This window comes from Candidatus Kuenenbacteria bacterium (assembly GCA_012797775.1).
Classification (GTDB): Bacteria; Patescibacteriota; Patescibacteriia; order UBA2196; family GWA2-42-15; genus JAAZMX01.
Map to the genome: position 1 here is coordinate 1 of JAAZOM010000005.1, position 41589 is coordinate 41589.

Below are 41589 nucleotides of genomic sequence, written 5' to 3' on the forward strand. Positions count from 1 at the left end.
GTCGCGGCATTAATGGTCGCGCCAGTATTCACGGTTAGGTTATCAATCTTTGAGGTGGTGGAATTCAACATGGCGATTCGGGCATCACCACTAAAGATATATGAGCCAGTGCCTGTGTCTCCGGTGTTGAGAAGATAATTGTCACTCACAGTTAAAGCGCCAGCTGAGATTGAGAGTCCCGTCCCGGTCAGATCAGTCAGGTAATCAGAACCAACACCGAGTGTCGTGGTATAGAGATTGGTGGAGGTCGCTTGGGTTACTACTAGGGTAGCCAGATCTAGTGTTGTGGTGGCATTGAGAGCGTCATTAAAATAATTATTGAAATTGGCTGTCGCTAGATAATTTGCTGGGGTAAATCCATTTAAAGTCGTTGTCGCATTATAATTCCTCTCCCAATTACTATCATAAGCTGTCCAGGTAGTTGTGTTATTCCAAAAATATTGTTCACTAGATGTTGCCCAGCCACTTGTTGATACTCCGGTCAATCTACTGCCATCACCATAAATATACCCGCCCACGGTCAGATCACCACCCACATATTGGGCTCCGGTCGTGGTGGCATTGCCATCCACTCGGAAATTCGCCGCAATCGTTGATGACCCCGTCACAAAAATCCCAGCCGTGCTGGAGGTTGGCGTGAGAGTATTGGTAAAAATATTTTCCCATGGTCCGCCACTGCCACTCGTCGGCCAAGCACTCTGGCAGTCGCCATTGATACAAATCTGGTTTGCCGCTAGGCTTCCAGTTGTTGTCGCATAGGCCACTGTCAGATAATCAACATTTGTCGTTGTCGCATTGATCGTGCTAAATGTTGCCGGACCAGAAAAAGATGACCCCCCGGCAAAGGTCACTCCCCCGCCAAAACTCGCCGCGCCAGTCGTCGTCAGCGTCCCGCCGATGGTTGTATTTCTACCCACGGTCAAGTCTTCGCCAATCGAGGCCATTTTAACGACCAAAGTCTCTCCGCTCAAATTCATCGCGGAAAGACTGGTAGCATTGTGTGGATCAATTGTCGGCTGAGCAATGATGTTTGGGTAGACATAGGTTGTCCCTCCTCCTGCTCCTGATCCATTACTTGTCCCCGGTGGACCTTCTTTGCCCGGTGGACCAGTTGGGCCGACCGGTCCCGTTGGCCCTATCGGACCTTGAGGCCCAGGCACCTGCCTGTAAACTATTTCTCTTTGGATTATTTGCGTCTTAGTCGGGGCCTTCGTTATTGTTCCCTTCCCCCCAATCACTAGAACTTCTTTTTGTCTCTCTATTCCTCCGAGCCGACATTGACCATTGTCATACACCACCAACTTTGTTTCTTCCTTCTTCGGGAAAATTATATTTCTTATTTCCCTACCAAATATTTCAACCCTATTTGTCGTCTTGTCCCACCAATTGGCTGCTATCTTTGTCCAGCTGACAGTCGCCTCGCCGGCCACCAATCCCTCTGTCGCAACTTTTTGCTCTTTTCTCTCTCCCTGCTTTGCATAAAAATCAGCCGCCAAAGCCAACACTCTGTCTGTACCAATACTTGCTTTGTTTATTGTTGACCCTGCCTTGCTTTCCACTGCTGCGGCCACAGTCATTACTTCTCTTCTAGCGCTATTATAACCACGTACAATCTGTCCGCTGTCTGCTAATCGAGCCAAATAACTATCCATCTCGTTGCTCGCTCTGACCAATATTCTGTCCTGCCAATTATTAAATTCTGTATTTACCCCTCTCCACCAAATCACCAGATTCTGCCCCTGATCTTTTGCCATGTTTTCTACTCCCTCATATTTGTTCGCCACGATCGGCCCGTTCACCTGACACAAACCAATAAAAGCCAAAAATATTATTGTCACTGTGCTAAAAGCAAACGCTCTAAATTTATAACCAAAACTCAATCCGCCCCAATGCTTTGCTGCCACCATTGGTGTTCTCGTGATACTCACTGCCTCTACCCTTGCCGCCCATATCAGTCCCTGAACTTTATCTTCAATAAATTCTTTCAGCCAGCTGATCACATCTACCCTTACCTCAATATCTTTTTGTACCAGTTCTTTTATATTCTCAAGCACCGCCCTATTTAGACCTGCTTGCATAGGACGACACTCCTCTGGTATTGACCCTTCCACCTCTTGGGTTTCTTTATCTCCCTGTTTAGAATATAAATTATTTTCTGTAACTTTTCGCTCCAGCTCACTTATGATGCTTTGTATGATCGCATGCCTATCAAAAATCTTGGCTGTTTTGGCTACTCTCAATCCACCAACAATTTTTGCCAAAAATTCAATTCCGACTTTTTTGATGCCGAGCAATTTTTCCATTATTCTTTTGTCGGCCGCTGGTCGTCTTATTAGTTTTGTCGCCACCTCTTCTTTTTGCGTGATTGCTTTTTTTATTTCCCTACTTGCTGTTGTTTTCTGTTCCGCCAAAATCACTACTGGAGTTTCTTTTTTTACCGGCTCGCTTGTTTTTTGTTTTGCCAAAAGTGAATGCTCGCTGATATATTCATCCAGCCATTCACTGGTGGTGTACCAGTTGCGTCCAAATTTCGTGGCTTTCAATTCTCCCTTTCTTGCTAGCAACGAGAGATACTCCTGCGAATACTCACAGCGCTTTTCCATTTCTGACAACAAAAAATAGCCACGGGGAATTTCCCGGCTATTTTTATAACCACCTTGGGTAGTAATAATATTATATTTATTATTATCCTTATAAGCCATTTGATTTTTGTTTTTGTTTTTGTGCCCTTGGGGCATCCGCCGCTCCCGGGAGACAAAACTCTCCTCTTAGAAAATCTGGCGGATCATCCTTGGGATATTGCGTCAACTGAAAAATTTTGTTCCACTTGACGGGTTTTTGTACTCTCGGCTTTTTGCCAAAAATACTTTTTATTCATGTCCGCTTTTTGCGAGCCTGAATATCTTTGTTTTTATTTTTGCTTGCCTCGTCGTAGCTCATTGAGCGAAGACGGATTTTTTCTCACGAACTACGGATTGATTTTTAGTTCATTTCGTGCTATACTTACTCTGTAGCTAATTTTCAGCTAATAAAAAACAACCCCAAAATTAAAGCGAGTTACTACTCGACTTTAAAAAAATATAAAATCCATAGCCTAATAGAATTTATATTTTAATAACCCTTCCCGGGGTTGTTTTTTTATTTTTTAAATGTTCGGTGAAACGAACTGTTGCTTTTCAGATCTGGGCCCTATAATGATTGCCTATAATCATTATAGGGCTTTTTGCCTTTTGCCCGGGGCCTATCTGGCCTTGTTGCCTTCCCTCCCAAAAATCCTCAACCCTCCTAGCCAGCCCCGATAAATAATTAAATTTTAATATCCTTTACCACTTACTGATGACTTTTTCGGTAAATCTCTCCTATCCGATATTCTTTTTCCCTTATTTTTGAGCAATCTATCTCCTTTTTTACTATCCGATACTATCATTATAGCGCATTTTTTGCCTTTTGTCAAAGTATCGGATAGCCATTTTTTGATATTTTTTCAATCACCCTTACCCGCTAGAAACATCTTGGGGCTGAAAATGAAACAATGCCCCTCCGGATAACCCTTAACAGCCATCCGACTAATCACTCTGCATCTATTACTACTAGGTTTTTCCACTGACCAATAATCCTTTGTTGATCACTCTTACTCTATACCCCAAGAACCTCTACCCATACTCCTATCCGATACTCTTTTGAGCTATAATTTGAGCTCAAACTTAATTATCTATAACACCCCCGCCTTTCACAAAAGCAGATTAAATCCAAGTGGGAAGAAGTACCAACTGTCTGTAACCGAGTCAGAATCTACCTGCCTCTCTGGGGCGAGCATTTGAATAAAAAAGTAAAAATCAAGTGGAGTGAGGTTAAGAAAATATATGGGAGCGGTCCCGCCCTTCGCGAAGAGCGGGATTCTTTGCTTACTTTCTTTCACGAAAGAAAGTAATACAGCCCATCAAACCAATAAACAGCCAGGTACATTCCAGAGACCAATACAATCGCAAACTAAAACCCTTATAGCGTCTGGCGAAACTTTGGTTCAATCTGCAAGATTGAACCAACCCCAAGTTTGACCTATCTATAAAGTCCAACCCACACTCTCTAAAACCAAAGAACAGGCCATTGGCCTGTTCCTACAAAAATTTATTTCTATTCCTACCTCCCTACCCACCTACTTCCCTACCCTTCTATTTCTTCCCAATCCTCTTCTCCAATTTACTAATCGCCATTGTTGTTTTTATCACGGTATCAGGATTTAGTGAAATTGAATCAATCCCCTCTCGCACCAAAAATTCTGCGAAGTCTGGAAAATCGCTTGGGCCCTGCCCACAGATTCCAATTTTTCTTTTGTTCTTTTTTGCTCCCCTGATCGCCATAACGATCAATCTCTTGACTGCCTCATTTTTTTCATTCCCAATAAACGAGAGTGTCCCCGCATCTCTATCCAACCCCAGGGTCAATTGAGTTAGATCATTTGAGCCAATCGAGAAGCCATCAAAATATTTTGAGAACTCATCTATCAAAATCACATTCGACGGGATCTCTGTCATCACATAAACTTGCAGTGGCCGCATCTTATTATTTTTTAATTTACCACCACCTTTATCATCTTTTGTTTTTATTATCTTCGCCTCTCCCCTCTTTAGTCCGTGCGCCACCATTACCCCCAACACCTGTTTTGCTTCTTCTACTGTCCGGCAAAACGGTACCATCACAATTACATTATCAAGACCCATCACTTCTCGCACCTTCTTTATTGCTTCGCACTCCAGACCAAACGCTTCTTTAAAGTCTGGAGAATAATATCTCGATGCGCCCCTCCAGCCAATCATCGGGTTTGACTCCACCGGCTCAAATTGTTTACCGCCGATGAGCTCAGCATATTCATTTGTTTTAAAATCGGACAAACGAATAATCACATCCTTTGGATAAAAAGCCGCCGCGATTTGCCCAATACCCTCGGCTAGCTTGTCTACAAAAAATTGTTTTCTGTCTTTATAATCAGCTGTCATCTTCAAAATCGCCTTCTTCGCCTTTTCATCTTTTAGCTTTCCAAATTGCAAAAGAGCATTGGGGTGAATTTTGATATAAGAATTAATAATAAACTCTTCTCTAGCCAAGCCCACCCCATCATTGGGAATAAGGCTCTGTGCAAAAGCATTTTCCGGTATGCCCACATTCATCATTATTTTTGTCCTAGGCCTTTTGATATTTTTTAAGTCAGTCTTTTTTATCTCAAATGGCAATATACCAGCATATACAAAGCCATCCTGACCTTCAGCGCAAGACACCGTCGCCTCCTGGCCTGTTTTTATTTTTCTGGTAGCCTCGCCCGTACCCACCACACATGGTATGCCAAGTTCCCTGGATACAATGGCCGCATGACAGGTCCTTCCGCCCTGATTGGTCACTATCGCCCCAGCTATTTTCATAATCGGTTCCCAATCAGGATCAGTCACATCGGTCACCAATATTTCACCTTGTTGAAAATCTTTCATATTTTTGGCATCCAATATCACCCTCGCCTTACCTGCACCGATCTTGTTCCCCACGCTTATACCTTTCGTTATTAGCTTCTTTTCGCTCTCTTTAACTTTTAAAATATATTCCTCTAGCATATTCTGCTTGGCCGAAAAATGCACTGTCTCAGGCCGAGCCTGCACAATAAACAATTCTCCAGTCAGCCCATCCTTGGCCCACTCTATGTCCATACTTTTTTTATAATGCTGCTCTATCATCACTCCCCATTTGGCCAACTGTATTATTTCCTTGTCAGACAGACACAGCCTGTTTCTGTCTTTCTCGGAAACCTTTTCCTGCTTGGTCGGCTGAATTTCTGAACCACTATAAACCAACTTTATTTCTTTGGTGCCCAACTTTTTAGAAACTATTGATTGGAAACCCTTATTCAAAGTTGTCTGAAAAACACGAAACTCATCCGGCGTCACAACGCCCTTTACTACATATTCTCCCAACCCATAACTACCATTTATCACCAACACCTCTCTAAATCCCGATTCAGTATCAGCTGTAAACATTACACCAGAGACCCCCTTGTCTGAACGCACCATCTTCTGCACCCCCACCGACAAAGCTATCTTGAAATGATCAAATTTTTTATCCACCCGATAAGATATCGCCCTATCTGTAAATAAGGAAGAAATGCATTTCTTTACTGCCAAAAGTACAGCTTTGTCACCCATTACATTCAAATAAGTCTCCTGCTGCCCAGCAAAAGAAGCATCTGGCAGGTCTTCGGCCGTCGCCGAGCTCCTGACTGCCACGCTAATATCTTTTTTACCAGATAATTTCTTATAAGCCACTACTATTTCTTTTTCTAGGTCTCCTGGCAAATTAGCAGACAATATCAACTCTCTCACCTTCTTCCCCCTTTCCTTTAAATTCATGACATCCTTGGTATCCAAATCGCTAAGTATTTCTTTTATGCGCTTCTTAATACCTGCTGCCTCCAAAAAATAACGGTAAGCGCTCGCCGTCACCGCAAAGCCATCTGGCACCCGAATACCTTTTTTTGTTAAATTAGAAAACATCTCACCAAGTGAGGCATTTTTACCTCCCACCAACGGTACGTCCTTTATGCTTGTCTCATTATAATGAAGCACAAACCTCTTGTTTCTTGCCTTAGCCATATTATAAATCTTCAATTATTAATTTTATATTAATTATTTATCTATTTAATAAAGCCACATTATAAAAATGTAGATTCAAATGAGCCGAAGCAAGGGAATACGAAAGGCAACTGTTTGACCCCGAACTTGTGTCGGGGGAGTTTTGCCTTTCGCCCGAGCGGAGGCGAAATTTGACTACATTTTTATTAAGTGGCGATTTTTGCGCCACTTTTTCTAAAAAAGTGGCAAATAGAAAGAAACCACCCACCAAAAAAATCTTTTTTATTATATAATTTATATTATCATAAAAACACGGTTTTTAAAACCGTGTTTTTGTAGATTGAAATCCTATAAATTTATCTTTCTTGCATAACCACCGGCAAAGGGCATTTCCCACTTATTGCCCTGCCAAGCATTGATAATACCGAGCAAAGACAAAACTACTATTATAAACCAACCAACCGGCAAAACTATAAACCAACCAATAATCGGCACCATCCCCAGAAACATCACTCCGAAAGAAGCAACAAATAGTACCACCCCCTGCTTGGCATGGAACTGGCAAAACTCACTATCCTTTTTGGCAAATAATACAAATAAACATAAAACCCAAAGATAAGATAAAGCCCCCATCATTCTCTCGTCTTGGCTCACCTCTTTTTTGTTTCCCGTAGGCATATATTTTTATTTAATAATAATGTATATATTACATTATAACATGTTTTAAAAAGGGCGGGTATCAACCCGCCCTTTTTCATTATTATTCCTTCCACCTTTGCCCTTTTGGTTTACATCATCCCCTCTCCCATGCCATGGCTGTGTATTGGCTCCTTCTTTTCTGGCAACTCTACCACTACCGCCTCGGTCGTCAAAAGTAAAGCCGCAATCGAAGCCGCATTCTGTAGGGCCGATCTTGTCACCTTGGTCGGGTCAATAATTCCTGCCTCCACCAAGTCCTCATATTTATTTGCTTTTGCATTATAACCAAAATTTCCTTCGTGTTTCTTTATCTCTTCAACTACTACTGCACCATCTTTACCGGCATTAAAGGCGATCTGTTTGGCTGGCTCCTCTAAGGCTCTTTTTAATATATTCAAACCAATCTGTTCCTCTCCTTCAAATTTTAAATCACCGATCTGTTGCAGTGCTCTGATCAAAGCCACACCACCGCCTACTACTACTCCCTCGTCAACTGCCGCTTTTGTCGCTGATAGAGCATCTTCTATTCTGTGTTTCTTTTCTTTCATTTCTGTTTCTGTAGCCGCCCCGACTTTCAAAACCGCTACTCCGCCAGACAACTTGGCCAGCCTCTCTTGCAATTTTTCTTTATCAAAAGAAGAATCCGCCAACTCCATCTCTTTTTTAATCTTGGCAATTCTTTCTTCAATCGCTTTTTTATCTCCTTTACCTTCCACTATAGTTGAATTTTCTTTGGTTGCTACTACTTTTCTAGCTTCTCCCAAATCAGACAAATCAGCATTATCCAATTTCAATCCTACCTCTTCAGAAATCACCCTTGCCCCTGTCAAAACAGCGATATCCTCGAGCGTTTCTTTCTTTCTATCACCATAGCCTGGCGCCTTTATACCGAGCACGTTCAAAATACCGCGCAACTTATTCACCACAAAAGTCGCCAAGGCCTCTCCCTCTATTTCATCAGCAACAATCACTAGATCTTTGCGTCCGCTCTGAGCCACTTTTTCCAAAACCGGCAATATATCATTAATCGCAGATATTTTTCTGTCTGTCACCAATATATATGGTTCCTGCCAAACTGCTTCCATCCTATTTGGGTCTGTCACCATATATGGAGATACATATCCCTTGTCAAATTGCATCCCCTCAACTATTTCTTTTTTTACTCCGAGTTCCTGTGATTCCTCTACTGTTATTACTCCATCCTTACCCACCTCTTTCATCACCTCGGCAATCATCTTCCCAATTTCCGAATCATTCGCAGAAATAGCCGCCACATGGGCGATATCTTCATTGGATTTTACTGGCTTAGAAACATTATCTTTTAATACCCGAACGATTTCCTCTACTCCTTTTTCAATGCCTCTTTTAATGTCTGGTGCGCTGCCCCCGGCCGCTACATTTTTGATACCCTCGCTGATTATGCTTTGTGCCAAAAGAGTTGCCGTAGTGGTACCATCACCCGCTACATCGTTTGTTTTGGTGGCCACCTCTTTCAAGAGTTCTGCCCCGATATTTTCAAATTTATCTTCCAACTCTATCTCCTTGGCTACTGTTACTCCGTCCTTTGTAATAGTTGGTGAACCGAAACTCTCGCCCAAAACAACGTTTCTCCCTTTTGGACCAAGTGTCACCTTTACTGCATTGGCCAATTTGTCTACGCCAGCCTTCAGGCCTTGTCTTGCTTTTTCGTCAAATAAAATTTGCTTCGCCATATTTTTAAAATAATTAATTTATAAAAATTATTTTTCTATTATCGCAATGATCTCCGACTCCGATAAAACCAAAAAATTTTCACCGTCAATTTTTATCTCATCCGGTGCATATTTCTTAAATAATATTTTTTCTCCTACTTTTACCGACATTGGCAATTTGTTACCATTATCGAGCACCCTACCCTCGCCTACGGCCACCACTTCTGCCTGTTCTGGCTTTTCTTTGGCTGTATCGGGCAAAACTATTCCCGACCTTGTTGTTTTGTCTTCCGCTATTGGCTTGGCAATCAGATGATCGCCCAGAGGTTTTAATTTCATAAATACTCCTTTTCTCCCTACCGGGTATTTGCCCCAGTATGGTTATTTAATTTATAATTTAGCACTCTAATTACTCAAGTGCTAATTTCTATCTTATATTATCTTAAAACAACAAAAAAAACCTGTCAAGGCCAACAGGCGTTCCTATCTTTTTATAACAAAAAATGGCTAAAATAAAACAACTATACTTCTCTTGCGAATAATCCCAACCCCAAAAATACGCCATATAAACCTGCTGGTAAGGTCCAAAAATAATGGTCCCACAAACCCAAAAATAAAAAACTCATAAAAAGCACCAGCAAAAAATACCTCTTTCTTTGATAAAGATAAAATAATAAATAAAAAAAGATTATCACCAAAATTAGAAAACCTACAATCCCCAATTCTACTATCACCAACAAATAAACATTGTGCACCGGCTGGACCTCCCAGATTTTATCTATTTTGTAATAATCTTTAATTTTAAAAGCATAGTTGCCTATTCCTACCCCCATAATATTCTTACTAAAGATTTCCACTGCCTGATGGTGGCCCAATACCCTTTCTGTGTTTGATTTTATTTCCAGCCGGCCTTCGCCCCCAATCCCCAACCTAGTAGCCACCAGGGGCCTATATATGATTAACATAATTATCATTATCATTGCCGTCCCGACCAAAAAATTTTTTGCCTTAATATTTGGCATTTTTCTATTTATATAAAACCAGCTCCATAAATACAATATTAGGAAAACCAACCATGCTCCCCTTGAAAAACTCAAAAAGATTCCTGAAATTATAAAAAAACCAGTAATCAAAATAAACCTTTTTTGATATTGATCCTTCACCTTACCGAGTAAATAAACCCAAAAAACAAAAGATACAACCAAAAAACCCCCTAAAATATTTGGATGCGGCCAGGATCCGTAAGCCCTGAGCCAACGTTCCTCCCCCACTCCCACCACAGACACGCCCAACTCGTTTACCCTTTGAGCCGCCATTCCCAGCCACTTTGAAGACCATACCGACTGATTTATAAACTGCCACCAAGATAAAAAACCCTGGACAAAGCCAGCACCAACAATAGTAATCGCCAGTCTTATCTTAGAAAAATTTATCCCTTGCATTAAATAAAACGCGCCCCAAGCCAAAAACATCCTTACCGCCCAATAAAATGCCACGAATTTTTCCGCTGCCCAACTTATCGTTACAAAACAATAAATAGCCAAAATTAAACTAACAACAATCGCCTTATTATTAAATTTATTCTCCGCTTTTTCTTTTTTAAAAATAAAATAACTCGACCATGAAACAATAAACAATATTATCAAAACAATATCAAAAGCATAAAGGCTAATTCTCCCATATTCAAAAGCCACCCCGCCAAAATTATGGTCTCTCGCTATCCATCTGACCTGCCAAGGCAAAACAAAAACCAAGATATAAAATAAATATTCTTTAATTTTTTCCAAAGATATTCTAGGCATTTATTTTATTATTAAAAACTTGATTCCTTATTTCCTCTCTCTTGTCGTTAAGGTGTAGTTTTAAAATTTTGTCACTGATTATTACTTTTTTGTCTTCCTTGTTGGCGGCGGCTATTAATCGCTTTGGCATTATTTTATACTGTATTTTCCTATACCAACTCTCTGGCAGAATAAAAAATATTCTTTCAAAAAACCTCTTTAAATACCCCCTGCCTTCTCCAATCATAAATTTTTCCGCCTCCTGTTGGTAGATAAAATTTGGCAAATAATATTTTATCCAATTATTTTCTCTGATAAATTTTTTCCACAATCCTCCCTCCGAATATATCAAGAGGTGTTGCGCCGTCAAATAAACCAAATGAATATCATCATCTCCTATTTTTGTTTTTTCAAAACCCAGGGAATCTTCATCGGCAAAATAACTCAAACAAACCTTATTTCTTGAACCATTTGGACTTGGCCTTTGGCGAAAAACTTTCATCAAAAACACTGACCAAAATCTGGCCGTCCAGATTCTCCCCCTCTTTGTCACTATAAAAAAATCTATATCAGACTCATTATCGGCGTTTAAATAACCCAAATTACTGCAAACTGCCACCATTAAAATACCCGGCAATAAACTAAAAACCCTGCTCACGACCCTGGCTTTTTTTATTTTATTGACGGCGAATTGTTCTCTCTCTCTTCTCTTTTTGAGCAGTTCTCTGCGCCCAAATAAAAAATAAAAATCTCCGCTTCTTTCTATCTTTGCGCGCTTCTCTAGCACTGACAGCCCTCCATTAATCTCTTGGTGACCGAAAGTATGAGTCGCAAACAAATACCTAAAAATTTCCTCTTCTTTTAGAGGATAATCAAATAAGTCAAAATAATGAAATGTTATTAAAAGACTCTTTTCAAGTTCTACTCCCATGTCTTAAGTTTAACCCAAAGCTTTGCAATTAACAACAAGGGCATTAAAAATAGAAAATCGGTTAGGGCGCCATAAACAAAAACGGGAAACCACTTCGGTTCCCTATTTTTGTCGTTATTTTTTACCTGCTTTCAAAATGTCCTTCAAATATTGGCCAGTATAACTCTTTTTAATATTAGCCACCTGCTCTGGCGTACCCGCCGCCACTATTTCGCCTCCTTTATCCCCGCCCTCTGGCCCCAAATCAATTATGTGATCTGCACATTTTATCATCTCCATATTGTGTTCCACCACCACTACCGTATTCCCCTTGTCCACCAATTTATTCAAAATATTTAACAATTTTCTGACATCCTCAAAGTGTAAACCAATTGTCGGCTCATCTAAAATATATAAAGTCCTACCAGTATCTCTCCTAGAAAGCTCTGTGGCCAATTTTATTCTTTGCGCTTCTCCACCAGACAGTGTTGGTGCTGATTGACCCAGATGCAAATAACCAAGGCCCACATCGTTCAAAACTTTTAATTTGTTTTTAACCAGCGATATATCATCAAAAAACCTCAAGGCTTCTTCTACTGTCATTTCTAATACATCAGCAATGTTTTTCCCACGCCAATAAATTTCCAAGGCCTCACTATTATATCTTCTGCCATGGCAATCCTCGCACTCTAAATATAAATCCGGCAAAAAATTCATCTCAACACTCATCGTGCCATCTCCCTGGCAAGCTTCGCATCTTCCACCTTTTACATTAAAAGAAAAATATCCCTGATCAAATCCTTTTATTCTTGCCTCCGGCACCCTCGCAAATAAATCACGAATATTTGTGAAGACACCGGTATATGTTGCCGCGTTCGACCTTGGTGTCCTGCCAATAGGCGACTGATCTATCGTCACCGCCTTATTTATATTTTCTAAACCGTCTATCCCCTTACATGCTCCCGGCTGATCTTTAGTATTATAAAAATAATTGGCCAGATATTTTGACAAAATATCCTCCACCAATGTCGACTTGCCTGAACCGGAAACACCAGTAATACAGACCATGGTTCCGAGCGGAATATCTATATCTATCTTCTTTAAATTAAATTCACTTGCTTCTTTTATTGTTATTTTTTTGCCGTTTCCCTTCCTCCTGATTTTTGGTATCTCAATATTTTTTCTTCCCGACAGATAATCACCAGTTAGAGATCCTTTGTTTTTTATGATCTCTTTTGGCCCACCCTCTGCTACCACCATCCCTCCGTGCCTGCCAGCGCCCGGGCCCATATCCACTACCCAATCAGCCTCCCTAATAATTGTCGCATCATGCTCTACTACCACCACGGTATTTTCCAGATCTCTTAATTCTTTTAAAATATAAATCAACTTTTGGTTATCCCTCTCGTGCAACCCTATAGATGGCTCATCAAGTACATACAAAATTCCAGACAAATCAGAAGTAATCTGGGTCGATAAACGTATCTTGGCTGCCTCTCCCCCAGACAAAGTAACCGCTGACCGGTCAAGCGTCAAATAATCCAAACCAATATTTATCAAAACACCTACTCTTTCTTTTATCTCTTTTACTAGTGGCTCAGCTATTTGTTTGGCTCTAGCTGCCAATTTTAAGTTAGCCAAAAATTCCAACATCTTTGGCAAATCCATCTGTGCCACATCGCTAATATTTTTTTCTCCTATTTTTATAGACAAAACCTCCTTTTTTAATCTTTTACCCTGGCAGTCACTGCATTCTTTTTTCCTCATATACTTCTCTATCTCCCCTCTAATATAATCAGATTCCGTCTCTTTATAACGCCTCAGGAGATTGTTTGCCACCCCCTCATATTCACCGCCCATTTCTCTATCCCCATAAAACAAAGCCCCCTGCTGTTTTTTATTTAAATCCTTTATTGGTGTGTCGACAGAAAAACCATATTTCTTACTTATTTCAACCAATTCCGGCATTTGGCTTTCTTGTATGTTGCCGCTCATTCTGCTCCATGGTCTTATTGCCCCCTCAGCCAAAGACAAGTTCTTATTCGGCACCACCAAATCAGGCTCTACTTCTAATTTCACCCCCAGGCCGCCACAGGCACGACAGGCACCAAGCGGAGAATTAAAAGAAAAAATATTATTTTCAATTGGCATTAACCCAATATTGCATCTGGGGCAAACTAAATTTTCAGAATAATTATAATCTCTCTGTTTTTCAATATCATACACCACCACCTCGCCATCACCGATTTCCAGTGCTTTGTCGAGCAATTTTAAAAATTCTTCTTTCTTTTTATCGTCGCTGTCTTTTTCTTTGTCTCCGACTATAACCTCTATTGAGTGCTTCCTATTTTTGTCCATATCCATTTCCAACGCCTCATCCAAAGAACAGAAATAGCCATCTGCTCTAACCTGACTATATTTTGCTTCCTTTACTCTCTCCAAAATATTTTTTTGAGCGCCCTTCTTGTTTCTTACCACCGGCGCCAACAAAAAAACAGATTCTGCTCTATGCTGACGCCAGATCTGTTCTTTGATTTGCTCTTTATTTTTCTTGGCAATAGTTTGGCCGCAGCTAGGACAGTGTGCCTCGCCGGTTTTGGCAAAAAGTATTCTTAAATAATCATAAACCTCCGTCATTGTCCCCACGGTTGATCTTGGATTATTGGTGGCTGGCCTTTGGTCAATGGCGATTGCCGGTGACAGCCCCTCTATTTTATCCACCTCTGGTTTGTCTTTCAATCCTAAAAATTGCCGAGCATAAGTTGATAAGCTTTCCACATAAAGTCTTTGTCCCTCGGCAAAAATAGTATCAAATGCCAGACTAGACTTGCCCGAACCAGAAAGCCCGGTTATTACTACCAACTTATTCTTTGGTAAATCAATATTTATATTTTTTAAATTATGAACACGTGCTCCCCTTATTTTGATCAACTTGCCCATAAATACTATAAATTAGCTTGGGAGCATTATACTACTTTTTACCAGCATAGTCAATCTGTAGCCGCCACCGGCCAAAAATACCGCCCCAAATTTTTATATTTTTGTGTTTTAATGATATATTTATCTTATGATTGCCGATATAATACCCTGTCAAAAAATGCCCCGTGCCCTGTCTCTACTCAGCTACCAAATTCCCCAAGAATATGAGGATGTTATTAAAATTGGACAAATTTGGGAAATTCCACTTAGACAATCTACTACCCGCGGCATAGTGGCTGATATCAAAAAAAATGCCCGCCATGGACTAAAATTAAAATGGCTCAAAAAAATAATAAACAAAAAAACCATATTTACAGAACAACAACTCAAATTATTTATTAACCTCGGCGATTATTACGGTGTTTCCGCCTCTCTTTTTATACACTGCAACCTCCCAAAAATTATAAAAAATGAGTGGGACCAATTTTTGGAACCACAAAAACCAATCGATCGGCCAGAACAAAAAAAAGAGAATATTGAATATTTTTGGTGGGGCGAACGAAAACAAAAACTTTCTCATTATCAAAAAAATATCCACCGCTATTCTAAACTTGGCCAAGTGCTCATAGTCGTCCCACAAATCTCTGATATTGAAAATATCGTCTCTACTCTAAAAATATATCCCGAGGATCTTTGTGTAATCAACAGCCAGATCTCTCGCTCGGCCCAAATTAAGGCATGGCAATCAGCCCTAAACGGCAATAAAAAAATATTTATTGGCACTCGCCTTTCTTGCTTTCTTCCTTTTACTAATCTTCAACTTATCATTGTTGATGATGAACATGCCCCTGACCACAAACAATACGATATGGCCCCTCGCTACGCTGTAAAAAAAGTTTGCCAGCTAATAAGCTCTGAACAAAAAACTAAAATTATATTTTTATCGCCCTCTCCTTCGATAGAAAACTACTACGAGTTCTCACCGCATTATCACTCAATAAAAAATACCGAGCCAGATATTATCAACCTAGAAAATGAGTTAAAAAACAAAAATTATACCTTCGTCTCCGACCGCCTAAAAAAAGAAATACAAACGACTATTGATAGTGGCAAAAAAACCTTTCTCTTTGTGAATAAAAAAGGTGAGTCCAACCACAATTATTGTACTGATTGTGGCCATACTTTTAATTGTCCTTCTTGCCTGTTATCACTTATTAAAACGAAAGAGTCTAAATTGGCCTGCTATTACTGCCACTACGAGGAAGATTTTCCTCCTTTCTGCCCAAAATGCCACGGGCCCAATTTCCGGTCTCTCGGCCTTGGCATAGAAAAAATAGCAAAAAATATAAAAAAAATTCTACCCGAAACAACAATCTCTTACCTCACCAAAGAAAGCCCAGACAAAACAATCAACAACGCTCAAATAATAGTTGGCACAAAATTCGCTACAAACAAAATAAATTGGCCTCAAATAGGATTGATTGGGGTCATAAATGCCGACCAACTCTGGCAACATTCGGAATTTATGGCCAAAGAAAGAGCTTATCAGACACTTATAAATATCTTGACCAGAGCCCCAAAAAATGCTAAAATAATAATCCAAACATTCAGCCCTGAGAATACTATTATAAGATCAATTCAAAAAAACAAACCGGCTATCTTTTATCAAGAAGAGCTGACTTATAGAAAAAAATTTTTTTACCCGCCCTTCTCACGCCTCATAAAAATCAGCACTCAAAATAAAAACGAAAAACCTGCCCTCGACCAAGCAAAAAAAATATATGAAAATCTCCAAAAAATAAAAGGGGCTGAAATAAGTACTCCGCTGTCTATCGGCCGCCACATCCTCCGTGGACGCTATAAATTCAATATTATTATCAAACTAAAAGATATTTCTATCTTGCCCACTATATTCAAAGTATTACCAAATGACTGCCTTATCGATGTGGACCCGCAAACATTATTAAATTAAATATGGCCAGACTAAAAATTTTTACTATTACTCAAAATGAAGATATCCTCCGCCAAGTCTCCAAAGAGCTTGACCCCTCTTTATTATTTCAAAAAGATTGGCAAGAATTTATTAATGATTTCAAAGAAACCATGTATGCCGCCGATGGCGTCGGTCTCGCCGCACCACAGGTGGGAAAAAATTTACGCCTTATCGCAATCGACATAGAAGGCGAGCCCTTAGTCATGGTCAACCCACAAATTACCAAAAAATCATGGCTCAGAGCAACCGCCGAAGAAGGATGCCTCTCCGTACCCAAAATCTATGGGCCAGTCAAGCGTCATAAAAAAATAACCGTCAAATTTATCGACGAAAAAGGCAAACAGCAAAAAAATATTTATCGCGACCTTGCTGCTCGAGTCATCCAGCATGAGGTTGACCACCTAGACGGTGTTTTGTTTATCGATAAAATTAGCAAATGAACATAACCAACAAACCCAAAATAATATTTTTTGGCACTTCTGAATTTGCTGCTACAATCCTAAAAAAACTGCACCAATCCAACATCTGTGATATACCCCTTGTTGTCACTCAACCCGATGAGCCAAAAGGCCGCCAGCAGCTGCTTGCCCCTCCCCCGATAAAAGAAGCTGCCAGAAATCTTGACCTCAGTTTTATTCAACCCAAAAAACTAGATCATGATTTTGAAAAAATAATAAAAACAGTCAACGCTGATGCTTTTATTGTCGTCGCTTATGGTAAAATAATACCAAAATCAATACTAGATTTGCCAACCCTTGGCTGTATAAATATTCATCCCTCTCTCCTACCTCTCTATCGTGGACCATCGCCCATCCAGACTTCCCTCCTCAATGGCGACAAAAAAACCGGTACAACCATCATGGTTTTGGACGAAAAAATGGACCATGGCCCAATCTTAAAACAAATAGACTACCCTATTTCCCCAAACGATACTTTTATTACTCTTTCGAAAAAGCTAGCAGAAGCCAGCGCTGAATTATTAATTGATATATTCCTAGATTTTTATAATAATAAAATAAAACCGCAACAACAAGATCATACTCGCGCTACTTATACCAAAATTATTGAGAGAAAAGATGGTCAAATAGACTGGTCAAATACCGCCCAAAAAATCTACGATCAATGGCGCGCTTTTATTCTTTGGCCCAATATCTTTTCACATATTAAAGTTAACAATAAAAATATCCTCATCAAATTCAATGAACTAAAAATCAGCGACAACAAACCAAATAGTGATTATCCCCCAGGGCAACTTTTTGTCTATAATGAAAAACTCCTTGCCGCTTGTGGCCAAAATACTTATTTAGAAATTGCACAACTTCAACCCGAGGGTAAAAAAATAATGTCAGCGCTAGAGTTCATCAATGGCCATCTGAAATAGAAAAACCAAATAAACACCGCCCCGATAAATATCGGGGCGGTGTTTATATATTTATATATTCGTAACTGATTAACATATTAGCAGATTACTTCCGCACCTTCTTTGTCACATCAAACCCCAAATATTTACCCAATGCCAACCTCGTCTGCGCCTCTATCGCCGGCAAAGAACCAAAAGCTATCATTGTCACCGGAACCAATATCCATTGTAATATTATAAAAATCCAACGCCAAGCACCCTTTTTTTGAATTGGTCGTTTTGGCATCATAATAGTCGCCAAAAAACCACCCACCAAAATACCCACCATAGAATAAGTCATTATCTGATCTAAAGCCAATGGCGCCTGCTGCACCAAAACCGCATCAATACCTTTCCAAGAAGCCACCTTGAGCGGCAACCAACCCATCACAGTAATAATTATAGGTGCCGTTGCCCAAGACAACTCACCCTCCACTAAAAGAAAAAGCATTCTCGCTTTTTTAAACCAACTAATCTTTTTATATTTAAACCAGCTGACCACCTCATACGGAAAATGTTCTACCGCTGAGGCCCACCGACGCATCTGTTTGTATTGATATTTTATTGTCTCCCAAATTGTCTCCCCCAAAACCGTATCCATATAAACTGGCACATATATTGGCACTGTTTTATAATCCCCTTCATAATGGTAAAAGCACTGCAAAAATATTCTTGAATCTTCTACTACTGACTTGGTATCCCAAAAATCCACAGCGTTGAGCGCTTCAAAACTCATGCTATGAGAAAAACAGGTGAGCAATCTTTCCGGCCTACCCATCTCTGCCATCAGCCAAAATGTCGTTGAGCTAGATACAACTCGACTAAAAGATGGGGCGTCCCAAATATTATTGAAATAAAAAGTTATTGGCTGGTAAGCAGTCTGAGCAGGCTTTTCCTGCTGCAAATAAGTATATGACAAACAAGCAAAATAATTGTCATGTGCTATAGTGTCGCTATCAAACAAAGATAAAATTATCTTATCAAAGGAAATATTCGCCGGCTTTATAATTTCTTCTCTGGCCTTTTTGGCCGCCCATTTAGCATTTGATCCCTTGCCCTTCAGCTCTGTCGGCGGCGGGATGGGATGCACATAAAATTCTAGGGCATAAAAAACACCCCTATATTTTTCCTTTAGCTCTTCTGCCCATTTTTTATATTCCTCAGTTTCCTCGCCCCGTTCTTCTCTTGTCCATACAACAATCATCTTTCTTTTATCATAATTAGCCCTAGCCAAAGACTCTATTGCTGAATAGATCACTTCCTTTGGCTCCTTGTAGGTTGGTAAAAGAATAAAATGATAAAGACTTTCATAGCCCTTCATCTCTTCTAATTTCTGATTCCAATTCATCTTTATGGCTCGCCTATAATGCATCCACGAATATGATAAATAAAAAACATAATAGATAATTCTAACCAACCACAAAAAATCAAAAATTATTATAATATAAATGGCGGTTATTGGATCAACAAAAGACAAAATTATCACCACAAAAAAAACCAGCCAAACCAAAGTGGCCGGTATTACCTCCAATATTCTATATTTAGTCCTATATTCCATCTTGTTTATGGCTTAATACCCACTATCTAACCATCTTTACCAAAATCTGTCTAGTTCTTTAAGCAAAAAAGATCAACAAAACAACCCCCAAAAATATCCTATAAATTACAAAAAAAATAAAATTAGCTCTTTCTGCCAACCACAACAAAAGCTTTAAACAAAAAACACCGGCCACAAAAGCACTAAAAAAACCGGCGAGCAGGGGCAACCACGAGCTTCCATTTATAAAGCCACCGCCAATAATGCCCTTCAACTCCCACAAACCAGCGCCAAATATTACCGGCAAACCGGCCAAAAAAGAAAAACTAACCGCTGTTTTTCTGTCTAAACCAGAAAACAAGCCCCCGGTTATAGCCGCTCCAGACCTAGAAAATCCCGGCACCAAAGATAACACTTGCCAAAAACCAACTATCAAAGACCTCCTCTCGCCAACCAACACGACCTCGTCTACCTTATTTTTTTTTCGCTCTACAATTTTCTCAGCCCAGAACAAAAACACTGCACCCATTATCAACGACCCAGCCACCACCTCTACATATCTTAAATTATCCTCTATCTCACTTTTAAAAAACAAACCCACGATTGCGGCTGGCAATGAGGCCAAAAGCGCCAACCATAGTATTCTAAAATTTATTTTTCTTTTTGTATCTCTACTGCCAATTACAAAAATTTCTTTACCGAAAAAAAACAATATTGCCAATCCTGTTGCCAAATGTAAAACTGCATCAAAAGCCAGCCCCGGATCTTGCCACTTAAAAATGTGGGGTATCAATATTAAATGCCCACTCGAAGAAATGGGCAAAAATTCTGTAACTCCCTGGACAATACCAAGGACTATTGCTTGCAGCATAATAATCTCTATTCTAGTGTTCCTTTTATTTCAATATTCGGCATATCTTGGCCAGCATCCAATCCAACCTGCCCGGCTTGATTCACGGATAAAATTGAAGGCTTAGCCACCTGCGGATAAATTATTTCTTCTTCTTTCTTGTCTTCAGCTTCAATATTTCTTTTTGGTATGACATTGGCATCTATTTCTCCGGCCTTAAATTTTTTCAGACAATCCTTACAAAACACATTACGTTTACTGTCTGGTTTAAATTTTATGCTCACCGCCTCACCGCAATTATCGCAAATAGCGTTATTTTTATCTTTCTTTTTTTCTTCTTTTTTTTCTAGCTCTATCTCAACTTTTTTACCAAAATCTTTAGACACATAATTAGCTTTGAATATTGCCTCATCACCATCCAATTTAGCTTCTTTGGCCGCTGAACCCATAGTTTCCTCGAGCCCAGACCAACGCATTATTTTTTCCTCCACCTCTGATTTACTGTTGGCATATCTTTCTCGGGAGACCGCTATAACCTTCTCCCTAGCCGTCTTTTCTTCTTCCTGAATAGGTGGAAGGGTCTTGGCAGAAAATGGTTTTGAAGCCACGCCGTCAATCATCAACTTGAGATATATATGATATTTAGTCAAATTGACCAGATCCTCCTCCACAAAATATGGTTCAAATTCTTTTATCAAGTCTTCCGCGTCAGGCGCTCCGATTCTAAACATAATAATCGTCCCTACATTACCAAACACTGCGTCCTTTACTTTTGTCACCCGTCCGCCGCCAGAGACGCTTGTCAGCTGTGCTATATACTGATGGGCCATTATTAAATTTAATCTATACTTCCTCGCTTCAGATAAAATATCGGCAAAAGACTCGGTAGCAAAATTTTGGAATTCATCAACATACAAATAAAAATCCTTTCTTTCCGGTTCTGGTATGTCCACCCGACTCATAGCCGCCAACTGGATCTTGGTAATCATCATCGCCCCGAGCAAGGCCGAGTTGTCCTCGCCAATCCTGCCCTTTGACAAATTTAAAATTAAAATTTTTCTATTATCCATTATTTCCCGCATATCAATCGTCGACTTTGATTGCCCAACAATATTTCTGATTACCGAGCTGGACAAAAATTGGCCAACCTTATTTTGAATAGGGGCTATCGCCTCTGTCCTGAATCTTTCATTATAATTAGCATATTCCTCCACCCAAAAGGCCTTTACTACTGGGTCTTTTATTTTACTCACAATCTTTTTGCGATATTCCTTGTCAACTAAAAGACGATTTATCCCAAGCAAAGTATTGCCCGGTGAATCCAATAAGGCCAATATACAATTATTTAAAATATATTCCATTCTGGCTGACCACATGTTAGCCCAAATCTTTGTAAAAACACCCATCAGCCCGGAACTCACCAAATGTTTATACTCGTCGTCAACATTCTCCAAAATATTAAAAGCAATCGGATATTCTAGATCAGATGGATTAAAATAAACAACATCATTTATCCTTTTGGGCGGAATAAACTCCAAAAGTTCCTCGACTAACTCACCGTGCGGGTCTACCACCGCCAGACCTTCACCCCGCTGAATGTCTTGAATGATCATGTTGGAAAGCATGACGGTCTTACCCATACCAGTTTTACCAACAACATAAAAATGACGGCGGCGATCATCGCGCTTTATGCCAAATTTACGCCTCTCATTACGAAAATTGGTTTCTGCAAAATAAGTTATATCATTAGAATTTGTATCCATAAACAAAATTAAACTGGCAAATTACTGGGCGGCTCTACCTTGGCACTACTTCCCCCGATAGCCACATAGTCTTCATCGTTTTTTATATTTTCATCTTCAAAAATAGTATCCGGCAAATCCACTGGCGGAGCTTCTTTCTTGGAGTCTACTCTTTTTATACCCTCGCGCAAAGCCTCTGGTACTGGGAAGTGAAAGATGGTCGCCAGCTCCTCTATGTTTAATATAAAGCCCGATCCCCAACCCCCAGTTTGGCTTCTATTTCTAAAATTTCTCAATATATTATTCTGCTTGTTTACTATTCTCCTTTTAACAAAAAAATAATTAGCCTTGGTCATTGTCTTCATGATCGGCGTAAAAGAATTTAGATCTATAGCCGAGAACTGCTGTAACATACCGATTGAAGCTCCGGCGCCCTTGGGTTTTACCAATTTACCCTTTTTGCCCAAATAAATAATCCTGAGCTTTGTTTGATAGGCGATCTTACTTATCTTCATCGTTATTCCATCAACTACATTTCTCTCCTCCGGAGTTAAATAAAGCATTTTGTTCGGTACCCCCGAATCCTTCTGAGCCGCTTTCCCTTCTTCGCCGGGTTCATAGCCCAATCCATAAATTATCATCTCCTGTATCAAAGTAAAAAAATAATAAAAAGGAGTAAGAATACCCTTGCCTTCTGCTTTCTCTTTCGCTCCTATCATTTTGTTTATTATCTTATAGCCAGCCTCTTTCCATTTATCTTTTATCGGGGTTATTACCAACTGAAACCACAACTCTTCATCCTTATTTATTTTATTAAAGACCTCCATCATAGACGCCATCGGGTCAGCGAACGTCTGAGTTAGACTATCTTCGAAGGATGGGTAAGTTTTGATCGGGTATGGTGATGGCTTTATTAGCGTGAACTCTGAACCCCACAAATCATATTCTTCCGACGGAAACCGCAAATCTTTATATCTCAAAGCATAGTCCTCTACCTCTGCGATCTCCGCTTTTGGATATTGAGCATAAATAGCGGCCTCCACAATATCCTTGTGGGTAACTGGCACCCTTATTAAAAACTGGGTATAACCACCTATGCTCACTATCTCCAAACTAAACGCTTGCTGAAACATGCCGTAAACATATTTTTCCACCAAATTCTTAGACTCATAAAAAGGCCACATTGCTGCGAATAGATGCTCAACCGCCTTTATCGCTTGCAAATTCTCTTTTGGTATATCAATCGCCAAAAGTGCCCACTTAATACTGGCTGCATACTTGTTCTGTATATTATCAACATATACCCACCACAAACCACGGATGATCACTATCACAAAAACAACCCAGCCACCCTTTAAAAACAAAATCACCATTATTTCTGCTGGATGATGTTGCCCCAATTCCAATATAAAATTTTCAACATTTTGAACAATAGAATTAAAACTAAAAGACATAATAATAAATAAAAAATACCACAATGGCCACAATCTCTGAAAAAATCATGGCAATTGTGGCATTTTAATTATACCACCTTAAGAAAGTTTTCTCAAAGTATATTTACCGTCTCTTGTCTTTTCATACAAATTCTTATCAGACAACGTCAAAGAGATGCTCCCCTCTTTCACCTTTCTACGTTTTAATACCTCTTCCACTATCTCCTGTTTGGCCATGGGGCTTCCATTCTCTGCCAAAACCTCGGTTATCACATCAGCAATCACCCCTGGCTTATATCCCCACTCTGCCAAAGCATAAATACCCCTACCAACCAACACACACCTCTTATCTAAAATCAATTCGTTGTGCACTGTCGCTGGGTGAGATATTTTTTTATCAAAAACTTCCTCATTTATCTTTTCCGCTATCTGTCTATAGTGCATCGGTTGACCATATTTCAAAAGTACAAGATATATTTTATCCCTCATTCTCTTGGGGTTAACCGAACGCCAATCACTCAGGCCCCACTTATCAAATAAATTTTTCTTAAAATGTTTGCTAACCTCAAGACACGAATGCACTGCCGCATCCCAGCTTTCCAGCTCAACCATCAAACTCTGCTGCTCTTGGGTTATTTCTCTCTCTAGTTCTCTTATAATGTCCACCAATCCCATTGGCTCGTTTTTATTCATCAACACATTCTTTATACTGTCGACCACTGGCTCATAGTGTTTTAAATCCTTACCCTTGACTTTCCAAGCTTTTTCCGTATGTACTATCTCCACCGGTTCCAGCTGTTCGTCAAAAAATCTCTCTAAAATAAAAAGCAAACAATTCTTTTCCTGTATACTGCCATCCTCCCCCAAAAATTCAGCCAAAAGTGAGTCCTCCAAACTTACATAACCCTTTTTATTTATATATTTCAAAATCAAAGAAGCCAAATCAGTCAACTTTTCCTTCCAGTCACCGGCTTGTTTTATTTTTAAAATAGAATTATTTTCTATTTGGCGCACTCTTTCTCTCGTGATATTTAACCTTTTGCCTATTTCCTCTAATGTTTGTCTCTCTTCCCCGGACAAACCGTATCTTGCGCTCAAAACGTCTTTTTCTCTTTGATTTAGGCCATTTAAAAGAAAATCAACCAACTCTATTGGATTTAGGTCAGCTTTCTTTTGCTCATCTTGAGACTTTATAATCTTCTCTAAAATATTGTCTTGTGCCTTGCTTTGCATAAAATAATTATTTGGCTAATATTGGTGTAATAAAAAACTTTATTAAAAAATAAAAAATACTTTTTTATGTACTTTTCTTAAGTATATCAAAATAGGCTATATTTGTCAAATCATGCTAACTCTAACCCAATTGTTTCTTGACCAAAAAAGCATTATTCTATATAATAACAACAAATTATGGGGATGTTCATAATCGACTAGAAAATCCCTTAATAATTGCTAATCAAGTTGTTAATCTTGTAAAAATTATCACACTCCAATAAGTGTCAAAAATATTACGGGCGCTGTGAGGGAAAAAGTCAGCAATTTTATTGCTTCCTTATCACCAAACTTCGCTCCTGCATTAGCTTAAATACTATTGCCATCCCCCTTGTAAACCTGTGCCAAGATCGGGATGTTATATATCCGGGTGTAGGTTCTCTTTGCCGCTTGAGCCAAGAAGCCGAATAAATTTCAAGCTATGGTTTAAAAATTTTTGCCTATTTCTATTTTTAAATCAAAACTTAAACAGGCTATATTAGTAGAAAATTATTAATGGCTTTCTAAAACGCGGGTGCAATACCCGCCATCTCCACCACTAAATTATTTTATGCAAAGACGCTATCGCAAACCAAAACCGCAGAAAGAAACCATCAAAGAAATGCGGGTCAATGAAAAAATAACCGCCCCGGAAGTGCGCCTCATTGATGAAACTGGCGACAATGTCGGCGTTGTTAGCTTAAACGAGGCCAAAAAACGCGCCATGGAAGCAGAGCTTGACTTAATAGAGGTTTTTCCTTTGGCCACTCCGCCAGTTGCTAAAATAATGGATTATGGTCAATACAAATACGAACTGGAAAAACAATCACGTAAAAATAAAGCCCATCAAAAAATTTCTGAGTTAAAATCAGTAAGACTAACCTTCAGAATTAAAGGTCAAGATCTGGAAACCAAAAAGAAACAAGCCATTTTCTTCCTTTCCGAGGGGCATAAAGTAAAAATTGAAACTATTCTTAAGGGTCGTGAAAAAGCCCACCGAGATATCGCCCTAGAAAACATCAAAAATTTTATAACTTCCCTCGGAGAAAATATAAAAACAATTCAACCGATCTCCCAACAGGGCGGTCAGATAACTACTACAATCTGCAAATAATTTTATTAATTATTATACAAATATGGCCAAACAAAAAACCATCAAATCTCTTTCCAAGCGCTTCAAGTTGACCAAGAATGGTAAAATTATAAAACCCAAAGATAGCCGCAATCATTTTAATGCCAAATCTTCCGGCCAGAAAAAAAGAAACCGCAAAGTTGATTTGACATTGGCGGAAACTGATGCTAAGGTTATCAGGAAAATTATCCAATATTAATAAACAATATGCCAAGAGTCAAAAGAGGTGTTATCCACAATAAAAAAAGAGCACGTATCCTAAAATTAACAAAGGGCTACCGCTGGGGCAGAAAAAGTCTCATAAAACAAGCTATCACAGCCAGCCACTTAGCTGGCGCCCACGCTTTTGTCGACCGGCGCAAGAAAAAAAGAGTCAACCGGGCTCTTTGGCAAACCAAGATAAACGCTGCTCTCAAAAAAGAAGGTCTTTCCTATTCTAAGTTTATCTACTCTCTAAAAGCAAAAAATATTGAGCTCGACCGCAAAGTTTTATCCGCGCTGGCTGAAAAAAATCCTGAAATATTCCAAAAAATTGTTACTTTTTGCAAATAGTTGTTGTTCACAAAAAACTGCCCCGGGGTTACCCCGGGGCAGTTTTAATTTCTTTATTATTTTAATCTACTCTCAATTATCCCTTGCAGCTCCTCTTCGCTCAAGGCATAATTGTATACGCCATTACCAATAATCAGATAGGGGGTTGCGTCTACTCCCACTTTCTGTCCGTCTTCCAATCCTCCCCCTATCAGGTGGGCTGTCTCCTTACCATCTAAACATTTATTAAAAACGGACAAATCCAAATTTAGTTCCAAGGCAATCTTATTGTAAATCTCCCTAGATAAATCAGCTTGAGTTTCGAATAAATAGTCATGATATTCCCAAAACTTACCCTGGTTCTGAGCACAACGAGCAGCCATCGCCGCCGTCTTAGCTTCTGTATGTATAGGATTGGGGAAATCCTTCCAAACAAAAGCAACCCTTTCCCTATAGTCTGGCAAAACGACCTCTAAAACTTTTTTCATAGCCAGACAATATTGGCACTGAAAGTCTCCAAATTCAATAATTTTTAACTCCGCCTCGCTCGGACCAATTGTGGGATCCGTTTCTCTAATCAAACTCTCGTAAAAATCTTCGCTTTTTGTTATTAGCGGGTCTGAAACTGATTTGTTTATTTGTGGCACTTGGCTGACAGGCGCCTCAACACTGCCCCCTTCGATACCAGCATCCTTTATCCTACCAGCTATAGACAATAAAACAAAAAAACCCACCAGGGCCAAAACTGAAAAAATAACAAATAGAAAAACTTTATTTTTACCCATATTTTATTTCAATTTCATATAATAAACCTTGCCAGTAAAGTTATCCCAAAAATACAATTTACTATTGTCGTCACTCACAAATAAACGCTGGGCCTGAAACTTTTCTAAATTCGCTGACAATGTTGGGTAAGCAATCATTTTACTTATCCCTGTTTCCAAATTTATTTGATAAAAAACGTCTTCACTTGTATTTAATAGTTCCGGATAAAGACCCGCCCCCTCTGGCAAATTAATTGGCACGGCACAATACACTATTTTATTATCATTACTAAAAGTGCACTTTTCCGACCAGGTCGTGATACCAAGATTAAAATTATTCTGCCCAGAGATATTGCTTCCTATATCCACCGTCCACAACATAGGATTATTATTGTTTTCCGAAGTTACTATATTATAAATTATCCTATCACCTTTGGGTGACCAAATACCACTAAAATTATGGCCGTCAACAACAAACGACTTAAAATTTTCTCCACTAAGACCTACTGGAAAAATTTCTTCCTTTTCCAATCCTATCGGTTTCCTATAGAGAGCTACCATTTGATTGTTGGGGGACCAGGCCACTTCAACCTTATCACCCTGATCGCCAATTGGCTCTATCGCTTCAGCCTTACTGTTTATTGTGTCAGACACAACCAACCAATTATCATCAGCATTGCCGCTAGTAAATTTATAAACAATATTGTTCGAACTTGGGTCAAAAGATGGGTCTTCCATCCCCCTCGGCAAAGTTGCCGTTTTGTTAGTAACAAAATCATAACTTATTGTTGCCCCATCAGGATATTGCAAAATCACCCTGTCGCCATCGGGCGACCAAATTACCTTATCGACAAAAGGAAATTCTTCTTGCGACAAAGGTAAAACTTCTCCATTGCTAGAAATAAAATAAAATTTATTATCCTTTGTACTCAAATAATTAAAGCCATTACTTATCTTTGCCAAACCCCTAACTTCACCATCGATAAACCCGCTTACTTTGGTTAATGACCCCCTAGCCACGTCATCAATCTCTATCTGCGCACCATCAGTATCTCCTTCACCTTGCCCCCCGGTAGTTATGCTCCCTGGTAATTTTCCCCCTAGTCCTTGAATGTTTATCCCCCCGCTTCCTCCTGCACCTGGTAAATTTCCCCCACCGACCGGCTGATTATCCCCAGGCGTCACTTCACCAGTAGACCTAATAAAGACAAGCCAAATAATGCCATAAATCATGGCCACACTTATGGCGAATAAAAATATTGCCAATAAAATCCTTTTATAGTCCAAAGTCGGTAACATAAAATTATTTCCAGTTTATACTGTCAACTTTCCATGAACCTGCATCTTTTATTAAATAAACTTCAACTTGCTGATTGTAATCTACCTCCTGTTCGTTTTCAACTTTTGTTCTCCTTGTTTGTGCGCTTATCTTTGCTTTATTTTCATCAAAATCAACCAGTTCTATCTGAGCGACTTTGGTGGTTATTTTCTCTCCCACGCTTTGTCCGCTGTTTCTTTTTATAAAATCATTAGACCAGTTTATCATCTTTTCTGTCATCATGGGTTGTAGGTCTATTATGTTCTGAAAATTTGCCTCCGGTGAATAAGAACCGATCATTTCTACAAAAAACCTAGCCAGATTCAAAGCGTCTACTTCACTCTGGCTAGCATTATTCCGGTTGGTCTCAATTTGCGGCTGGTTGTCCGCCCCACCACCATCAGCAATATCATCCCCTTCCGGCAACTGACCAGCATTATTAACGGCTGGCTGGTTTGTAATTAAATGTCCATTATTGTCCCCCGTCTTACTGAAAAACATAAAATAAAAAACTCCGCCCGCGCCCAGCACCACGACTAACAAAATTATTAATAAAATTTTTTTATTTAACATATTTTTTGTTTAAATTATAATCATCCACCGCTGCTACTTTGTTGTTCTTGATCAAACTCTTCTTTCGCCTCCTGAATCTCCAGTAACTGTCTCGGGTCAGTTGTGATGATCTGATCCTCGGCATAAGAAGCAACTATTTTTATAGCTACATGCTTTGAGCCGGCAAAAAATATTCCTTCACCTACACCCGACTCCAAGAGCAGATATCTTTCTCCCTGAGTCAACATAAAAGTCTCTGCTACTGAATCAATTGCCGCTGTTGATTGACGAAGTAAAAGCTGAAGAGCTGAATTTGTCACGATTGATTTGCCATATGGTGAACCCAAAAAATCGCTCACATCTTGAGTGATGGTGGTCAAGCCCAAATAATATTTCCGGCATCTCTTTGCCAAAGCATGAATAAATTTAGCGCTGTCCTCATACTGCAAAAGCCACCAAGCTTCATCAACCACCAATATCCTTTTTTTCATCTCGCTTCTTACTAAATTCCAAATATAATTAACAATTGTATAAATGGCTATTGGCCTGAGTTCATCCTCCAGGTCTCTGACTGAAAAGACCACCAATTGATTATTTACATCAATATTTGTTCTGGCGTCTATCAAGCCAGAAAATGTCCCCCTAGTATATTTCTCAAGCCTCTTAGCCATATCTGCCCCGCCCTCAAAACCCTCCAGTATCGCTTGCAAATCGGACATTACCGGTGGCGTTATTTGAGACAAATCTGATGAAGCTGTAATATCATTCTTGGCATAAGTTTCAATAATAGCCCTATCTAAAATCGAGTCTTCTTCGTGGCTCAATTCTCCAATCATCAACCGAACCAACCCCTTTAGGGTTATTACTGCTGAACGAATCAAGTCACTGGCCTTATTTTCTTCGTCAGCTCTCTTGGGAAGATCAAACGGATTTATCCGACTATCAGAATTTAAAGATATATTAATATAAACACCACCTACTGCCTCTGATAAATATTTATATTCTCTTTCCGGATCGATAATAATAACGTCAGTTCCCTGCATCAAAGAGCGCAACACTTCCAGTTTTATCGCATAACTTTTGCCGGCTCCCGAGGTGGCGAAAACCACAAAATTAGCATTCTGCATAGAAAAACGGTCAAACAATATCAAACTATTATTATGCCTGTTTATCCCATACAAAATCCCGTCATCACTTGTCAACTCTGATGAGGTAAAGGGAAAAGTCGAAGCAATGGGTGAAGTGTTTAGGTTGGCGTAAACCTGCACCCAATCTTTTGCTAAAGGTAGGGTAGTATTAAAGCCCTGTTCTGTCTGCCAAGACGCCCTCCTAGTGTAAACCATTTTTGAACCTATATTTATCTCCAATGTTTCCACCGCCTCTTCCAATTCTTTTAGGCTATCGGCATAAACGGTCACATAAAGCCCAAATTGAAAAAAATGCTCAATACCCTGAGTCAAATCATCTCTCAATTTTTCAATATCCTGGTAAGCTGTCTCCTGGAGCGGGTCACGCGCTGCTCCCTTTTCTTTATCTGCAATGAGTTGAGCTCCAATATTGCCAAGTTTCTTTTTTAGTTGTTTTAAGACAATTGCTGAAGAGATAGGAAAAAAATACATTGCTATATCCATGGCCATGCTGGCATTAATCACCGAATCAAACCAACCCACAGATATATATCTAGGATACGTAGTCACAAAAAGAGTCGTGGCAAATTTGCCATTTAACTCCAAATGTCTCGCATCTATCTTCATCGAAGACGGCGCTATGAGATCGCGTAGACCCACCACCCCCTGACGATAAACCCTCTCCGCTTCCAGAGCCTCTCTTTCTTGCCGCCCCTTCAACTCTTCCATCTCTTCCTGCTCCCTCAATGATGGCTGCTTCGCCTCATCTTCGACCGCTGTTTGTTTGATTTCTCCCGGATTAAACATAAATTAAATTACTATATAATTTTATATTCTTAATTCTTAATTCTTAATTCCTAAATCATAAATCTCTTCTCTACTCCACCTGCAATTTGCCGACCTCGGCCATTTTCTGCTGATCTGATATGTCTGGATTATAAGTATTATAAAAAAGCTCTATCAAACTTTGAGTGTCCAGCTGCTGGCTATTTATCATCATGCCCTGCAAACCACTCTGTACGGTTTCTACTCTTCTGTCGATCTCCTGCCTATACTTCAAAAATTTCTCTTTTCTCATATTAACGATCTGTACCGCTTGAAAAGAATTAAAAAATTTAGTCACCAAGCCCTGCTTTTTCATTCCCTCTTGGGGGTTATATGGCACCACTACATAAAATTTCTTTGACATTATATCACCAAGCTCAACCAACTGTTTTATATATTGTCCGTATTCTCTTATTTGTATCTTTAATAATTCATTGGTCTGTTCCTTCTCTTTAATTTTTAATTTAGCTAAATAACCCTCTATATTCAATTTACGCGACTGCACCACAATCTGTACCGGAAAACTCAAAGAATTTATAAAAGAAATATACCCCTGTATTATTGCGTTCTGCTCCTCACCAGATTTTAAATCAAAATTTACCGAAGCCACCAAAAGTATGGCTACCAGTGTATTGTCTTTCATTATCACCAAATCATCATGAACTTCCGCTATGTCTATATAATTCTGTGTTGGTGTTTTTGGTCTCGCATTTTTCATCATATTTTTACACCCATTTTATTATTTATTTTTAAATCATAAATCTTCTTTATCCTTTATACCTCCCGCCAGTGTCAACTATCAAGGCCAACTCTGACAAATGATTGAAAAGCATCGTTTTCCGGCTTGGCAGAAAATCAGTCTTCACCTCTTTTGTTGCCTCCCTTTTTCTTTGATTAATAATTTCTGCAATTGAAACTCTTTTATACCACACTCTGGCTCTCGGCCTCCTCATCGCCTCCACTACGCTCTTCATGAAATCATAAAAATTCCTACCTTGAATCTTTATAAAACCAAAAACTATTATAAAAATAATTACCAAAAAAGCAACCAAGGCCCACGAAGCATCGTCTAAAACTTTTCTGGCAACAAAAACGATTATCCCCCCTATCACCATCATAATAAACTGCCTGGTGGTAATCGGGCCGATAATCCTGTCCTCTACATCAATAAATTGTGGTGCGACAAACTGTTCCATATTTTTTATGTAATTTATTCCGAGCAAAGTCGGGGTACACCGTCTAAATCCGCACGGACCTTAATTCACGCTATCCGAATAATTTTTCGCCTATGCCTAATAAATCAACCTGCTATTCAAATCAGCGATGGCATTAAATTCCTCCGGCAACAAAAAACTCTGGCCACTCGCTTTCCTCTCATTTATCACCTGCTCAACCGGTTTCTTTTCCGCCATACTGATCGCCCCAATGGTCAAATAAAGCCGACAAATTTCCGACTGACGCCATGCCCTTATGCCCTCATCTTTTTTTATGAGCGATTCATCCTCAAGCAAATTTATTTTTTGCCATATCCGTCCGGCCGCCTCCATTGGATTTGCCCCCAATTTTCTAAAATCTTTCAGGGTCAAATTTTGTATTTCTTCTACCGGCCCAGTAATAATATGTCGGTAATACTGCTCTTCTCCTCCACCTTCTCCATATTTCACCCCAAAATCCCTAGGTGGCTCTTCTCTTTTAGGCTCTGGCCTGACCGGCTCTTCTTTTATTTTAGCTGGTTCTGGCTTGCTTTCCTCTTTTACCTCCGACAATGTCCCCGTTACTCCAGTCCGAATCACCTCTTCTACTTTTACTCTCTGTTTCTCTACCAAAGTCAATAAAATATCAATCTCTCTTTTTCCTAACGGCTTACTCCTCATAATCAAAGGACTCGCCAAGGCCTCTTTTGCCTCCGCCAGCGTCCTAATATCTTTCAGTCTGGAAAAAATTATTTTCCTCACCGGCTCGTCTTGACCAGCCACCGTTATTACCCCTGCGTCTATCGCTACTCGGATGATTCCCTCGACTGTTTTATCTATAAATTCTCTAATCCTCCTATTTTTCTCTTCTGATTCCCTACTTTTTAGGTCGCGTATTTCTTTCTCGTCATCGACCGCAAAATAAAAATTGGCTGTTGCCCGCCTTTCTGCCGGAGTGGTATTGGGCACGACCGGATCTTTTTTTACTAGCACTTCTTTTTTTTCTTTGGCGACTATATCGTCCGTTAAATCCTGCAATTGACCATTTTTGAGCAACTTAAAAACTCCATCTTTTGTTTTGACCACTATACCGTCTTGTAAACTACTATTGAGCATGAATATTACTTTAATCTCTTTTAAGTATAGCAAAAATAATCATTAACCACCAAAAAATATTAATAACTCTTTGAATATCAAAATTCTAATTTCCAATCAAGCCAAAAGTTAAAAAACTCCGTTGATTCAATCGCCCTTCGATTGAATCAGGGCTTTTTTGCCATTTGAATTTTGGATTTAATTTAACATTGGAAATTTAGATTTGGGAATTATTATATGTTCCACCGGAACTCTCCTGTCTCCATATCACCATAAGCCAAGGCCTTATACACCAATTCCCCGGCTTCTCTGGCCAAGTTGGCCGTCAAAATACCCAGCATCGCCGCCTCCTCTGGCTTCATTTTTAATCTGCCCTCTAAAATATATTTCAAAAATCTTGCCAAATCGCGACCATTGGCCGGATCTTTGTCAAACCCTGATTTATCCAAATTATTTTTCACCAAATAATCACTCCAAAATTTTACAAACCTTTCATCGCCGGCAAAAGCCTCTTTCAACTTTCCATTCTCTGCCAAAAGGAACAACGCCGCCACTGCCTCTTCTGCTTTCAAAGCATTCACTGCCTGATAAAAATAACTCCGGCTATTTTTTACCTCTTCCAACTTCTGTTCGTGCAACTTTTCTCTTATGGCCAAAGCTTTGACCATCAAACCGCTCTTGATAAAATTATCCACTTTTACTCTTAACTCCTGATTTTGACTTAACATTTTTTCAGCTGTTTTCTCCACTTCTTTTTTCTGCCCGCTGCCCTGTTCGCTCCCTCCGGCGACTCTAATTTTAGTCAGCTTACCCTCATTCGCAATATAGGTTTCTCCGTCTATCAAAACTATCTCCACCCCATCATCGCCACCAAATTCGCCGGAACGACGCTTCAGATATTCATAAAAATCGATCAATCTTTCCACTTTTTCTTTGTCTTCTTTGACCAGCCTGTTGATCAAATCATTCTGGAAAAAATATTGTGCCTTTAGCATCACCTGGTCCATGCCCTGATTATCGTTTTTGAATCTCAAATAATCCTTAACCCAATTGGCGACTGTCCCCATCTCTTTACCTAACCGCCCAACGGTTAAAAGCTCTTTATTGCTAGCAATGACGTTCAAAAGCCGGTCTTTGGTTGCCACTACTGCTTCATAAGGCCAATCCACGAAACGTTTTTTGAAAAAACCTTTCAAGCTCCCAGTCTCGGAGTTTATCTTTAAATAATCAACCAAGTGCTCCCGCGCGATACTCGCCAATTCCTCCTCCTTGAGATAAGGTATGGCCCAAAATCGCAACTCTTGTATCAATTGCAAATATCTCTGTCTTTGATCCACATCCCCCATCCCCAAGATATCTTGTCTGATTTTTATCATTGACAAATAAATATCATTGGCTGCCCGGTGGTCCGCCTCATCCTCTATTCTCCTCACTTCCTCGGACAGCTGTTGCCAGCCACCCTGACTCATAAAAAAATCTTTATTTATGTTTTTAAAATCAAATCCCATATTAAATATTTATTTATCTCTCGGCCACTGCCTATATTTTTGTGTTTTCTTCATCTTCCTCATCCTCCTCGTCATCATCGGGGTTCGCCGCATCAGAAGATCCACCACCCATTGGACTAGAGCCGAGCGGCCGCTTGCTCGCTTCCTTCATCCTTGAGGCCAATACTGATAAATTCGGACCAGTACCACTAGGGCCACTACCAGTTGGACCAGTACCTTGACCACCCCCACCTCTTCTGCCGCCATAACCACCAGCCGGGCCACCTGTCGGACCAGTACCACTAGGGCCACTACCAGTTGGACCAGTACCTTGACCACCCCCACCTTGGCCGCCGCGTTGTCTTTTGTAACCGGTTGAATTAAAATATTCCAAAGACTCCAAAGCACTAATAGCCAAATCATATTCTCTTGGCTCTATTTCTCCGTTTTGAAGCGCCGCCCTCAACCCATTTTCTAAAAATCCACGCCCAGCCGGCGAAACTGCCCACTCCCTTGTTTTTTTCTTCGAGGAGCCAGGGTTCGCTATATATTGAGCAGCATCAATAGTAAAACGCTTGGCTCCTCCCTCCTCAAATTCATTAGTCGGATTTCCATGTTCATCAACTTTTACATATCGATTCGGGTTGGCTACCCTTATACTGATGTTCCCCGTCCCTTCCTCCGCTATAGCAATCCCCTCACGTACCCTTTCGTCCCTATCGTCGACCAAAACTATTTGGGCTTTTCCATCCTTGAACTGTGCTCCATATCTTGTATATTGTATGCTACCATTTTCTTGAGATATTCTTTGAGCCCTTGAACCAATCTCGTCCGCGTACTTCTGATCGTGGGGTATAAGTCTTCTAAATAATTGTTCAAAATTCTCATTGTTCAAAGCTTCCCCAAAAATATCTGCGTGTGCTGTGGCCAACTCTCCTTGTTTTGCCAATTCCAAAAGAGATGCTGCTACCGCCGGCGCGTCGCTGTTGTCTTTCAACGTAAATTGACCATTTTTTTTAATTAACTTTGATTTTATCTGCGCAATCTGCATCTTTGGGTTATTGGCCCCGGGCATACTGCTCATTTCTTCTCTTTCTTTTCTCTCCTTCTCGGCTCGATAGCCCCTATAGGCCTTACCCGCATCTTCTTTTGCTGCCAATTTATCTGTCATGCCGGCAGTAACCGCCCCATAAAGGCGCTTTTCCTTACGTTCGCTTCTGTCTGCCCATGCTTTTTTCCAAATAGATGGCCTTAGAGATATTCTCTTATTTTCATCCCGACCTCCCTGCAATTTCAAAAAACCCCTGTCAGCCGCCCTACCCAAACCCAAGGCTGAACTCTTGAGCATCTTTTTACCGCCCTGTTGCAGTTTCCCTGCCATCTCTCCTGCAAATTTACCACCAGCCGCTCCCATTTGAGAGGCCATCATGAGAGACGTCACCAACAATCCTATCACCACTATAAAATTTAATATTCCATCAACCGTGCTTATACTTGAAGCAAAAGCCTGAAACTGTACTGGCGTTGTTTGATTACTAACTAAAATTGGCTCCGTCGAATTTTTCAAAACATTCATAATCAAAAACGACAACCACAAAAAGAAAGCTACCACCGGCCCACTAAACAACTGTTTTGTAACCATGTTCCAAATCTGGGATGAAAATTTGTCACCCGATGGGATCACCGGTAATACAAAAAGTAAGGGCGATACTATAATTGCCACCCATAATATTACGATACGACCCACAAAATAAACGACCAAAGCTACTATTATTGCCACGGTGACCACCAAAACCACAATACCGAGCAAAAGAGAAGACAAAACCGACAAAGCAGCATCATCCCCCCCTGCCCCCATAATAGACAAATCTCCCATCCTCAAAGATAACATCTTGTCAATTCCAATAGCGCTAACCAGATTTCCAGCCGCTATCTGCTCAAAACCATGAACAAAGGTTAAAGTAATAACTTGACTAATGTCTATCAAAAAGCCGATCAACATCTTTGAAAAGTTGACCGCCACGGCCGCCAATATCAATTTTGGTAAAAGCTTTTTGTAACTGTAAGTTTCTAAATTAAAAAGCGTACCCACTCCAATAGCCAAAATCCCCAAAACCACAAACATATTGGCTAGATCTCGGACAACCGTCCAGCCTATTGTCACCCCCTGTTGATCCAAAAAACTATTATATTTTGCCACCGTGACCAAAGCTATTATCAAAAGAGAGGTCAATTTGCCCAAAAAGTGTATTGGCCAGTATAAAACAGTACTAACGATAGTATAGATAGTTGATGTCCCAAAATCATATAGCCAGCCCAAAACTCCACTTGCCGCAAAAACACCCCTTGGCACCAAAAAAAACATCAAAGCCAAAGAAAAAACAAATAAACTTATATTTCTAATTTTTGATTTTTTAAACATCCTAAACATAATACTAATAACAATGGACTATATTATAACTGCCGACCACAGTATCTTCATCTTTTATGCTTATACTATTTCTTGTTTTTGTTATATTATAACCGCCAGCTGGATCTATAACACATATTTGGCTATCACCGCAATAGGTGCCCACATATAAAAAATCATCGACTACACCATTCCAAAAAAATATCCACCCACAAACAGCCTTACCGCCCAAGGCGCCCACCTTCCCCTCCCTAATCCTTATATCATTTTCATGAAGTAAATCTTTTGGACTATACCCATAAGTTTTTACGCCCTCCAAAAGAGCCAAGCTATAACTCTTGATACAAGTGTCTGTATTGCCACTAAAACACAACCCATCATCACAAACTGCTCCCTTACAAAAACTTGTTGATGACCCCTCTAAATTATATTTAACGCCGCACTTCGCAGTCTCGCCCAATATACCTCCAGCCAACTTAGTTGTCTTTGAACAATAGCTCTCCCCCCCAGGAGCATCTTGTCCTGTAATAGTGCCCCATTGATTTATGTCCAAACTAAACTTTGTCAAATCAGGATTGATCAAGTTTAATATCAAATATGATGACAACATTAGGGCCAGCCCAGCTAGAGCTGAGAGTATTGTCACCTTGGCTATTGAAATTTTGGAAGGATTACCGCCAGCTACCAACCACTGAAATCCCCCATACATCATCATAATAACCGCCAAAATCCCCACCACGGAAATAAAAAAATTATAAATCCGCTGGACATAATCCGGAAATCCACTAACGCAAAAATCATTTTGGCCACCAGGCACCGGTATCGGCACCTGCAAAGCAATATAACCACTTTGACATTCATAAGCCAAGGCTATTTTGGGCAAAACGAAAAACGCCAAAACCATCATTAAAACTATTATTGTTACCCTCTTCGACATTTTTGTTTTTATAAAAAATTTAATCATCAAAAATTATTTAATATTTACCCCGTCTACACTTTCTTCCCCCTCCTGCTCAATGGGAGAGCTTTGAAAGTCTTGGGGACTTTTAAGTGAGTAAGGATTATTCATTCTGCTGACTTTTGAACTTCAGATATGCCACCGTTATTGACCAGGTCGGCAAAAATCCCAAAATTGGTATTGCCTCCAAAACCGCCGGCCCGATACTCTTTAAAAACCTGGCAGGCTTTCGCACGCCCGTACCCAATAAAATGAAAAGAATGGCTCCGAAAATTAAATCTATAATCCAATCTGCTCCTGATAATGCCTCCACTGTGGCTATATCCAGCAAGTCTTTGGCAATCGCCACCACCAATGCTAGTGTCCAAGCTCCTTCACTGCGCTCGGTTGTTTTAAATTTTTTGTCATTCTTGCCCAAAACCCCTCTAAACTTATCACGTGTCTCTTTGTCCGCCAATTTTCCTGCTTCCCTGCCAATCGCTCCGGCATTGGCCCCCAAGTTACCCCTTACCATATTCTGTCTTGTTCGATCTTCCAAAAATTTCTTATCATATTCCTGTTTCCAATTTTGTTCTCTCTCTGCCGTTCTCTCTCCCCCAAAAGCAGACAACCTCCCACCCATACCCTGAACCGCCGTACGGTTGGACAAACTAGCCTTAGCCCTCTCGTCAAATTTTTCCTGTCTTGTTTTTTTTATTGCGCTTAAGTCCAACTTTCTCAGCTTCTTCTGTACTTCTCCAACCATATTTTTCTTGATTAATATTTTTCTTTTATCTTTTATTTGCACTTTACCTTGCTAATACTCCTCCCACTTTTGCCTTTTTACTTTTTAGCCAAAGGCGAACCCACTCCTGGCGAAAATTTTCCCTTATTAATTATTTCACTACCATGTTAACTTTGACCTCCTTTGTCTTTAATGTGCAAACGCCCGCTATCCCGCATTCACTGCTTTGAGTACAAACAAAGCCTATATTTGCTCCAGCTGTACATGTACCATTGGTCATGTCCTGGACTTCTATAATCACACTATAATTATTTGGTGGCATGGTAGATTTATTCAAAATTTCCAAATCTACTAATTTTGAATTACCGGCCGCAGTAGTCACTATCTCTCCCCTCTTTACACTCATTGTCGCCGCGTTTCTAGTAGAAGACATGAGCAGCGTCAAAAAATTTGGCACCGTCGATACCACTGATCTTATATCGCTTATCCTCCACATCAAATCTTTGTCACCTGAATTTTTTACTATAAATGTTTGTTTGCTCGGCAAACTGGCCGAATCATAATTCAATGTGTCCGGTGCCACTTCCATTATTGCCCCCGTCTCTACCACCTGCTCTTTCTCGTAGACCTTGATCGTCCCGGCATATTGCTTCCAAGCGCTAGCGCTACTACAATCTCCGTCATTGCACCTACCCCAATTATCTTCCACTTGCACCTCTGGCTTAAACTCACAATAGCCTTTACCGCTAGGATCACATTCTGGATCATATTTATAATAATGCACCAAAATATGAGGATTACTCACATCTCGGCCAGAAATACTCAACCCCGACTCGGTGGTTTGATTCCCGTCATCCCAATCTACTGTATAGCGGACCAATGGCTTCTGATTCTCATCTATCCACGAACCAAAATACAAAGTCACTGCGCCCGCCTTGGTCCGGAGAACCTCATCTTCGTTGCCCATGGCGCCCGCATACATAAAAGGCACCTTGGGATTTATTCCTACCCCGGTCGAATCCCAGCCACTAGAGACTTTTATATATTTCCACCTGCCAGAATCAGTATCATATTTCCAATCCCAAATACCATAAGACCTTACAAACAACTCTTTTATTTGTTTCTCTCCCTTGTTTTGTATCATCAAAGAATTTATCTCTTGCCAACTTTTTTTACCAGTATTATTAAAACCAACGCATTCACCATAAACAGAGCTCCCTTCTATCATACCACAGTCCTGCCTGCCATTTGGACAATTCGCACCCACCTTGCCAGAAACGCACACTGCTGGCCCAAAATTATTATTCCCAACCACAAATTGAGGACCGCTAGGGTCTATCCCCTTACTAGACAAAGTGCAGACACAACTTGGATTTCTCGCATCAGCTAAGCCCTCACCGCACAATTTACATGGTTCATAAGTATCTGGGAAAACCCCCTCAGACACCTCTTCTACGCAATAAAAATCACCCCCGGTACTTATCCTCATACAAAGCGCCCCTTTATACCCAGTCCCATCGGACCACATGCCATATTTTGTTTCACAATAATTATTTCTAGCCGAAAAAATTAACCCATTAAATTCTGTGCTGTCTGCGCACTTAAATCTCTCTGGATATCTTGGTGCACACTTGCCAGCCGCATCAACTCCGACATCCGCCGCTTTTAGACACTGACCGCTATCCCAATCAGTACCTGTCCCCGACGATGATTTGTTTAAAATACCATAAGGCGTCCCAGCTCTCACCTGATATGGAGCAATAAATCCACTACTAGCATCAGGCGGCTCTACCAAAAGCGGCCCCCCCAAAATATCGCCCCAAGCTGTCGGATCCCAGCTCGGCTCTGGCACCAAAGACGACCCATAAGGTGTATAATCCTGGCCTTTTGTGTACCCCGGCCAATATTCCGGTGCATTGGTAATTGTTTGACTATTTATCCTTTCTATCCTCGGCACCGCATTGCCATCATAATCCACCACCTGCGCTATTTTCATACACGGCTCCCGCAAATAATAATATATATGAAATCTCATATACTCTGTGTCTTCTCCAGAATCGTCCTTCCCATCAACATATAATTCTTCTAGCCCATTCATTTTATCAAAGACAAATTTTACAAAAATTTTATCTTCAGTCCAGCTCCCAACTGGTTGGAATGTCCACGTCACCTTACCAGTGGTCCCGCCCCCAATCTCCTCCCTCTTGTACTCATATGTTGCACCGTTATCAAGATCCAACTGTGTACCAAATTTAGACTGATCAATATAAACATCATTAATTGGGTTGTTATGAGCTGCTATTCTATGAAGTTGGATATAAGCAATCTCATATTCTTTTATCCCATATTCAGCATGAACGCCACTTTTTAATGATATCTTCCTGTCTGCGTCAGAACTCCAACTCTGTTTACAAAAATAAAAAGCATAATCATCGCCATAGGATGGGCCATCATCATCACAGTCCTGGCTCTCTCGCTTCTGGTATTTTGTACTAATTTTATATTTATCACTGGTTGAGAGTGAGCCAGTCCGACTATAGTTACCTGCTGCCTCCAGACAATAATACAATGGCTTCCTGCCCGTATATCCTATAGCAGTCGGGTCCTTGTAAAATATATTCGATTCTCCATTAATAATATCCACTGGCCACCAC

General features: G+C 40.0%; 31 protein-coding genes and 1 other RNA gene. 7 read left to right on the top strand and 25 right to left on the bottom strand.

Features of this window, described 5'->3' with window-relative positions; all coding sequences use genetic code 11:
• The 8 genes from GYA54_00475 to uvrA all read right to left on the bottom strand — a co-directional run.
• Positions 1-2702: hypothetical protein (locus GYA54_00475; protein NMC51190.1), on the bottom strand; the 2702-nt coding region annotated here is incomplete at its 3' end.
• Between the two features lie 1470 nt (positions 2703-4172).
• Positions 4173-6635: a phosphoenolpyruvate synthase gene (gene ppsA / locus GYA54_00480; protein ID NMC51191.1), complete on the bottom strand. Its 2463-nt coding sequence runs from the start codon at positions 6633-6635 to the stop codon at positions 4173-4175.
• A gap of 327 nt (positions 6636-6962) precedes the next feature.
• Positions 6963-7292 carry a DUF4870 domain-containing protein gene (locus GYA54_00485; GenBank protein NMC51192.1) on the bottom strand — a complete coding sequence of 110 codons (330 nt, stop codon included), beginning with the start codon at positions 7290-7292 and terminating at the stop codon, positions 6963-6965.
• Between the two features lie 110 nt (positions 7293-7402).
• Positions 7403-9025: a chaperonin GroEL gene (groL, locus tag GYA54_00490; protein ID NMC51193.1), complete on the bottom strand. Its 1623-nt coding sequence runs from the start codon at positions 9023-9025 to the stop codon at positions 7403-7405.
• A 27-nt stretch (positions 9026-9052) separates the two neighbouring features.
• Entirely contained in the window at positions 9053-9343 is a 291-nt protein-coding gene (locus GYA54_00495) for a co-chaperone GroES (protein NMC51194.1), read from the bottom strand.
• Between the two features lie 182 nt (positions 9344-9525).
• The gene (locus GYA54_00500) at positions 9526-10806 is read right to left on the bottom strand and encodes an O-antigen ligase family protein (GenBank protein ID NMC51195.1); all 1281 of its coding nucleotides are present in this window, start codon (positions 10804-10806) and stop codon (positions 9526-9528) included.
• Positions 10799-11716, bottom strand: coding sequence for a hypothetical protein (locus GYA54_00505; protein NMC51196.1), 918 nt, complete (start codon positions 11714-11716; stop codon positions 10799-10801). Before GYA54_00505 ends, GYA54_00500 begins: the two co-directional genes overlap by 8 nt.
• A gap of 114 nt (positions 11717-11830) precedes the next feature.
• Positions 11831-14635, bottom strand: coding sequence for an excinuclease ABC subunit UvrA (gene uvrA, locus GYA54_00510; protein NMC51197.1), 2805 nt, complete (start codon positions 14633-14635; stop codon positions 11831-11833).
• Between the two features lie 127 nt (positions 14636-14762).
• Between uvrA and priA the strand changes: the two genes are divergently transcribed.
• From priA to GYA54_00525, 3 genes are read left to right on the top strand one after another with little or no spacing between them, the layout of a single operon-like run.
• On the top strand, positions 14763-16586 hold the full coding sequence (gene priA, locus GYA54_00515; GenBank protein ID NMC51198.1) for a primosomal protein N': 1824 nt from the start codon (positions 14763-14765) through the stop codon (positions 16584-16586).
• Positions 16587-16588: 2 nt separating this feature from the next.
• On the top strand, positions 16589-17047 hold the full coding sequence (gene def / locus GYA54_00520) for a peptide deformylase (GenBank protein NMC51199.1): 459 nt from the start codon (positions 16589-16591) through the stop codon (positions 17045-17047).
• Positions 17044-17988 carry a methionyl-tRNA formyltransferase gene (locus GYA54_00525; GenBank protein NMC51200.1) on the top strand — a complete coding sequence of 315 codons (945 nt, stop codon included), beginning with the start codon at positions 17044-17046 and terminating at the stop codon, positions 17986-17988. Before def ends, GYA54_00525 begins: the two co-directional genes overlap by 4 nt.
• Positions 17989-18073: 85 nt before the next feature.
• On the opposite strand, the gene GYA54_00530 is transcribed toward GYA54_00525, so the two are convergent.
• The 5 genes from GYA54_00530 to GYA54_00550 form a co-directional block, all read right to left on the bottom strand.
• On the bottom strand, positions 18074-19564 hold the full coding sequence (locus GYA54_00530) for a glycosyltransferase family 2 protein (protein NMC51201.1): 1491 nt from the start codon (positions 19562-19564) through the stop codon (positions 18074-18076).
• A 58-nt stretch (positions 19565-19622) separates the two neighbouring features.
• Positions 19623-20414, bottom strand: a complete 792-nt coding sequence (locus GYA54_00535; protein NMC51202.1) for an undecaprenyl-diphosphate phosphatase — start codon at positions 20412-20414, stop codon at positions 19623-19625.
• Between the two features lie 8 nt (positions 20415-20422).
• Positions 20423-22156, bottom strand: a complete 1734-nt coding sequence (locus tag GYA54_00540; protein NMC51203.1) for a type IV secretion system DNA-binding domain-containing protein — start codon at positions 22154-22156, stop codon at positions 20423-20425.
• A gap of 8 nt (positions 22157-22164) precedes the next feature.
• A complete protein-coding gene (locus GYA54_00545; GenBank protein ID NMC51204.1) occupies positions 22165-23589 on the bottom strand; it encodes a hypothetical protein in 1425 nt (474 codons plus the stop codon).
• Positions 23590-23667: 78 nt separating this feature from the next.
• Positions 23668-24801, bottom strand: coding sequence for a hypothetical protein (locus GYA54_00550; GenBank protein ID NMC51205.1), 1134 nt, complete (start codon positions 24799-24801; stop codon positions 23668-23670).
• Positions 24802-24980: 179 nt separating this feature from the next.
• Between GYA54_00550 and ssrA the strand changes: the two genes are divergently transcribed.
• The 4 genes from ssrA (at position 24981) to rplT (ending at position 26503) form a co-directional block, all read left to right on the top strand.
• Positions 24981-25378, top strand: a transfer-messenger RNA (tmRNA) gene (gene ssrA, locus GYA54_00555).
• Between the two features lie 12 nt (positions 25379-25390).
• Positions 25391-25933 (top strand): translation initiation factor IF-3, encoded by a 543-nt coding sequence (gene infC / locus GYA54_00560; protein NMC51206.1) that lies wholly within the window; start codon positions 25391-25393, stop codon positions 25931-25933.
• Between the two features lie 22 nt (positions 25934-25955).
• Complete coding sequence (gene rpmI, locus GYA54_00565) at positions 25956-26150, top strand: 50S ribosomal protein L35 (GenBank protein NMC51207.1); 195 nt, start codon at positions 25956-25958, stop codon at positions 26148-26150.
• Positions 26151-26158: 8 nt separating this feature from the next.
• Entirely contained in the window at positions 26159-26503 is a 345-nt protein-coding gene (gene rplT, locus GYA54_00570) for a 50S ribosomal protein L20 (GenBank protein ID NMC51208.1), read from the top strand.
• Positions 26504-26559: 56 nt separating this feature from the next.
• Here rplT and GYA54_00575 read toward each other — a convergent pair whose 3' ends face one another.
• The 12 genes from GYA54_00575 to GYA54_00630 all read right to left on the bottom strand — a co-directional run.
• Complete coding sequence (locus GYA54_00575; GenBank protein NMC51209.1) at positions 26560-27267, bottom strand: thioredoxin domain-containing protein; 708 nt, start codon at positions 27265-27267, stop codon at positions 26560-26562.
• Positions 27268-27270: 3 nt separating this feature from the next.
• Positions 27271-28545 carry a hypothetical protein gene (locus GYA54_00580; GenBank protein NMC51210.1) on the bottom strand — a complete coding sequence of 425 codons (1275 nt, stop codon included), beginning with the start codon at positions 28543-28545 and terminating at the stop codon, positions 27271-27273.
• 4 nt (positions 28546-28549) lie between these two features.
• Positions 28550-29137 (bottom strand): hypothetical protein, encoded by a 588-nt coding sequence (locus tag GYA54_00585; GenBank protein NMC51211.1) that lies wholly within the window; start codon positions 29135-29137, stop codon positions 28550-28552.
• 20 nt (positions 29138-29157) lie between these two features.
• Positions 29158-30972: a DUF87 domain-containing protein gene (locus GYA54_00590; GenBank protein NMC51212.1), complete on the bottom strand. Its 1815-nt coding sequence runs from the start codon at positions 30970-30972 to the stop codon at positions 29158-29160.
• 148 nt (positions 30973-31120) lie between these two features.
• Positions 31121-31789, bottom strand: coding sequence for a hypothetical protein (locus GYA54_00595; GenBank protein NMC51213.1), 669 nt, complete (start codon positions 31787-31789; stop codon positions 31121-31123).
• Between the two features lie 46 nt (positions 31790-31835).
• The gene (locus GYA54_00600; protein ID NMC51214.1) at positions 31836-32264 is read right to left on the bottom strand and encodes a hypothetical protein; all 429 of its coding nucleotides are present in this window, start codon (positions 32262-32264) and stop codon (positions 31836-31838) included.
• Between the two features lie 96 nt (positions 32265-32360).
• Positions 32361-33377: a hypothetical protein gene (locus tag GYA54_00605; protein ID NMC51215.1), complete on the bottom strand. Its 1017-nt coding sequence runs from the start codon at positions 33375-33377 to the stop codon at positions 32361-32363.
• A 212-nt stretch (positions 33378-33589) separates the two neighbouring features.
• Positions 33590-34864 (bottom strand): hypothetical protein, encoded by a 1275-nt coding sequence (locus tag GYA54_00610; protein ID NMC51216.1) that lies wholly within the window; start codon positions 34862-34864, stop codon positions 33590-33592.
• A gap of 31 nt (positions 34865-34895) precedes the next feature.
• A complete protein-coding gene (locus GYA54_00615; GenBank protein ID NMC51217.1) occupies positions 34896-37274 on the bottom strand; it encodes a hypothetical protein in 2379 nt (792 codons plus the stop codon).
• A gap of 4 nt (positions 37275-37278) precedes the next feature.
• Positions 37279-38190: a hypothetical protein gene (locus tag GYA54_00620; protein NMC51218.1), complete on the bottom strand. Its 912-nt coding sequence runs from the start codon at positions 38188-38190 to the stop codon at positions 37279-37281.
• A gap of 124 nt (positions 38191-38314) precedes the next feature.
• Positions 38315-38956 carry a hypothetical protein gene (locus GYA54_00625; GenBank protein NMC51219.1) on the bottom strand — a complete coding sequence of 214 codons (642 nt, stop codon included), beginning with the start codon at positions 38954-38956 and terminating at the stop codon, positions 38315-38317.
• 130 nt (positions 38957-39086) lie between these two features.
• On the bottom strand, positions 39087-41589 hold a 2503-nt coding region (locus tag GYA54_00630; GenBank protein NMC51220.1), incomplete at its 5' end, for a hypothetical protein.

Excerpts from the sequence above, each read along its gene's own strand:
- ppsA (NMC51191.1), bottom strand. The coding sequence starts at position 6,635 with ATGGCTAAGGCAAGAAACAAGAGGTTTGTGCTTCATTATAATGAGACA.
- GYA54_00485 (NMC51192.1), bottom strand. The coding sequence starts at position 7,292 with ATGCCTACGGGAAACAAAAAAGAGGTGAGCCAAGACGAGAGAATGATG.
- groL (NMC51193.1), bottom strand. The coding sequence starts at position 9,025 with ATGGCGAAGCAAATTTTATTTGACGAAAAAGCAAGACAAGGCCTGAAG.
- GYA54_00495 (NMC51194.1), bottom strand. The coding sequence starts at position 9,343 with ATGAAATTAAAACCTCTGGGCGATCATCTGATTGCCAAGCCAATAGCG.
- GYA54_00500 (NMC51195.1), bottom strand. The coding sequence starts at position 10,806 with ATGCCTAGAATATCTTTGGAAAAAATTAAAGAATATTTATTTTATATC.
- GYA54_00505 (NMC51196.1), bottom strand. The coding sequence starts at position 11,716 with ATGGGAGTAGAACTTGAAAAGAGTCTTTTAATAACATTTCATTATTTT.
- uvrA (NMC51197.1), bottom strand. The coding sequence starts at position 14,635 with ATGGGCAAGTTGATCAAAATAAGGGGAGCACGTGTTCATAATTTAAAA.
- priA (NMC51198.1), top strand. The coding sequence starts at position 14,763 with ATGATTGCCGATATAATACCCTGTCAAAAAATGCCCCGTGCCCTGTCT.
- def (NMC51199.1), top strand. The coding sequence starts at position 16,589 with ATGGCCAGACTAAAAATTTTTACTATTACTCAAAATGAAGATATCCTC.
- GYA54_00525 (NMC51200.1), top strand. The coding sequence starts at position 17,044 with ATGAACATAACCAACAAACCCAAAATAATATTTTTTGGCACTTCTGAA.
- GYA54_00530 (NMC51201.1), bottom strand. The coding sequence starts at position 19,564 with ATGGAATATAGGACTAAATATAGAATATTGGAGGTAATACCGGCCACT.
- GYA54_00535 (NMC51202.1), bottom strand. The coding sequence starts at position 20,414 with ATGCTGCAAGCAATAGTCCTTGGTATTGTCCAGGGAGTTACAGAATTT.
- GYA54_00540 (NMC51203.1), bottom strand. The coding sequence starts at position 22,156 with ATGGATACAAATTCTAATGATATAACTTATTTTGCAGAAACCAATTTT.
- GYA54_00545 (NMC51204.1), bottom strand. The coding sequence starts at position 23,589 with ATGTCTTTTAGTTTTAATTCTATTGTTCAAAATGTTGAAAATTTTATA.
- GYA54_00550 (NMC51205.1), bottom strand. The coding sequence starts at position 24,801 with ATGCAAAGCAAGGCACAAGACAATATTTTAGAGAAGATTATAAAGTCT.
- infC (NMC51206.1), top strand. The coding sequence starts at position 25,391 with ATGCAAAGACGCTATCGCAAACCAAAACCGCAGAAAGAAACCATCAAA.
- rpmI (NMC51207.1), top strand. The coding sequence starts at position 25,956 with ATGGCCAAACAAAAAACCATCAAATCTCTTTCCAAGCGCTTCAAGTTG.
- rplT (NMC51208.1), top strand. The coding sequence starts at position 26,159 with ATGCCAAGAGTCAAAAGAGGTGTTATCCACAATAAAAAAAGAGCACGT.
- GYA54_00575 (NMC51209.1), bottom strand. The coding sequence starts at position 27,267 with ATGGGTAAAAATAAAGTTTTTCTATTTGTTATTTTTTCAGTTTTGGCC.
- GYA54_00580 (NMC51210.1), bottom strand. The coding sequence starts at position 28,545 with ATGTTACCGACTTTGGACTATAAAAGGATTTTATTGGCAATATTTTTA.
- GYA54_00585 (NMC51211.1), bottom strand. The coding sequence starts at position 29,137 with ATGTTAAATAAAAAAATTTTATTAATAATTTTGTTAGTCGTGGTGCTG.
- GYA54_00590 (NMC51212.1), bottom strand. The coding sequence starts at position 30,972 with ATGGAAGAGTTGAAGGGGCGGCAAGAAAGAGAGGCTCTGGAAGCGGAG.
- GYA54_00595 (NMC51213.1), bottom strand. The coding sequence starts at position 31,789 with ATGATGAAAAATGCGAGACCAAAAACACCAACACAGAATTATATAGAC.
- GYA54_00600 (NMC51214.1), bottom strand. The coding sequence starts at position 32,264 with ATGGAACAGTTTGTCGCACCACAATTTATTGATGTAGAGGACAGGATT.
- GYA54_00605 (NMC51215.1), bottom strand. The coding sequence starts at position 33,377 with ATGCTCAATAGTAGTTTACAAGACGGTATAGTGGTCAAAACAAAAGAT.
- GYA54_00610 (NMC51216.1), bottom strand. The coding sequence starts at position 34,864 with ATGGGATTTGATTTTAAAAACATAAATAAAGATTTTTTTATGAGTCAG.
- GYA54_00615 (NMC51217.1), bottom strand. The coding sequence starts at position 37,274 with ATGTTTAGGATGTTTAAAAAATCAAAAATTAGAAATATAAGTTTATTT.
- GYA54_00620 (NMC51218.1), bottom strand. The coding sequence starts at position 38,190 with ATGTCGAAGAGGGTAACAATAATAGTTTTAATGATGGTTTTGGCGTTT.
- GYA54_00625 (NMC51219.1), bottom strand. The coding sequence starts at position 38,956 with ATGGTTGGAGAAGTACAGAAGAAGCTGAGAAAGTTGGACTTAAGCGCA.